At 71.1% G+C, this 57,401-nt stretch carries 53 protein-coding genes, 1 tRNA gene and 1 pseudogene (2 of these 55 only partly in view); 37 read left to right on the top strand and 18 right to left on the bottom strand.

What is annotated here, in order from left to right; translation table 11 throughout:
- On the bottom strand, nt 1-289 hold the 5' end (the start) of the coding sequence (locus F6W97_RS34280; RefSeq protein WP_155374697.1) for a TIGR03085 family metal-binding protein. Its footprint begins 344 nt before the window's first position; only the first 289 of its 633 coding nucleotides appear in the window; its start codon is at nt 287-289; its stop codon lies off the left edge, out of view.
- A 204-nt stretch (nt 290-493) separates the two neighbouring features.
- Here F6W97_RS34280 and F6W97_RS34275 point away from each other — a divergent pair, with 204 nt between their 5' ends.
- The 3 genes from F6W97_RS34275 to F6W97_RS34265 are packed head-to-tail and all read left to right on the top strand — an operon-like array spanning nt 494 to nt 4,247.
- Nucleotides 494-2,311, top strand: coding sequence for an ABC transporter ATP-binding protein (locus F6W97_RS34275; protein ID WP_407924638.1), 1,818 nt, complete (start codon nt 494-496; stop codon nt 2,309-2,311).
- Entirely contained in the window at nt 2,308-2,448 is a 141-nt protein-coding gene (locus F6W97_RS34270) for a hypothetical protein (RefSeq protein ID WP_155374696.1), read from the top strand. The genes F6W97_RS34275 and F6W97_RS34270 overlap by 4 nt, the downstream gene beginning before the upstream one ends.
- Complete coding sequence (locus F6W97_RS34265; protein ID WP_155374695.1) at nt 2,445-4,247, top strand: ABC transporter ATP-binding protein; 1,803 nt, start codon at nt 2,445-2,447, stop codon at nt 4,245-4,247. The genes F6W97_RS34270 and F6W97_RS34265 overlap by 4 nt, the downstream gene beginning before the upstream one ends.
- A 107-nt stretch (nt 4,248-4,354) precedes the next feature.
- Here the strand turns inward: F6W97_RS34265 and rpsD are convergent, their stop codons facing one another.
- Nucleotides 4,355-4,963, bottom strand: a complete 609-nt coding sequence (rpsD, locus tag F6W97_RS34260; RefSeq protein ID WP_155374694.1) for a 30S ribosomal protein S4 — start codon at nt 4,961-4,963, stop codon at nt 4,355-4,357.
- A gap of 79 nt (nt 4,964-5,042) precedes the next feature.
- Between rpsD and F6W97_RS34255 the strand changes: the two genes are divergently transcribed.
- On the top strand, nt 5,043-5,504 hold the full coding sequence (locus F6W97_RS34255; RefSeq protein ID WP_155374693.1) for a hypothetical protein: 462 nt from the start codon (nt 5,043-5,045) through the stop codon (nt 5,502-5,504).
- Here the strand turns inward: F6W97_RS34255 and F6W97_RS34250 are convergent.
- The 4 genes from F6W97_RS34250 to F6W97_RS34235 form a co-directional block, all read right to left on the bottom strand.
- Nucleotides 5,468-6,133 carry a TetR/AcrR family transcriptional regulator gene (locus tag F6W97_RS34250; RefSeq protein ID WP_155374692.1) on the bottom strand — a complete coding sequence of 222 codons (666 nt, stop codon included), beginning with the start codon at nt 6,131-6,133 and terminating at the stop codon, nt 5,468-5,470. The genes F6W97_RS34255 and F6W97_RS34250 overlap by 37 nt on opposite strands.
- Nucleotides 6,134-6,243: 110 nt before the next feature.
- Nucleotides 6,244-6,972 (bottom strand): ABC transporter permease, encoded by a 729-nt coding sequence (locus F6W97_RS34245; protein ID WP_155374691.1) that lies wholly within the window; start codon nt 6,970-6,972, stop codon nt 6,244-6,246.
- Nucleotides 6,969-7,730, bottom strand: coding sequence for an ABC transporter ATP-binding protein (locus tag F6W97_RS34240; RefSeq protein WP_155374690.1), 762 nt, complete (start codon nt 7,728-7,730; stop codon nt 6,969-6,971). The genes F6W97_RS34245 and F6W97_RS34240 overlap by 4 nt, the downstream gene beginning before the upstream one ends.
- A 133-nt stretch (nt 7,731-7,863) precedes the next feature.
- Nucleotides 7,864-9,537, bottom strand: a complete 1,674-nt coding sequence (locus F6W97_RS34235; RefSeq protein WP_155374689.1) for a putative sodium/potassium/calcium exchanger — start codon at nt 9,535-9,537, stop codon at nt 7,864-7,866.
- A 290-nt stretch (nt 9,538-9,827) separates the two neighbouring features.
- Here F6W97_RS34235 and hisI point away from each other — a divergent pair, with 290 nt between their 5' ends.
- The 10 genes from hisI (at nt 9,828) to F6W97_RS34185 (ending at nt 19,148) form a co-directional block, all read left to right on the top strand.
- Nucleotides 9,828-10,208: a phosphoribosyl-AMP cyclohydrolase gene (hisI, locus tag F6W97_RS34230; RefSeq protein WP_230687214.1), complete on the top strand. Its 381-nt coding sequence runs from the start codon at nt 9,828-9,830 to the stop codon at nt 10,206-10,208.
- A 61-nt stretch (nt 10,209-10,269) separates the two neighbouring features.
- Nucleotides 10,270-11,820, top strand: a complete 1,551-nt coding sequence (locus F6W97_RS34225) for an anthranilate synthase component I (RefSeq protein WP_155374687.1) — start codon at nt 10,270-10,272, stop codon at nt 11,818-11,820.
- A complete protein-coding gene (locus F6W97_RS34220) occupies nt 11,817-12,203 on the top strand; it encodes a Trp biosynthesis-associated membrane protein (RefSeq protein WP_155374686.1) in 387 nt (128 codons plus the stop codon). The genes F6W97_RS34225 and F6W97_RS34220 overlap by 4 nt, the downstream gene beginning before the upstream one ends.
- Nucleotides 12,187-12,984 carry a spermidine synthase gene (locus tag F6W97_RS34215; protein ID WP_155374685.1) on the top strand — a complete coding sequence of 266 codons (798 nt, stop codon included), beginning with the start codon at nt 12,187-12,189 and terminating at the stop codon, nt 12,982-12,984. Before F6W97_RS34220 ends, F6W97_RS34215 begins: the two co-directional genes overlap by 17 nt.
- Nucleotides 12,985-13,223: 239 nt before the next feature.
- Nucleotides 13,224-14,081, top strand: coding sequence for an indole-3-glycerol phosphate synthase TrpC (trpC, locus tag F6W97_RS34210; RefSeq protein ID WP_155374762.1), 858 nt, complete (start codon nt 13,224-13,226; stop codon nt 14,079-14,081).
- A 61-nt stretch (nt 14,082-14,142) separates the two neighbouring features.
- Nucleotides 14,143-15,360 carry a tryptophan synthase subunit beta gene (gene trpB / locus F6W97_RS34205; protein ID WP_155374684.1) on the top strand — a complete coding sequence of 406 codons (1,218 nt, stop codon included), beginning with the start codon at nt 14,143-14,145 and terminating at the stop codon, nt 15,358-15,360.
- Nucleotides 15,361-15,439: 79 nt separating this feature from the next.
- A complete protein-coding gene (gene trpA, locus F6W97_RS34200) occupies nt 15,440-16,219 on the top strand; it encodes a tryptophan synthase subunit alpha (protein ID WP_155374683.1) in 780 nt (259 codons plus the stop codon).
- A gap of 212 nt (nt 16,220-16,431) precedes the next feature.
- Complete coding sequence (locus tag F6W97_RS34195; protein WP_155374682.1) at nt 16,432-16,746, top strand: hypothetical protein; 315 nt, start codon at nt 16,432-16,434, stop codon at nt 16,744-16,746.
- Between the two features lie 133 nt (nt 16,747-16,879).
- A complete protein-coding gene (lgt, locus tag F6W97_RS34190; RefSeq protein WP_407924636.1) occupies nt 16,880-17,941 on the top strand; it encodes a prolipoprotein diacylglyceryl transferase in 1,062 nt (353 codons plus the stop codon).
- A 4-nt stretch (nt 17,942-17,945) separates the two neighbouring features.
- Entirely contained in the window at nt 17,946-19,148 is a 1,203-nt protein-coding gene (locus F6W97_RS34185; RefSeq protein ID WP_155374680.1) for an FAD-dependent oxidoreductase, read from the top strand.
- A 275-nt stretch (nt 19,149-19,423) separates the two neighbouring features.
- Here the strand turns inward: F6W97_RS34185 and F6W97_RS34180 are convergent, their stop codons facing one another.
- Entirely contained in the window at nt 19,424-20,278 is an 855-nt protein-coding gene (locus F6W97_RS34180; protein ID WP_196279442.1) for a mechanosensitive ion channel family protein, read from the bottom strand.
- A 721-nt stretch (nt 20,279-20,999) separates the two neighbouring features.
- Here F6W97_RS34180 and gltB point away from each other — a divergent pair.
- Nucleotides 21,000-25,577 (top strand): glutamate synthase large subunit, encoded by a 4,578-nt coding sequence (gene gltB / locus F6W97_RS34175; protein WP_155374678.1) that lies wholly within the window; start codon nt 21,000-21,002, stop codon nt 25,575-25,577.
- The gene (locus F6W97_RS34170; RefSeq protein WP_155374677.1) at nt 25,570-27,063 is read left to right on the top strand and encodes a glutamate synthase subunit beta; all 1,494 of its coding nucleotides are present in this window, start codon (nt 25,570-25,572) and stop codon (nt 27,061-27,063) included. The genes gltB and F6W97_RS34170 overlap by 8 nt, the downstream gene beginning before the upstream one ends.
- 77 nt (nt 27,064-27,140) lie before the next feature.
- Here the strand turns inward: F6W97_RS34170 and F6W97_RS34165 are convergent, their stop codons facing one another.
- The 6 genes from F6W97_RS34165 to F6W97_RS34140 form a co-directional block, all read right to left on the bottom strand.
- Complete coding sequence (locus F6W97_RS34165; RefSeq protein ID WP_155374676.1) at nt 27,141-27,683, bottom strand: DUF6239 family natural product biosynthesis protein; 543 nt, start codon at nt 27,681-27,683, stop codon at nt 27,141-27,143.
- A gap of 394 nt (nt 27,684-28,077) precedes the next feature.
- Complete coding sequence (locus F6W97_RS34160; protein ID WP_155374675.1) at nt 28,078-28,221, bottom strand: hypothetical protein; 144 nt, start codon at nt 28,219-28,221, stop codon at nt 28,078-28,080.
- Between the two features lie 11 nt (nt 28,222-28,232).
- Entirely contained in the window at nt 28,233-28,571 is a 339-nt protein-coding gene (locus F6W97_RS41455; RefSeq protein WP_330164998.1) for a helix-turn-helix domain-containing protein, read from the bottom strand.
- Nucleotides 28,564-28,881 carry a hypothetical protein gene (locus tag F6W97_RS34150; protein ID WP_155374674.1) on the bottom strand — a complete coding sequence of 106 codons (318 nt, stop codon included), beginning with the start codon at nt 28,879-28,881 and terminating at the stop codon, nt 28,564-28,566. The genes F6W97_RS41455 and F6W97_RS34150 overlap by 8 nt, the downstream gene beginning before the upstream one ends.
- The gene (locus F6W97_RS34145; RefSeq protein ID WP_155374673.1) at nt 28,878-29,339 is read right to left on the bottom strand and encodes a hypothetical protein; all 462 of its coding nucleotides are present in this window, start codon (nt 29,337-29,339) and stop codon (nt 28,878-28,880) included. Before F6W97_RS34145 ends, F6W97_RS34150 begins: the two co-directional genes overlap by 4 nt.
- Nucleotides 29,336-29,965: a sigma-70 family RNA polymerase sigma factor gene (locus F6W97_RS34140; RefSeq protein ID WP_407924635.1), complete on the bottom strand. Its 630-nt coding sequence runs from the start codon at nt 29,963-29,965 to the stop codon at nt 29,336-29,338. The genes F6W97_RS34145 and F6W97_RS34140 overlap by 4 nt, the downstream gene beginning before the upstream one ends.
- 466 nt (nt 29,966-30,431) lie before the next feature.
- Here F6W97_RS34140 and F6W97_RS34135 point away from each other — a divergent pair, with 466 nt between their 5' ends.
- The 6 genes from F6W97_RS34135 to F6W97_RS34110 all read left to right on the top strand — a co-directional run bounded on the left by F6W97_RS34135 (nt 30,432) and on the right by F6W97_RS34110 (nt 36,015).
- Nucleotides 30,432-30,854 carry a helix-turn-helix domain-containing protein gene (locus tag F6W97_RS34135; protein ID WP_155374671.1) on the top strand — a complete coding sequence of 141 codons (423 nt, stop codon included), beginning with the start codon at nt 30,432-30,434 and terminating at the stop codon, nt 30,852-30,854.
- A 27-nt stretch (nt 30,855-30,881) separates the two neighbouring features.
- Nucleotides 30,882-31,772 carry an LLM class flavin-dependent oxidoreductase gene (locus tag F6W97_RS34130; RefSeq protein ID WP_155374670.1) on the top strand — a complete coding sequence of 297 codons (891 nt, stop codon included), beginning with the start codon at nt 30,882-30,884 and terminating at the stop codon, nt 31,770-31,772.
- Between the two features lie 130 nt (nt 31,773-31,902).
- On the top strand, nt 31,903-33,360 hold the full coding sequence (gene pyk / locus F6W97_RS34125) for a pyruvate kinase (RefSeq protein WP_155374669.1): 1,458 nt from the start codon (nt 31,903-31,905) through the stop codon (nt 33,358-33,360).
- A gap of 48 nt (nt 33,361-33,408) precedes the next feature.
- Entirely contained in the window at nt 33,409-34,287 is an 879-nt protein-coding gene (locus F6W97_RS34120; RefSeq protein WP_155374668.1) for an acyl-CoA thioesterase, read from the top strand.
- Nucleotides 34,288-34,560: 273 nt separating this feature from the next.
- Nucleotides 34,561-34,998 (top strand): RrF2 family transcriptional regulator, encoded by a 438-nt coding sequence (locus F6W97_RS34115; RefSeq protein WP_155374667.1) that lies wholly within the window; start codon nt 34,561-34,563, stop codon nt 34,996-34,998.
- A 117-nt stretch (nt 34,999-35,115) separates the two neighbouring features.
- Nucleotides 35,116-36,015: a sulfite exporter TauE/SafE family protein gene (locus F6W97_RS34110; RefSeq protein ID WP_155374666.1), complete on the top strand. Its 900-nt coding sequence runs from the start codon at nt 35,116-35,118 to the stop codon at nt 36,013-36,015.
- Between the two features lie 128 nt (nt 36,016-36,143).
- On the opposite strand, the gene F6W97_RS34105 is transcribed toward F6W97_RS34110, so the two are convergent.
- On the bottom strand, nt 36,144-36,887 hold the full coding sequence (locus tag F6W97_RS34105) for a terminase gpP N-terminus-related DNA-binding protein (protein ID WP_155374665.1): 744 nt from the start codon (nt 36,885-36,887) through the stop codon (nt 36,144-36,146).
- A 49-nt stretch (nt 36,888-36,936) separates the two neighbouring features.
- Nucleotides 36,937-37,010 (bottom strand) — tRNA-Leu (locus F6W97_RS34100).
- A gap of 94 nt (nt 37,011-37,104) precedes the next feature.
- Between F6W97_RS34100 and F6W97_RS34095 the strand changes: the two genes are divergently transcribed.
- The 13 genes from F6W97_RS34095 to F6W97_RS34035 all read left to right on the top strand — a co-directional run bounded on the left by F6W97_RS34095 (nt 37,105) and on the right by F6W97_RS34035 (nt 50,926).
- Nucleotides 37,105-37,716, top strand: a complete 612-nt coding sequence (locus tag F6W97_RS34095) for an ANTAR domain-containing response regulator (RefSeq protein WP_155374664.1) — start codon at nt 37,105-37,107, stop codon at nt 37,714-37,716.
- A 64-nt stretch (nt 37,717-37,780) separates the two neighbouring features.
- Nucleotides 37,781-38,950: a hypothetical protein gene (locus F6W97_RS34090; RefSeq protein ID WP_155374663.1), complete on the top strand. Its 1,170-nt coding sequence runs from the start codon at nt 37,781-37,783 to the stop codon at nt 38,948-38,950.
- Nucleotides 38,951-39,151: 201 nt separating this feature from the next.
- Entirely contained in the window at nt 39,152-40,315 is a 1,164-nt protein-coding gene (locus F6W97_RS34085; RefSeq protein WP_155374662.1) for a branched-chain amino acid ABC transporter substrate-binding protein, read from the top strand.
- A gap of 103 nt (nt 40,316-40,418) precedes the next feature.
- Nucleotides 40,419-41,369: a branched-chain amino acid ABC transporter permease gene (locus F6W97_RS34080; protein WP_155374661.1), complete on the top strand. Its 951-nt coding sequence runs from the start codon at nt 40,419-40,421 to the stop codon at nt 41,367-41,369.
- Nucleotides 41,366-42,574 carry a branched-chain amino acid ABC transporter permease gene (locus F6W97_RS34075; RefSeq protein ID WP_155374660.1) on the top strand — a complete coding sequence of 403 codons (1,209 nt, stop codon included), beginning with the start codon at nt 41,366-41,368 and terminating at the stop codon, nt 42,572-42,574. Before F6W97_RS34080 ends, F6W97_RS34075 begins: the two co-directional genes overlap by 4 nt.
- Complete coding sequence (locus F6W97_RS34070; RefSeq protein ID WP_230687213.1) at nt 42,567-43,346, top strand: ABC transporter ATP-binding protein; 780 nt, start codon at nt 42,567-42,569, stop codon at nt 43,344-43,346. The genes F6W97_RS34075 and F6W97_RS34070 overlap by 8 nt, the downstream gene beginning before the upstream one ends.
- Nucleotides 43,336-44,046: an ABC transporter ATP-binding protein gene (locus F6W97_RS34065; protein ID WP_155374658.1), complete on the top strand. Its 711-nt coding sequence runs from the start codon at nt 43,336-43,338 to the stop codon at nt 44,044-44,046. The genes F6W97_RS34070 and F6W97_RS34065 overlap by 11 nt, the downstream gene beginning before the upstream one ends.
- Before the next feature lie 178 nt (nt 44,047-44,224).
- Nucleotides 44,225-45,109: an ABC transporter substrate-binding protein gene (locus tag F6W97_RS34060; protein ID WP_155374657.1), complete on the top strand. Its 885-nt coding sequence runs from the start codon at nt 44,225-44,227 to the stop codon at nt 45,107-45,109.
- Between the two features lie 3 nt (nt 45,110-45,112).
- The gene (locus F6W97_RS34055; RefSeq protein WP_155374656.1) at nt 45,113-46,090 is read left to right on the top strand and encodes an amino acid ABC transporter permease; all 978 of its coding nucleotides are present in this window, start codon (nt 45,113-45,115) and stop codon (nt 46,088-46,090) included.
- Between the two features lie 163 nt (nt 46,091-46,253).
- A complete protein-coding gene (locus F6W97_RS34050) occupies nt 46,254-47,006 on the top strand; it encodes an amino acid ABC transporter ATP-binding protein (RefSeq protein ID WP_155374761.1) in 753 nt (250 codons plus the stop codon).
- Between the two features lie 140 nt (nt 47,007-47,146).
- Nucleotides 47,147-47,530 carry a PPOX class F420-dependent oxidoreductase gene (locus F6W97_RS34045; RefSeq protein WP_155374655.1) on the top strand — a complete coding sequence of 128 codons (384 nt, stop codon included), beginning with the start codon at nt 47,147-47,149 and terminating at the stop codon, nt 47,528-47,530.
- A 129-nt stretch (nt 47,531-47,659) separates the two neighbouring features.
- On the top strand, nt 47,660-50,326 hold the full coding sequence (gene polA / locus F6W97_RS34040) for a DNA polymerase I (protein WP_155374654.1): 2,667 nt from the start codon (nt 47,660-47,662) through the stop codon (nt 50,324-50,326).
- Between the two features lie 93 nt (nt 50,327-50,419).
- Nucleotides 50,420-50,926 carry a gluconokinase gene (locus F6W97_RS34035; protein ID WP_230687211.1) on the top strand — a complete coding sequence of 169 codons (507 nt, stop codon included), beginning with the start codon at nt 50,420-50,422 and terminating at the stop codon, nt 50,924-50,926.
- Nucleotides 50,927-51,097: 171 nt separating this feature from the next.
- Here F6W97_RS34035 and F6W97_RS34030 read toward each other — a convergent pair whose 3' ends face one another.
- From F6W97_RS34030 to F6W97_RS34020, 3 genes are all read right to left on the bottom strand, one after another.
- Nucleotides 51,098-52,306, bottom strand: coding sequence for a S8 family peptidase (locus F6W97_RS34030; RefSeq protein WP_155374653.1), 1,209 nt, complete (start codon nt 52,304-52,306; stop codon nt 51,098-51,100).
- 150 nt (nt 52,307-52,456) lie between these two features.
- Nucleotides 52,457-53,917 carry an amino acid permease gene (locus F6W97_RS34025; protein WP_230687210.1) on the bottom strand — a complete coding sequence of 487 codons (1,461 nt, stop codon included), beginning with the start codon at nt 53,915-53,917 and terminating at the stop codon, nt 52,457-52,459.
- 328 nt (nt 53,918-54,245) lie between these two features.
- A complete protein-coding gene (locus tag F6W97_RS34020) occupies nt 54,246-55,034 on the bottom strand; it encodes a class I SAM-dependent methyltransferase (protein ID WP_230687222.1) in 789 nt (262 codons plus the stop codon).
- A 370-nt stretch (nt 55,035-55,404) separates the two neighbouring features.
- On the opposite strand from F6W97_RS34020, the gene rpsA reads away from it, so the two are divergent.
- The gene (gene rpsA, locus F6W97_RS34015; RefSeq protein WP_144121383.1) at nt 55,405-56,886 is read left to right on the top strand and encodes a 30S ribosomal protein S1; all 1,482 of its coding nucleotides are present in this window, start codon (nt 55,405-55,407) and stop codon (nt 56,884-56,886) included.
- A gap of 298 nt (nt 56,887-57,184) precedes the next feature.
- Nucleotides 57,185-57,401: pseudogene (coaE, locus tag F6W97_RS34010) on the top strand (dephospho-CoA kinase); its annotated part runs 371 nt beyond the window's last position; the annotation flags it as partial.

Below are 57,401 nucleotides of genomic sequence, written 5' to 3'. Positions count from 1 at the left end.
GCTCGTCCAGCGGCCTGAGCCCGGCGGGGCTCCACCGCGGCGGGCGCCGCAGCTCGGCCAGCAGGGCGTCGAAGTCGCGGGCCGCGATCCGCTGCTGCACCGTCGCGGTGTGCCCGGCGAAACGCTTGATCAGGATGCCCGCGGCGGCGTCGGGACGCCGTTCCCGCAGCAGCAGGTGCGCCAGGAGATCGCGCACGGTCCAGTCCCCGCAGAGGGTGGGGGCGTCTGGTCCGACCTCGGCCATCAGGTCGGCCAGGGCTAGCCTTTCAGCGAAGGCGTACCGGGTCATGTCGGCGATCCTACGTACCCCGGAGGCGGTGTGATGCCCGGCACAGGCCATACCTGCTCGCCTGGAGCAGCGGCGTCGGTAAGGATAGGAAGCCAGGCTAATTACTTACCGACCTGACGAACCGACCTGACGACGGGGATGACACGAGTGGCAGGGCAGACCGCCGGCGAAGAGCCGGCCAAACCGGAGATCACAGGGCGCGACGTGCTCGCGCGCGGCGCCCGGGTGATGTGGCGCGGGATCCGGGATGAGCCGCGCCTGTTCGTCGTCGCCGTCGTGGGCAGCTGCCTGTTCGGCGCGCTGGTCATCGGGCAGGCGAAGGTCATCGGCTGGCTGGTCGAGGACATCGTGGTGCCCTCCACCTCCGGCGGCAGGGTCGACGCCGGGGTGCTGGCGTTCGGCGCGTCGGTGCTGATCGCGATGGGCCTGGGCCGGGTCGTGGCCATCTTCGGCCGCCGGCTCGGCGCGGGCTTCATGCAGTTCGCCCTGCAGTCCAAGTACCGCCACGAGGTGACGCGCCGCTACCTGCAGTTGCCGGTCTCCTGGCACCAGCGCCACGCCACCGGCACACTGCTGTCCAACGCCAACTCCGACGTCGAGGCCGCGTGGTTCCCGGTCGCGCCGCTGCCGTTCGCCGTCGGCACCGTGTTCATGCTGTTCGTCGCGGTGGCCGTGCTGTTCGCCGTGGACTGGGCGCTGGCCCTGGTCGGGCTGGTCGTCTTCCCGGTGCTGTTCGTGATGAACGTGGTCTTCTCCCGCCGGATGGCCCCGCGCCAGGCCCACGCCCAGCACATGCGGGCCGAGGTCGCCGCGATCGCGCACGAGAGCTTCGACGGCGCACTCGTGGTCAAGACCATGGGCCGCGAGGACCTGGAGACCCGCCGGTTCGCGCAGCGGGCCGAGGAGCTGCGCGACGCGCTGATCAGCGTCGGCCGGCTGCGCGGCCTGTTCGACCCGCTGATGGAGTCGCTGCCGTTCCTCGGCACGCTGCTGGCGCTGCTGGTCGGCGCCTGGCGGATGGACCAGGGCGCGATCTCGCTCGAGCAGCTGGTCCAGGTGACCTTCCTGTTCACCGTGCTGGCGTTCCCGGTGCGGGCCATCGGCTGGGTGCTCGGCGACCTGCCGCGCGCGGTCGCGGGCTGGGACCGGGTCGAGCACGTGCTGCAGGCGACCGGCCAGATGCCGTACGGCACGCAGACGCTGCCCGGCTCCGCCGCGGCCGAGCTGAGCTTCCGCAACGTGGACTTCGCGTACGACCCGGCCCAGCCGGTGCTGCACGACGTCACCTTCACCCTGCCCGCAGGGCGCACCGTGGCGCTGGTCGGCCCGACCGGCTCCGGCAAGTCGACCATCGCGACCCTGGCCGCCCGCCTGCTCGACCCCGACCAGGGGCAGATCGCCCTCGACGGGGCCGACGTACGCGGGCTGACCTCGGCCTCGCTGGCCGCGACCGTCGCACTGGTGCCGCAGATCGCGTTCGTCTTCGACGACACGGTGCGCGGCAACGTCGCGCTGGAGCGCCCCGGCGTCGACGACGAGCGGGTGCACGAGGCGCTGGCCACGGCGCAGGCCGACACGTTCGTCGCGCGACTGCCCGAGCACCTGGACACCCAGCTCGGCGAGCGAGGCACCTCGCTGTCCGGCGGACAGCGCCAGCGGGTCACCCTGGCGCGGGCACTGGCCGGGCGGCCGCGGCTGCTCGTGCTCGACGACGCGACCAGCGCCGTCGACCCGCGCGTGGAGGCGCGCATCCTCGCCTCGCTGCGCGGGTCGGCGCACACGGCCACGATCCTGGTCGTCGCGTACCGCCGGGCCACCATCGCGCTGGCCGACGAGGTCGTCTACATCGAGTCCGGCCGCGTGGTCGCGCAGGGCACGCACGAGCAGCTGCTGGCGACGGTGAGCGGATACGCCGACCTGGTCACCGCGTACGAGAAGGCCGAGGAGGAGCGCGAGCGCGAGCGCGTCTACGACGACGCCGACGTGTCCCTCGCCGCACAGGAAGAGGAGGTCGCCGCGTGAGCGAGCGGAGCGAGCGAACCATGTCGCAGCTTTCTCACGCTGCCGACGAGCGCAGCGAGGAGAAGGCGTGGCGGGGCGAGCGAACCATGTCGCAGGTTTCTCACGCTGCCGACGAGCGTAGCGAGGAGAAGGCGTGAGCGCGTCGGCTGTCAGCGATACCGCCCGGTCCGAGTCGGCCTGGGCGACCTTCCGGCGCGGCGTGTCGCTGTCGCCCGAGCTGAAGGCCGGGCTGGCCGGCACGCTGGGGCTGGCCCTCATCGCCATGATCGGCCGGGCGGCGGTGCCGGTCGCGGTGCAGCAGGGCATCGACCGCGGGCTGGGCGTCGAGACCGGTCACCTGGACATGGGTGTGATCGTGACCGTCGTCGCCGTCACCGCGCTGATCCTGGTGGTCACCACGGCCTGCGGCTACTTCATGATGCGGCGGCTGTTCACGGTCAGCGAGACCGCGCTGGCCAACATCCGGGTGCGCACGTTCCGGCACATCCACGACCTGTCGATGCTGCACCAGCAGTCCGAGCGCCGCGGCACCATGGTGTCCCGGGTGACCAGCGACGTCGACTCGATCACGCAGTTCATCCAGTGGGGCGGCGTGATCCTCATGGTCAACGGCGGCCAGCTGGTGGTCACCACGATCGTGATGGCGTTCTACTCGTGGCAGCTCACGCTCGTGGTGCTGGCCGCGTTCGTGCCCGCGGTGATCGTCATCCGGGCGTTCCAGAAGCGTCTGTCGGGTGCGTACGCCGAGAACCGCCGCCGGATCGGCGTGATGCTCGGCGCGATCTCGGAGTCCGTGGTCGGCGCGTCGGTGATCCGGGCGTACGGCGTCTCGCAGCGCAGCGGCGCGAAGCTGTCCGAGACCATCGACGACTACCAGCAGGCGCAGCGCCGGGCCATGCGGATCAGCGTCACCAGCTTCTCCACCGGTGAGATCGCGGCCGCGATCGCGCTGGCGTCGGTGGTGCTGGTCGGGGCGCGGCTGGGTATCGCGGGGCAGATCACCCTGGGCGAGATGACCGCGTTCCTGTTCCTGGTCACGCTGTTCATCCAGCCCGTCCAGATCGCCACCGAGGTGCTCAACGAGGCGCAGAACGCGGTGGCGGGCTGGCGGCGGCTGCTCGACGTCGTCGACCTCGAACCCGATGTGGCCGACCCCGCCGAGAACGGCGTGCACCTGCCCGACGGCCCGCTGGACATCAGCTTCGAGCGGGTCAGCTTCAGCTACCCGGTCGACGGCGAGCCCGGCCCCCGCGTGCTGCACGAGGTGCACCTGGACATCGCCGCCAAGACCCGGGTCGCCGTGGTCGGTGAGACCGGCAGCGGCAAGACCACGTTCGCGAAGCTGCTCACCCGCCTGATGGACCCGAGCGAGGGCCGGGTGCTGCTGTCCGGCACCCCGCTGACCGACGTGCGCTTCGCCTCCCTGCGCAGCCGCGTCGTGATGGTCCCCCAGGACGGCTTCCTGTTCGACGCCACGGTCGCCGAGAACGTGCGCTTCGCCCGCCCCGACCTCACCGACACCGAACTCGAACAGGCCTTCACCGACCTGGGCCTGCTCGACTGGGCACAGGGCCTCGCCCACGGCCTGGACACTCCCGTCGGCGAGCGAGGCGAGGCCCTCAGCGTCGGCGAGCGCCAGCTCGTGGCCCTGGCCCGCGCCTACGTCGCCGACCCCGACCTGCTCGTCCTCGACGAGGCCACCAGCGCCGTCGACCCCGCCACCGAGGTCCGCCTCCAGCGCACCCTCGACGCGGTGACCCGCGGCCGCACCACGGTCGCCATCGCCCACCGCCTCTCCACCGCCCAGTCCGCCGACGAAGTCATCGTCGTCGACAAGGGCGTGGTGATCCAACGTGGCCCCCACGACACCCTCATCACGGCCGAGCACTCCGTCTACGCCAAGCTCTACGCCAGCTGGCTCGAACAAACCCGCTGACCCAAGATCGCGACGATCTTGCTTGAACCGCGGGTACGACACGCCCATACCGGGTGAGTCCCCAACGGTTCACGCAAGATCGTCGCGATCTTGGTGTTCGGGGTGGGTCAGCGGGAGTAGAACTCGACTACCAGCTGCTCGTCGCAGATGACGGGGATCTCGGTGCGCAGGGGTTCGCGGGTCAGGGTGGCGCGGAGGTCGGTGAGGGAGACCTCGAGGTATGGGGCGGTGGGGCCGTCCAGGTGGGCGCCGGCGGCGGCGATCTGGAACGGGGGCTTGGTGCGGCTGCGCTCGCGGACCGTGATGGTCTGCCAGGGCTTCACCCGGTAGGAGGGGCGGTCCACCTTCTGGCCGTCCACGGCGATGTGGCCGTGGCCGACGGCTTGGCGGGCCTGGTAGATGGTGCGGGCGAAGCCGGCGCGCAGGACCAGCGCGTCAAGGCGGCACTCCAGGGCGATGAGGAGCGTCTCGCCGGTCTTGCCGGAGCTGCGGGCGGCCTTGTCGAACTGGTTGCGCAGCTGGGTCTCGCTGATGAAGTACTGGTGGCGCAGGCGCTGCTTCTCCAGCAGGCGGACCTGGTAGTCGGAGGGCTTCTTGCGGGCCCGCCCGTGCACGCCCGGCGGGAACGGCCGCCGCTCGAAGTACTTCACGCACTTGCGGGTCAGCGGGATGCCGAGAGCCCGGGACAGCTTCGCCTTGGGCCGCGCTTGGTTCACGAGGGTGCCTCCAACTTCCAGACGTCATAGGTTAGGCTCGCCTAACAAAGGTAAGCCTAACCGATGTTGGAGGACCGCCGTGCCGCACCCCGCCGAGATCGCCCGCTCCCTGACCGCCGGCCGCCTGCCGGGCTTGGCGCAGGTCCCGTTCCACGCCAGCCCGTACCGGGTGCGCCACGCCACCGACCACGAAGGACGCCCGCTGCTGCTGTGCCGCGAAGGCGGGCAGCTCGACAAGGCGCTGCGCCCGCGGGACGGGGAGGGCGACGACACCGCCGTCGTGCTCGCCGTGGGGGAGTCCCGCGGGGCGCGGGTGTGGGTGTCGGGCTGGGCCGCGGCGCTGGAGGACATCGAGGCCCGCGCCGCCGCGCTGGAGTTCGCCGCCGTGAACCCGGTCAGCGACCTGCTCGACGTGGGCCGCGGCTTCCGGCTGTACCGGATGGACGTCGCCGAGGTCCGGCTGGAGTGCCCGACCGGGCACCTGACCGAGATCGACGTCGAGGACTACGCGGCGGCCGAGCCGGCCGCGTCGGTGGCCTGACCGGCCTGCCCACCGGAACCGGTGACCTCCGACGGGCCGAGGTCGCCGGTGATGTAGTGCTGCAGGTTCGGGGCGACCGCGGCGACCACCTGGTCGGCGGGCAGCGAGGCCAGCGGTTCGAGCTTCATGATGTACCGCATCAGGGCCAGCCCGCTGATCTGGCTGGCCACCAGCGACGCGCGCAGCGGGGCGTCGGCCGCGTCGAGCCGCAGCTCGGTCTGCACCCGGCGCAGGATCTGCGTGATCAGGAACTCGCGCAGTAAGCGCATGGTCCACTCGTTGCTCATCGCGGACCGGACCAGCGACGCCCCGATCGCCCCGATCGGCGAGTCCCAGATCGTCACGAAGACCCGCGCCAGGCGTACCCCCGCCTCGTCCTTGCCCCCCGCCACGACCTGCTCGATCAGCTCCCGGGGGTCCATCGGGAACTGCATGGTGGCGACGAACAGCTGCTCCTTGGTGCCGAAGTAGTGGTGCACCAGGGCCGGGTCGACCTCGGCCGCGGCGGCGATGGCGCGCATCGTGGCGGCGTCGAAGCCCTTCTCGGCGAACAGCTCGCGCGCCGCGGCCAGGATCGCCTCGCGGGTGTCGGGGTTGCCCGGCCGGCGCCCGGAGCGGCTGCGCTTCATCTGGTCCTTCCTCGGTACGCGGCGCGTCCCCGGCCCGCCGCGAAGGCGGCACACCGGGGACGTCCGTGCTCGTCGGTGACGATTCTCCCGGACGTGGCCGGGCGGGTCGGTCAGGGGGTGCGGCGGCGCAGCGTGCCCGCCGCGGCGACCAGCGCCACCACCACCGCGCCGGCGACGATGGCGAAGTCGCGCCACATCGTGCCGGTCGGCTCGGCGTACGCGCCGACCTCCTGCAGGGCCTCGACCGCGTAGGTCAGCGGCAGCACGTCGCTGATCGCCTGCAGCCAGCCCGCCATCAGCTCCCGCGGCACGAACAGCCCGCACAGCAGCAGCTGCGGCACCGCGAGCACCGGCATGAACTGCACCGCCTGGAACTCGGTCTTGGCGAACGCGCTGGCCAGCAGCCCCAGCGCCATGCCCAGCACGGCGTTCGCCACCGCGATCATGACGACGTACCCGGCGGCGCCCTGGGTGTCCAGGTCGAGCAGCAGGTAGGCCAGCGCGCTGGCGAAGCCGGCCTGCACCGCCGCGGCCACGCCGAACGCGAGGCCGTAGCCGAAGAGCAGATCGGTCTTGCGCAGCGGGGTGGTGAGCAGGCGCTCCAGCGTGCCAGTGGTGCGCTCGCGGAGCATGGCGATGCTGGTGATCAGGAACATGATGATGAACGGGAAGACGCCCAGCATGATCAGTGCGATGTGGTCGAAGACGCCGGGCTGGCTGTCGTACATGAAGTAGAGCAGCGTCAGCAGCAGCGTCGGCACGGCCACCAGCATCGCCACGGTACGGCGGTCGTGGCGCAGCTGGCGCAGGATGCGCCCGGTGGTGTGCAGCAGGATCATGACGGGACCTCGCTCGCTTCGCCGGTGGCGCGGGGGGCGGGGACGCCGGTCCCCTGGCGCCGGATCAGGGTGAGGAAGGCCTGGTCGAGGTCTTCGGTGCCGGCGGACGCCTTGACCGCGGCGGGGGTGTCGTCGGCGATCAGCAGACCCTCGCGGATAAGCAGCAGCCGGTCGCAGCGGTTGGCCTCGTCCATCACGTGGCTGGACACGACCAGCGTCGAGCCGCTCTCGGCGAGCCCGCGGAACTGCGCCCACAGCTCGTCGCGCAGCACCGGGTCCTGCCCGACGGTGGGCTCGTCCAGGATCAGCACCTTCGGCTTGCTGACGATCGCGCAGGCCAGCGAGGCCCGGCTGCGCTGCCCGCCGGACAGGTTCCCGACCAGCTGCGACGCGGCCTCGGCCAGACCCACGTCACGGACCGCGGCATCCGCCTCGGCCTGGCCGAGTCCGTAGAGCGCGGCGAAGTAGCGGGCGTTCTCGCGCACCGTCAGGTCGGCGTACACGCTGGGGGCCTGCGTGAGGTAACCGATCTCGCTGCGCAGCTTCGCGTCGCCGGCCGGGCGGCCCAGCACGGTGACCGTGCCGGAACGCACCACCTGGACGCCCACGATCGCGCGCATCAGCGTGGTCTTGCCACTGCCCGACGGGCCGAGCAGGCCGGTCACGCTGCCTTCCGGGATGGTGCAGCTCAGGCCGTGCAGCACAGGCCTGGCTCCCCGGTGTACGACGAGGTCGGCGACCTCGATCGCGGATGTCATGGGTGTCCTCCGTAGAATTCAACGCGTGTTGAACTCAACGGTAGGTGAATTATGCGCGCGTGGCAATGCGCCTACATTTCGGATCCGGGTCCCGGGCGGCCGCCTGGACGGCGCCCGGGACCCGTGGGTCAGCTCAGAGAGCCAGCACCCGGTCGAGGAAGTTCTTGTAGCCGCGCATCGCGATGCGCATCGCCTCCGTGTCCGGTGCGGCGCCCTGGCGCGGGTCCAGGTCGCCCTGCTCGGACAGCAGCTGCGCGGCCAGAGCCGACACCGCCTCGCTGACCAGCGCCTGCGCGTCGTTCAGCGCCGACTCCGGCTCGTCCACGAAGCGGGTCTGCACCTCACGCCAGGCGTCGCGGAAGCGCTGCGCCTGCTCCGCCTCCCATACCGCTATCGGCGTCTCGGCCACGTCACCCGGCCGCAACGCGGTCGCGGTCGGCGCCACCTGCGCCACGTCCAACTCCTCGTCGTCCACGTCGTCCACGTCGTCGGCTGCCCCGGCGTCGGCCGCGGCGTCGATCCCCCCGACCGGCGCCACCTCCTCCGCCGCGTCCTCGGCCGCGGCGTCGATGATCGCCGCCACCGGCGCGGTGTCGTCGGCGGACGCCCCCTCGACGTCTGCCTCCGTCACCTCCTCGGCCGGCTCGCCGACGGGCTCCATCTCGGCGTCGACCACGTCGGCCTCGGGGTCCTCCGGCTCGTCTGCGGCCGTCGCCTCGACCTCGACCTCGTCGTCCGCAGCAGCGGCCTCGTCCGCCACGGCGTACGGCCCGTCCTCCTCGGCCGCGGCCTCGGCGTCCACCACGGCCTCCGCCGCGGCGACGGTCTCCGCGTCCGGGGTCTCGTCCTCGTCGGTGTCGGCCGGCGCCTCCACCTCCGCATCGGCCTCCGCGTCCACCTCCACCTCCGCATCGGCCTCCGCGTCCACCTGCGCGTCGGCCTCCGCTTCCGGCTCCTCGACGTCCTCGGCTGCTGCCTCGGCCGTATGGTCGGCCTCGAGCTGGACGGCATCGACCGGGTCCGCCGCGTCGACCGCGTCCTCCGCATCGGTCTCGGCGCTCGCGTCGAGGTCCGCCTCCGCGGACTCCTCGTCGTCGGCCTGAGCGTCGATCGCCTCGTCGTCTCCGGCCTCCGGCGAGTCGTCGTCGGCGTGCGCCGCCGGGGACTCGTCGGCGGTTTCCGCCGCGGTGTCGTCGTCGGCCGCGTCGTGGTCGGCCGCCGCGTCGACATCGATCGTCACCTCGGCGTCGTCCCCGTCGGCCCGGGCCTCAGGCTCGGCCTCGTCGGCCAGGGCCTCGGGCTCGTCCTCGGTCTCCGCCTCGGCGACGTCGGCCTCGGCCTCTGCCTCGGGCGACTCGTCCGCGTCGGCCTGCCCTTCGGGCATCCCGGGCGTCTCGTCGTCATCGGCGTCGGGTGACGCGTCGGCCTGGGCCTCGGACGTCTCTGCGGCCTCCCCCTCGGGCGAGGCGTCGGTGTCGGCCTCCGCGTCAGGCGACTCGTCGTCGGCTTCCGCTTCCGACTCGTCGTCGGCTTCGGCTTCGGCGGTCTCGTCCGCGTCGGCCTGCGCCGCGGGCGACTCCTGGTCGGCCTCGAGGTCCGCTGCGCCGTCCGCGGCCTCGGCGGCCTCCGGGGCGGCGACGGTGGGCAGCTCGCTGGTGTGTTCCAGCAGCGCGGCCTGCTCCTGCGGGCTCAACTGCAGGGTGGGCTCGAGCTCGTCGGCGGCCTCGGCCTCGGGGGCCGGCTGCCGCGCCGGTGGAATGAAGGTGGGGATGTGCGCCGGGAGCGGCGCGAAGTGGGGGTTGGTCATGCGAATTCCTCGGCTCTCGCGGTGGGGGAGAGCGCCCGCGGGCGCTGCGCGCAGATGCCCGTCAAGTTACCGCCGGGCTGCCCGTTCTCGCGTCATACCAGCGTCCATAACTGTGACCGGGACCACCTTGATCATCGGACTTGCCTGGCAGTAGCGGGTATGCCGTCTCGAGATACGCACGAGTGCCAGGCAACTCGGACGATCTTGGGTGGGCGGCGGAGCGGGGCCCCAGGTGAGACTTCGGCCGCACCGGCGCGGCGGGGTGCTCGGCGGTGAGGGAGAATTCGGCTGTGTCAGGGACCGAGCAGCTGGATCCGCGGATCGCCACCCGCCTCAAGCACGACCGCGACGGGCTCGTCGCGGCCGTGGTGCGCCAGTACGACACCGGTGAGGTGCTGATGCTGGCCTGGATGGACGACGAGGCGCTGCGCCGCACGCTGTCCACCGGCCGGGCCACCTACTGGTCGCGCAGCCGCGGGGAGTACTGGGTGAAGGGCGCGACGTCCGGCCACCACCAGTTCGTCAAGTCCGTGGCGCTGGACTGCGACGGCGACGCGCTGCTGGTGAGCGTGGACCAGGTCGGCCCGGCCTGCCACACCGGCACCCGCACCTGCTTCACCGACGAGCTGCCGGTCGCCACCGGTGAGGTCCTCGAGGAGTCGCACCGATGAAGAGGTGGACCATGGACGGCAGGGCGGTCCGCGCCGTCGGCGAGCGCAGCGAGGTGGGGGCATGAGCACAGCGAGCAGCGGGGCGGTCAGCCCCGACCTGGCCGGGTTCCGGGCCCGCGCGGCCGGACGCCGGGTGGTGCCGGTGGTCCGCCGGTTGCTGGCCGACGCCGAGACGCCGGTGGGCGTGTACCGCAAGGTGGCCGGCGGGCCGGGGACGTTCCTGCTGGAGTCCGCCGAGCAGGGCGCCGGGGCGGCGGGCACGGCCTGGTCGCGGTACTCCTTCATCGGGGTGCGCAGCCTGGCGACGCTGACCGAGCGCGGCGGGCAGGCCCGCTGGCTGGGCAGCCCGCCCGAGGGGGTGCCGCGCAGCGGTGATCCGGTCGCCGTGCTGCGGGCCACCGTCGAGGCGCTGACCGGCCCGGACACCGACGACGACGGCCTGCCGCCGCTGACCGGCGGCCTGGTCGGCTTCCTGTCGTACGACCTGGTGCGCCGGTTCGAGCGGCTGCCGCAGCTGGCCGACGACGACCTGCACGTGCCGGAGCTGGGCCTGTTCCTGGCCACCGACCTGGTGGTGCTGGACCACTACCTGGGCCAGGCGATCGTGGTCGCCAACGCGGTGCTGCCCGAGCACGCCGACGCCGAGCAGGTGGCGGCGGCGTACCACCACGCGATCGGCCGGCTCGATGCGATGACCACGGCGCTGGCCCGCCCCACCCCGCCGATGATCTCGACGGTGACCGCGGTGCGGCCGACGGAACTCGTGTCGCGCACGCCGTCCGGGGAGTTCGGCAAGGCGGTGGAGGTCGCCAAGGAGGCGATCCGGGCCGGCGACTGCTTCCAGATCGTGGTCTCGCAGCGCTTCGAGACCCGCACCGAGGCCGACCCGCTCGACATCTACCGGGTGCTGCGGGCCACCAACCCCAGCCCGTACATGTACCTGCTGCGCTTCGACGACTTCGACATCGTCGGCTCGTCCCCCGAGGCCCACGTGAAGATCACCAAGGGCGACGACGGCGTACGCCGCGCCCTGCTCCACCCGATCGCCGGCACCCGGCCGCGGGGCGAGTCCCCGGAGGCCGACGCCGCGCTGGCCGCGGAGCTGATCGCGGACCCGAAGGAGCGCTCCGAGCACGTCATGCTCGTCGACCTGGGCCGCAACGACCTGGGCCGGGTGTCGCGCGCGGGCACCGTCGAGGTGCCGGAGTTCGCCATGGTCGAGCGCTACAGCCACGTCATGCACATCGTCTCGACGGTCGTCGGCGAGCTGCGCGAGGGCACCTCGCCGCTGGACGCGCTGGCCGCCACGTTCCCGGCGGGCACGCTGTCCGGGGCGCCGAAGGTGCGCGCCATGGAGATCATCGAGGAGCTGGAGCCGACCCGGCGCGGCCTGTACGGCGGCACGGTCGGCTACTTCGGCTTCGGCGGCGACCTGGACATGGCGATCGCGATCCGCACCGCGCTGCTGCGCGACGGCGTCGCGTACGTGCAAGCCGGGGCCGGGGTGGTGGCCGACTCGGACCCGGCGTTGGAGGAACTGGAGACCCAGCACAAGGCGATGGCCGTGCTGGCCGCGATCGCCACCGCGCAGACCCTGCAGGCCGCCCGATGAGCGCGCCCGACCCGGCGGCCCACGTGGCGGCCGAGGACGGCGCCTCGGCCAGGGACCTGTCGACGAGGCACGCCGCGGTCGACGGCGGCGCGGTGGCCGGGGCTTCCGCGACTCGGGGTGCCCGTTCCGGCCGTACCCGCATGATCGTGATCGGGGTGTTCGCGGCGCTGGTCGTGCTGTGGATCATGCCCGGCGGTTCGGTGTCGTGGGTGCGTCCCGCGCTGCTCGCGCTCGCCGCCGGGGTGGCCGCGGTCTGGTACTGGCGGCGCTCGGGCAGCCACGCCCGGCGCACCGCCCCGGCCGCACCGCGCGCCGAGGACACCCGCGACCTGTGGGACGCGCTCGACCGGGGCGAGGACCTCACCGATGAAACGCGTGTCTGACCGGGCGCTGATCGTCCGGGTGGACACCGGCACCGCCGAACTGATCCCCGACCCGGACCTGCCCGACGCCTGGCTGCTGCGCCTCAACGGCACCGCCCAGTCGCACGTCAACCTCAACGACCCGACGCTGATCGCGTTCGACTACATCCGGCGCTTCGCCGACGTCATCGACGCGGTGGCCCCGCCCGGCGCGCTGGACGTGCTGCACCTCGGCGGGGGAGCGATGACCCTGCCGCGCTGCCTGTCGGTGCTGCGCCCCGGCAGCGGCCAGCGCGTCGTCGAACTGGACCGGGCGCTGGCCGACCTGGTCACCACCCGGCTGCCGCTGGACGACGACGACATCGAACTCGTCGTCGCCGACGCCCGCGCCGCGCTGGAGGCCGCCGATCCGGAATCGGCCGACGTGATCGTCGCCGACATCTTCACCGGCTCGAAGGTCCCGCCGCACGTCAGCACCGTCGAGTTCGCCCAGGCCGCGCACCGCGTCCTGCGCCCCGGCGGCTGGTACCTGGCCAACATCATGGACGTCGCCCCGCTGGCCGTGGCCCGCCGCCAGGCCGCCACCCTGCGTGAGGTCTTCCCCCAGGTCGCCGTGGTCGCCGACGCCGCCCTGCTCCGCGGCCGAGGCACCGGCAACCTCCTCATGGTCGCCGGCAACGCCCCCGAGGGCATCCGCCACCTGACCCGCCGCATAGCCGCCGACCCCACCCGCGCCCGCGTCGAACACGGCCCCAAACTCGCCGACTTCATCCGCACCGCCCAACCGCGCCGCGACGAATGACGCCCCTGCAATTTCCGGGAAACTGCACGAATCAGGCCCGGCTTACCCGCAGTCTCCCCGAAACAGCGGGGCCGGCGGCGGCGGGCCCGTGCCATGTGGGCGGTGGAGCGAGGGGGTTGCCTGGTCGGGGGGCGGGCATTATGCACTAGCCCACTGGGTGAGGCACGCCATACCCCGTTCACCTTGCGGGGCGGGGCAGTGCCTAGAGTCTGCCCATGGCATCCGACGAGCTGAGCAGCATGGAGCCTGGCGAACCGGCCCCGAGCGCATCGATGCGAGACAGCGGCGGCAGCGTGCTCGACGAGATCATCGCGGGGGTCCGTGAGGACGTCGAGGCGCGCCAGAACCGGGTCTCCATGGACGAGATCAAGAAGCGCGCGGCGGCGGCTGCGCCTGCCCTGGACGCCTATGCGGCGCTGCGCCGCTCCGGCGTCGGTGTGATCGCCGAGGTGAAGCGCTCGTCGCCCAGCAAGGGTGCGCTGGCGGAGATCCCGGACCCGGCCGAGCTGGCCGCGGAGTACGAGGCGGGCGGCGCCCGCGCGGTGAGCGTGCTGACCGAGGGCCGCTGGTTCGGCGGCTCCCTGGACGACCTGGCCGCGGTGCGGGCGCGCTTGAAGATCCCGGTGCTGCGCAAGGACTTCGTGTGCTCGGCGTACCAGGTGCACGAGGCGCGCGCGTACGGCGCGGACCTGGTGCTGCTGATCGTCGCGGCGCTGGAGCAGAAGGTGCTGACCGGCCTGCTCGACCGCATCGAGTCGCTGGGCATGACCCCGCTGGTCGAGGTGCACACCGAGGAGGAGGCCGACCGTGCCCTGGAGGCCGGCGCCCGCGTCATCGGCGTGAACGCCCGCAACCTGCGCACACTTGAGGTGGACCGGTCGGTGTTCGAACGGATCGCACCCGGCCTGCCCAACAGCGTGCTCAAGATCGCCGAGTCGGGTGTGCGGGGGCCGCTCGACCTGATCAAGTACGCCTCGGCGGGCGCCGACGCGGTGCTCGTCGGGGAGGGCCTGGTGACCCAGAAGAGCCCGCGCGACGCGGTCGCCGAACTCGTCAACGCCGGAAACCACCCCGCAACGCCGCGGCCGACCCGCTGACGCTTCCCCCGTGCTGGACCGCCCCGAGCCATCGGGGCGGCTTACGCCGAAGGAGGGGCACATGTTGCCCGACGACAGGGGCCACTTCGGCCCGTACGGCGGCCGGTTCGTCCCGGAGGCGCTGATCGCGGCGCTGGACGAGCTGGACGCGCACTACCGCAAGGCGATGGCGGACCCCGAGTTCACCGGTGAGTTCGAGCGGATGCTGCGCGATTACGCGGGCACCCCGTCCCTGCTGTACGACGCCACCCACCTGTCGGCCCACGTCGGCGGCGCGCGGATCCTGCTCAAGCGCGAGGACCTCAACCACACCGGCGCGCACAAGGTGCGCAACGTGCTCGGCCAGGCCCTGCTGACCAAGCGCATGGGCAAGGGCCGGGTCATCGCCGAGACCGGGGCCGGGCAGCACGGCGTGGCCAGCGCGACCGCCGCCGCCTACCTGGACCTCGAGTGCGTGGTCTACATGGGCGAGGTCGACACCAAGCGGCAGGCACTCAACGTGGCCCGGATGAAGATGCTCGGGGCCACGGTCATCCCGGTGACCACCGGCTCGCGCACCCTCAAGGACGCCATCAACGAGGCGCTGCGCGACTGGGTCACCAACGTCGACGACACCCACTACCTGCTCGGCACCGCGGCGGGCCCGCACCCGTTCCCGGCGATGGTGCGCGACTTCGTGCGGGGCATCGGCGTCGAGGCGCGGGCGCAGTGCCTGGCGCTGACCGGCACGCTGCCCGACGCGGTCGCGGCCTGCGTGGGCGGCGGATCCAACGCGATCGGCATCTTCCACGCCTTCGTGCCCGACGCCGATGTGCGGCTCTACGGCTTCGAGGCGGGCGGCGACGGGATCGAGACCGGCAAGCACGCGGCCAGCATCACCGGCGGCAGCCACGGCGTGCTGCACGGCTCCCGGTCGTACCTGCTGCAGGACGACGACGGCCAGACCATCGAGTCGCACTCGATCTCGGCCGGGCTGGACTACCCGTCCGTCGGCCCCGAGCACGCCTGGCTGCACGACCAGGGCCGGGCCCGCTACCAGCCGGTCACCGACGCCGAGGCGATGGACGCGTTCGCGCTGCTGTGCCGCACCGAGGGCATCATCCCGGCGATCGAGAGCGCGCACGCGCTGGCCGGCGCGCTGCGGGTGATCCCGGCGCTGCGCGAGGAGCTGGGGCACGAGCCGACGGTCATCGTGAACCTGTCCGGCCGCGGCGACAAGGACATGCACACCGCGGGCGAGTACTTCGGCCTGTTCGACAGCGGGGAAGTGATCGGGTGAGCGCGAACAGCGTGTCCGGCTCGACCTCCGGCCGAGGTGAGCGCAGCGAGCCCCGCAGTCGCGAAGGAAAGGTGGCTCAGTGAGCGTCAGCGTCGCTTTCGAGAAGGCGCGGGCCGAGGGGCGGGCCGCGCTGGTCGGCTACCTGCCCGCCGGGTTCCCGTCGGTGGCCGAGGGCATCGCCGCGGTCAAGGCCATGATCGAATCCGGGGTCGACCTGGTGGAGATCGGCCTGCCGTACTCCGACCCGGTCATGGACGGTCCGGTCATCCAGCGCGCCACCGAGCAGGCGCTCGCGGGCGGTGTGCGCACCCGCGACGTGCTGCACACGGTCGAGGCCGTCTCCGGCGCGGGCGTCCCAGTGCTGATCATGAGCTACTGGAACCCGATCGAGAAGTACGGCGTCGACGCGTTCGCCCGGGACCTCGCCGCGGCCGGCGGGGCCGGTCTGATCACCCCGGACCTGATCCCGGACGAGGCGCAGGAGTGGCTGGCCGCCTCCGACGCGCACAAGCTGGACCGGATCTTCCTGGTCTCGCCGTCGTCGACGGACGAGCGCATCGCGATGACCGTGGCGCACTGCCGCGGCTTCGTGTACGCCACCGCGGTCATGGGCGTCACCGGCGCCCGCGACAGCACCTCCAGCGCCGCCCCGACCCTGGTCTCCCGGGTGAAGGCCGCCGCGGGCAGCCTGCCCGTCGGCGTCGGCCTCGGCGTCCGCAGCGGCGCCCAGGCAGCCGAGGTGGGCGCCTACGCCGACGGCGTCATCGTCGGCAGCGCCCTGGTCTCCGCCCTGGCCGACGGCGGCCTCCCCGCCCTGCGCACCCTCACCCAGGACCTCCGCTCCGGCCTCACCCCCTAAACCGCGTTGATCATGAACTTATGGCACGGCTCGGCGGCGAGTCGCGGCCACAAGTTCATGATCGATGTTGCGGGCGTGTGCTTTGCTCACCCGGTGATCCCACGCGCGGACGGACCCAGCGGCTTTCAGTAGCTGCCAGGAACACCTGGCGGCTGCCTGAAGGAGCCGCTTTGTCTCGTTCTGTTCGACATCTCTCCGCGAATCACCAGTCCATGCTGCCGCCCACCTCGCGGCCGCTGCGCGTGGCGGAGCTGTACGACCTGCGGTACAGCCATGCCTGCCTGCGCGACGCCCGCCGGGAGGGCCGCCGCCCGCGCCCGCAGCGGCTGCGCCACCGTGTGGAGGTCCACCGCTGGGCCCGCTGGCGGCCCGGTGACGACGACGCCGCCCGCTTCGCCGCCCGAGCCGAGCGCGAGGCCCGCCAGCGCCTGCGCAAGGCCCTCCGTGCCGCCGTACGCGACCCGCACGACCCCGATCTCGACGTGCTCCCGTACCACCACCGTCACGGGGCTCAGTGGCTGGTCTGACCCGCAATTCGGTTGATCATGAAGTTGTGGACGCGACACACCGTCGAACCCGCCCATAAGTTCATGATCAGCCAAAATGAGAGGACGGGCGGGGGTGTGGAGTTGGGGGGTGGGGGCGGTAGTGTTCTGGCCCGTGAACCTCGCCTCCATCCCGTCCCCGTCCACGGCGGTCTGGCAACTCGGACCAGTGCCGCTGCGGGCGTACGCGCTGTGCATCATCGCGGGCATCGTGCTCGCCTGCTTCGTCACCGACCGGCGGATGCGCAGCCGGGGAGCCCCGCCGTGGGCCGTGCTCGACATCGCCGTCTGGGCGGTGCCGTTCGGCATCGTCGGCGCCCGGATCTACCACGTGCTCACCTCGCCCGACGCGTACTTCGGGCAGGGCGGCGACCTGGTCAAGGCGCTCTACATCTGGGAGGGCGGCCTCGGCATCTGGGGCGGCGTCGCGGGTGGGGCCGTCGGCGCCTGGCTGGCCTGCCGCCAGCTCGGCATGTCGTTCAGCTTCGTGGCCGACACCATCGCGGTCGGGCTGCCGCTGGCGCAGGCCGTGGGCCGGCTCGGCAACTGGTTCAACAACGAGCTGTACGGCGGCAAGACCGACCTGCCGTGGGGCCTGCAGGTGCACGTCATGTCCGACACCCAGCCCGGCCAGGCCATGCTCGGCCCGGACGGCGAGCCGGAGCTGCGCGAGGGCCTCTACCACCCGACGTTCCTCTACGAACTGGTCTGGAACCTCGGCGTCGCGGGTGTCGTGTACGCGCTGGACAAGCGCTTCAAGTTCGGCCGCGGCCGCGCCTTCGCGCTCTACGTGATGCTGTACACGCTGGGCCGCGGCTGGATCGAGGCGATGCGCACCGACACCGCCACCATGATCGGCGGCATGCGCCTCAACGTGTGGACCTCGATCATCGTCTTCCTGGGTGCGGCGGCGTTCTTCTTCCTCCGCAAGGGCCCGCAGGAGTTCCTGATCCCCAACATCGACGCCGACGGCGAGCCCGTCAAGGGCTTCACCAGCGTCACCGAGGCGCAGTACCAGGCCTTCCTGGCCGACGGCACCCGCCCGGCCGCGACCGGCGACGGTGACGCAGCCGGAGACGCGGACGACACGCCACGCGCAGTGTCGGACGAGTTCGACGACCCCTCCGACGAGGGATCGGACCTGTCCGCGCAGAAGACCTCCTCGACGAAGGACTGAGGCGATGCGCAGCGCGGTGGTGGTCGGTGCGGGCGTCGGCGGCCTCGCCACGGCGGGGGCGCTCGCGCGCACCGGCTGGCAGGTCACCCTGCTGGAGCGGGCGGACCGGCTGCGTGCCGACCCCGCCGCGCTGCTGCTGTGGCCCAACGCCGTCGCCGCGCTGCGCTCGCTGGGACTCGGGGCCGGCCTGGCCGCCATCGGGACCAAGGTGCCGATGGGCGGCCTGCGCCGCGCCGACGGCCAGTGGCTGGCCCAGCCCTCACCGACCGCGGCGCTGGCCGCGCCGGTCGTGGTGCACGCCGAGGACCTGCACGACACGTTCATCGCCGGGCTCGGCGACCACATCGAGATCCGTACCGGGATCACGGTGCGCAGCATGCACGCGCGGGCCGGTGACCGGCCCGCGGTCGGCGACGGCCGGCACACCTGGGAAGCCGACGTCATCATCGCCGCCGACGGGGCCGACAGCACGCTGCGGGCCCGGCTCGCGCCGCAGTCGATCGCGGTCAGCTCCGGCTACGCCGCCTGGCGCGCGGTCATCCCCTGGTATCGCGCCCCGAAGCTGCCCGAGGACCTGGTCTTGGCCGGGGAGACGCTGAGCGGCGGCTACCGCTTCCTGGCCGCCTCGCTCGGCGACCGGGGCAGCTCCGGCGCGTCCAGCCGGGGCGGCATCTACTGGACTGCCACCGTCGCGGGGGCGGCCCGGCCGGAGTCGAAGGCGACCCAGCTGACGCTGCTCAAGCGCTGGTTCGCGGGCTGGCACGCGCCGATCGCGGACCTGCTGGCCGCCACCGAGCCCGACGACCTGGTGCAGCAGGACGGCCGTCAGTTGCGCCCGCTGCCCAACGAGCTGGCCTTCCCGGTCGGCACCGGCGGGTTCGCGCTGGTCGGCGACGCCGCCCACGCCATGCCGCACCACCTCGCCCAGGGCGCCGGGCTGGCCCTGGAGGACGCGGCCACGCTGCGCTCCCTGCTGCTGCCCGCGATCCCCGGACCGGCCTGCAACGCCGCGCTCGCCGCGTACTCGGCCGCCCGCCGCGCCCGTGCCGCCCAGGTGGTCCGCCAGACCCAGCGCGTCGGCGCGGTGCTCGCCCCGCGCGGCAACCTCGTCACCCGCGCCCGCGACCGCGCCTTCGGCGCGCTGGCCCCCCGTGTACTCGACCGCGCCGCCACCGTCGCCGCCGACTGGCAACCCCCCGCCGCCTGACCACCTGGCCCGCCGCGCCCCGCCGCGGCCCCCGCGTCCGTTGATCATGAACTTATGGCACGGCTCAGCGGCGTGTCCCGTCCACAACTTCATGATCACTTGCCGCTTGCCGCTTGCCGCTTGCCGCTTGCCGCTTGCCGCCTGCCCTGCCGCCCGGCCGGTAGTCGGTAGTCGGTAGTCGGTAGTCGGTAGTCGGTAACGATCATGAGGTTATGTCAGCGACACGCCGCTGAACCGTGCCATAAGTTCATGATCAGCGCGGCAGGGAGGGCGGGTCAGAGTTCGGGGCCGGACTTCATGTCGTTGCGGAGGGCGGAGGCCTTCTCGGTGAGTTTGTCGGCGGATTCCTTGGCCGACGGCTTGCGGTCGGCGGGCTTCTCGCCGGGGTACTTGGCCTGGACCATGGTGTCGCCGCGGTCCTTGGTGAGGCCGGCGTCCACAGCGGCGCGCTGTTCGGCGGCGCGGGTCTTGAGGTGGTCGGTGACCCGGGTGCCCTCCTCCTCGAACTTGTTCAGCGCGCGCTCCCACCGCTGCCGCATGGGGCCGATCAGGCCGCCGCCGACGCCGACGATGAGGATGCCCGCGATGGTGCCGAGGACGGCGATCAGCACCGGCATGGTGATGGTGGTGGCGACGCCGATCTGGTTGAGGGCGGCGATCACGCCGAACGCGATGATCGCGACCTGGGCGATGCGGCCGACGGCGCGGCCGTACGAGAAGTGCGACAGCGCATTGGTGATCACGTCGAACACGGCGTTGGCGATGGCCACCGCGACCACCAGGATCACGCAGGCCACGATGAGCCGCGGCAGCCAGCTGATCACGGTGTCGATCAGGTTGCTGATCGGGTTGGGGCCGAACACGCTGAACGCGAGCTGGAACGTGAACAGCAGCAGCGCGTAGTAGACGAGCTTGCCCACCAGCCCGCTGGGTGTGTAGCGGCCGGTCCACCGGTCCATGCCGGTGCGCTGGGCCAGGTGGTTGAACCTGGCTTTGGCCAGGCCCTTGTCGACGAGGTTGCCGATCACCTTGGCGATGATCCAGCCGATGATCAGGATGGCGGCGCAGGCGAGCACCTTTAGGCCGATGTACGCCAGCGCGCTGAACAGGACCTGCAGGGTCGGATTCACGGTCGTCCACCTTCCGCCGGTGCGGTGCCGGCCGATGCTCGCCCCGTCGGTCGGCGGAGGAGGGCCGAACCCCGCGTGAGCGGCCCGCTGAAGCGGACCTTCCAGCCGCAGACTAAGCCCGATAAGGGCGCTCATCAGCCGAAATGTCGAATCGCTCGGGCCGGGCCGCCCGGTCGAACGGCGGGCGTCGATGGCGGCCGTGATCGGCGTCGATGTCCTGGTGTGGCGGGCGGGGGAGCCGGGTCGATCCGGCGGCGCGGCGTTAACGTAGGCGACGCGCCCGACACGCGCGGGAAACGTGCTCGCCACGGGCGTGAAGGCGGGCCGGGCAGGACTCCTGTGACATTCGCGCGTACTTAGTAACTGGGAAGTAGCTTCTCATCATGTGGACGTGTGATCAATCTGTGTCTGGTGGACACCCAGGGCGTTTAACGTAGACTCAACACTCACAGACTCGTCCCCATACTCGTGCGACCGCGCGAGGGAGTCCGTGTACCGATGAACCTGCGGGTTCACTCAGGGCCGACGTCGTCCCGCTCGGATAGGCACCGCTAACGAACCCGGCATAGCCCCCGCGCCATCGCAGTCGCAGGCATCCCAGCCCGTTCGTGGCCGATACCGATGTTCATTCCCCGTGACGACAGGAGGCCCGGTGGCATCGCCGTACCCGCACCCCCTGCAGCCTGGTGATTCGGCCGCTCCGGCCGCGATGCAGCCTGGTATGGCGGCCCTCGCGGCCGCGACCCGCACCGGCACCTCAGCCGCACCCGCCGCGGTCGGCCTCTACGACCCGGCCTTCGAGCACGACTCGTGCGGCGTGGCCTTCGTGGCCGACGTGCACGGCCGGCGCAGCCATTCCGTGGTGGCCCGCGGCCTGTCCGCGCTGTGCCGCCTGGACCACCGCGGCGCGCGTGGCGCCGAGACCACGACCGGTGACGGCGCGGGCATCCTGCTGCAGGTGCCGGACGCGTTCCTGCGCGAGGTGGTCGACTTTCCGCTGCCGCCCGCGGGCCAGTACGCGACGGGTCTGGTCTTCCTGCCGGTCAACGGCGCCGACGAGGCCCGCGCGCTGACCGTGCTGGAGAAGTACGCCCTGGTGGAGGGCGCGCAGATCCTCGGCTGGCGCGACGTGCCGGTGGAGGCCGAAGGCCTCGGTGCGACCGCCGACAATGCCCGCCCGCGCATCCGGCAGGTGTTCCTGTCCGCGCACAGCATCGCCGCCCACCGCTACGGCGAGCCGCTTTCCGGCCTGGAGCTGGAGCGGGTGGCGTACTGCGTGCGCAAGCAGACCGAGCGGGAGACCCGCGAGCGCGGCGTGCCGCTGTACTTCCCGTCGCTGTCCGGCCGGACGATCACCTACAAGGGCATGCTCACGCCCGACCAGCTGGCGTCGTTCTTCCCGGACCTGTCCGACGAGCGCGTGGTCAGCGCGATCGCCCTGGTGCACTCGCGGTTCTCCACGAACACCTTCCCGAGCTGGCCGCTGGCCCACCCGTACCGCTTCATCGCGCACAACGGCGAGATCAACACGATCCGCGGCAACAAGAACTGGATGCAGGCCCGCGAGGCGCTGCTGTCCAGCCCGCTGCTGCCGGGCAACCTGCGCCGGCTGTTCCCGATCTGCACGCCGGAGGCGTCGGACTCGGCGAACTTCGACGAGGTGCTGGAGCTGCTGCACCTCACCGGGCGCAGCCTGCCGCACGCGGTGCTGATGATGATCCCCGAGGCGTGGGAGAACGACCCGGTGATGGACCCCGCGAAGCGGGCGTTCTACCAGTTCCACGCCAGCCTCATGGAGCCGTGGGACGGCCCGGCCAGCGTCGCCTTCACCGACGGCACGGTCGTCGGCGCGGTGCTGGACCGCAACGGCCTGCGCCCCGGGCGCTGGTGGCGTACCGAGGACGGACTGGTCGTGCTGGGCAGCGAGGCGGGCATGATCGACCTCGACCCGGCGACCGTGGTGGCCAAGGGCCGGCTGGAGCCGGGCCGGATGTTCCTGGTCGACACCGAGCAGGGCCGGGTCATCTCCGACGAGGAGCTCAAGAGCGACCTCGCCGCGGCGGAGCCGTACACCGACTGGCTGCACGGCGGGCTGATGCACCTGGAGGGCCTGCCCGAGCGCGAGCACATCGTCTACACCCACGACTCGGTGCAGCGCCGCCAGCAGACCTTCGGCTACTCCGAGGAGGAGCTGAAGATCCTGCTCGCGCCGATGGCGCGGGCCGGGGCGGAGCCGCTGGGCTCGATGGGCACCGACACCCCGATCTCGCCGCTGTCGACCCGGCCGCGGCTGCTCTACGACTACTTCCACCAGATCTTCGCGCAGGTCACCAACCCGCCGCTGGACGCGATCCGGGAGGAGATGGTCACCAGCCTGGCGTCGACCATCGGCCCGGAGGGCAACCTGCTGGACCCGGGCCCGACGAGCTGCCGGCAGATCGTGCTGCCGCACCCGATCATCGACAACGACGAGCTGGCCAAGATCCTCTCCATCGACGAGGACGGCAACCTGCCCGGGTTCAAGGCGGTGCGGGTCTCCGGCCTGTACCCGCTGCGCGACGGCGCGACCGGCCTGCGGGCCCGGCTGACCGAGATCTGCCGGCACGTGTCCGAGGCGATCGAGGACGGCGTCCGCATCCTGGTGCTGTCGGACCGCGACTCCACCGCCGACCTGGCCCCGATCCCGTCGCTGCTGCTCACCGCGGCGGTGCACCAGCACCTGGTGCGGGAGCAGACGCGCACCCAGGTCGCGCTGATCGTCGAGTCCGGCGACTGCCGCGAGGTGCACCACGCCGCCGTGCTGGTCGGCTACGGCGCCGCGGCGATCAACCCGTACCTGGCCTTCGAGAGCGTCGAGGACCTGATCACCACGGGCATCCTGCCGAACATCGCGCCCGAGAAGGCCGTGCGCAACGTCGTCAAGGCGCTGGGCAAGGGCATCCAGAAGATCATGTCGAAGATGGGCATCTCGACGGTGTCGTCGTACTGCGGCGCGCAGGTGTTCGAGGCGGTCGGCCTGTCGTCGGAGCTGGTGGAGCGCTACTTCACCGGCACGCCCAGCCGCATCCAGGGCATCGGCCTGGCCGAGATCCACGCCGAGGTCGCGGCCCGGCACGCGGTGGCGTACCCGACCAACCCGGCCGAGCAGTCGCACCGGCGCCTCGAAGTCGGCGGCGAGTACCAGTGGCGCCGCGAGGGCGAGGTGCACCTGTTCAACCCGGAGACGGTGTTCCTGCTCCAGCACGCCACCCGGTCCGGCCAGTACGACGTGTTCAAGCGTTACACCGAGAAGGTCGACGGGCTGGCCGCGCAGGCCGGTTCGCTGCGAGGGCTGTTCCGGTTCGCCGACACGACGCCGATCCCGATCGAGGAGGTCGAATCGGCGGCGGAGATCGTCAAGCGGTTCGCCACCGGCGCGATGTCGTACGGCTCCATCTCGGCCGAGGCGCACGAGACCCTCGCCATCGCGATGAACCGGATCGGCGGCAAGTCGAACACCGGTGAGGGCGGCGAGGACGTCGACCGGCTCTACGACCCGGCCCGGCGCTCGGCGGTCAAGCAGGTGGCCTCCGGCCGCTTCGGCGTGACCACCGAATACCTCGTGCACGCCGACGACATCCAGATCAAGATGGCGCAGGGCGCGAAGCCCGGCGAGGGCGGCCAGCTGCCCGGCAACAAGGTGTGGCCGTGGATCGCCAAGACCCGGCACGCCACGCCGGGCGTCGGCCTGATCTCGCCGCCGCCGCACCACGACATCTACTCGATCGAGGACCTGGCGCAGCTGGTGTTCGACGTCAAGTGCGTCAACCCGGGGGCTCGGGTGCACGTCAAGCTGGTCAGCGAAGTCGGCGTCGGCACGGTCGCGGCCGGTGTGGCCAAGCTGAAGGCCGACGTCATCCTGATCTCCGGCCACGACGGCGGCACCGGGGCGTCCCCGCTGAACTCGCTCAAGCACGCGGGCACGCCGTGGGAGCTGGGCCTGGCCGAGACGCAGCAGACGCTGCTGCTCAACGGGCTGCGCGACCGGGTCACCGTGCAGGTCGACGGCCAGCTCAAGACCGGCCGCGACGTGATCGTGGCGGCGCTGCTGGGCGCGGAGGAGTTCGGCTTCGCCACCGCCCCGCTCATCGTCGAGGGCTGCGTCATGATGCGGGTGTGCCACCTGGACACCTGCCCGGTCGGCATCGCCACCCAGAACCCGGTGCTGCGCGAGCGCTTCACCGGCAAGCCGGAGTTCGTGGAGAACTTCTTCTGGTTCCTCGCCGAGCAGGTGCGCGAGCAGCTGGCGGCGCTGGGCCTGCGCAGCATCGACGAGGCCGTGGGCCGCGCCGACCTGCTCGACCTGGCGCCGGCGACCGAGCACTGGAAGGCGCACGGGCTGGACCTGTCGCCGGTGCTCACCGTGCCGAGCTCGCCGTACGGCGACGCGCCGCGCAAGGTGCGCGACCAGGACCACGGTCTGGAGAAGTCGCTGGACAACACGCTGCTGCGGCACGCGGAGCCGGCGCTGCTGACCGGCACGCCGGTGCGCTTCGACGTCGCGGTGCGCAACGAGCACCGCAGCGTGGGCGCGATGCTGGGCGGTGAGGTCGTGCGGCGCGCGGGCGGGGCGGGCCTGCCCGACGGCACCATCGACGTGACCCTGCACGGCACGGCCGGGCAGTCGTTCGGCGCGTTCGTGCCGCGCGGCGTGACGCTGCGGCTGCTGGGCGACGCGAACGACTACGCGGGCAAGGGCCTGTCCGGCGGGCGGCTGATCGTGCGCCCCGACGCGCGCAGCCAGTTCGCCGCCGAGGACCAGATCATCGCCGGCAACACCCTGCTGTACGGGGCGACCTCCGGTGAGATCTACCTGCGCGGCCGGGTCGGCCAGCGCTTCGCGGTGCGCAACTCGGGTGCGACCGCGGTGGTCGAGGGCGTGGGCGACCACGGCTGCGAGTACATGACCGGCGGCACCGTGGTGGTGCTCGGCCCGACCGGGCGCAACTTCGCCGCGGGCATGTCCGGCGGCGCGGCGTTCGTGCTCGACCTGGACCCGCTGCTGGTCAACCGGGAGCTGGTCGACCTCGGCCCGGTCGGCGAGGTCGAGGCGGAGGGCCTGCTCGAGATCGTCGAGCGGCACTTCCAGGAGACGGGGTCGGCGGTGGCGGAGAAGCTGCTGGCCGACTGGGCGGGCAGCGTGGAACGCTTCACCGCCGTGATCCCGCGCGACTACAAGCGCGTGATCGAAGCCATGCGGGCCGCCGAGGCTGCCGGCCGCGACATCGACGCCGCGGTCATGGAGGTGGCACGTGCCTGACCCCAATGGTTTCCTGCGTTTCGGCCGGCGGATGCCGGCCCGCCGGCCGGTGCCGGTGCGCATCATGGACTGGCGCGAGGTGTACCCCTCCGCCGACGACGAGCTGATCCGCGAGCAGGCGGGCCGCTGCATGGACTGCGGCATCCCGTTCTGCCACGAGGGCTGCCCGCTGGGCAACCGGATCCCGGACTGGAACGACCTGGTCCGCACCGGCAACTGGAACGCCGCGATCCAGTCGCTGCACAGCACGAACAACTTCCCGGAGTTCACCGGGCGGCTGTGCCCGGCGCCGTGCGAGGCGTCGTGCGTGCTCGCCATCGGCGACACCGCGGCATCGGGCGCGTCCGGCGGCGCGGTCACGATCAAGCAGGTCGAGGTCGAGATCATCAACCGGGCGTACGAGAACGGCCGGGTCCGCCCGCAGCCGGCCGTCGCCCCGTCGGGCCGGACGGTGGCCGTGGTCGGGTCCGGCCCGGCCGGTCTGGCCGCGGCACAGCAGCTGGCGCGGGCCGGTCACGCGGTCACCGTGTACGAGCGCGACGACGCCATCGGCGGCCTGCTGCGCTACGGCATCCCGGACTTCAAGCTGGAGAAGCAGCACATCGACGCCCGCGTCGAGCAGTTGCTGGCCGAGGGCGTCGCCTTCCGCACCGGCGTGAACGTCGGCGTGGACGTCTCGGCGGCGCAGCTGCGTGCCGAGCACGACGCGGTGCTGCTGGCCACCGGCGCGCTGGCCGGACGGCAGACCGACACCCCGGGGGCCGAGCTGGCCGGCATCCACCTGGCGATGCCGCACCTGACCCAGGCCAACGTGGCCGTGGCGGGCGGCCCGCAGCCGACGATCACGGCGGCGGGCAAGCACGTCGTCATCATCGGCGGCGGCGACACCGGCGCGGACTGCCTGGGCGTGGCCCACCGGCAGGGCGCGGCGTCGGTGACGCAGCTCGACCGCTACCCGCAGCCCCCGGACGCCCGTGACGAGCAGCGCGACCCGTGGCCGACCTGGCCGTGGGTGCTGCGCAACTACGCGGCGCACGAGGAGGGCGGCGACCGGGTCTTCTCCGTCGCCGTGCAGCGCTTCGCGGGCGACGAGCAGGGCAACGTCCGGGGGATCGTGCTGGTCGACGTGATCGTCGAGCGGGTGAACGGCCGTGGTGTGGTGACCGAGGTCGCCGGCACCGAGCGGGAGATCCCGGCCGACCTGGTGCTGCTGGCCATCGGTTTCGAGGGCACCGACGCGACGGAGGCTCTCGAACAGCTCGGCCTGGCCCGCAGCGCGCGGGGCACCGTCGAGTGCGGACCGGACTGGCAGACCACGGCTGACGGCGTGTTCGTGGCCGGTGACGCGCACAAGGGCGCTTCGCTGATCGTGTGGGCGATCGCGGAGGGGCGTAGCGCGGCGGCGGCGATCCACCGGTACCTCGGTGGGGAGGGGAGCCTGCCGGCTCCCGTCGAGCCCTCCTCGCGCCCCCTCATCCCCGCCTGACAGACAAAGGAAGGGCGCCTTCCACATCGGATTCCGATGTGGAAGGCGCCCTTCCTTTCGCTTGCGGCCGGGTGGCCTCAGCGGCTGGCGGGTCCGCGACTCTTCGGGTCGCCCCGGCGCACCGGCAGGACCGTGACATTGTCGGCCTGCATCCGGGTCACGACCTCGAACAGCTCCTCCTGGTCCTCGCGCAGCAGCTCCACCATCGCGCTGAGCTTGCCGAGGTCCTCGCGCACGTGCAGCTGCGGAGTCTCACCGCTGACGGCCCGTCCGGCCGCCTCCTCCAGGGTCTTGCCGTACTGGGCGAGCTGCTGGACGATGTCGCTCAGCGCCGTGATCACGATGCGCATGTGCTCGCCGCGCTGGTGGTCACGGGCCAGCTGCCGGGTCTCCGCCTCGTGCAACTTGTTCACGAGATGCTGGTTGGACAGCGCCACCGCGCCGGCGAGCATGAGCACCACACCGATCGCCGTCGCGGCTATCACCCTGGCCAGCACGCTGGTCTCGCGACTCACTCCCTGGCCGGCCGGCCAGACGACGAGATACGCCGCCAGGACCAGGACCAGGGAGAGGCCGACAATCGACAGCCAGAAAGCCCCGCTCTTGACTTTGACAATCACCTGTCTTCCCTTCCGGGACCGCCGGGCGTCCGGGCGCACGCGCCGAATGAACGAACACTCAGCGTGCCTCCAGTGACGCCGATGCGCTAGTAACACAGAGCGAATTCACTTACGACGCCGAATTGTGGACTGCAGGTCAGCCCGCCATCATCCGGACGTATCGGTTCCGGGCGCTGAGGACATCACCGATTCAAAGAAGACGCATGTTGCAATTCGCACGTGCACGGTACGTCTAAAAATGCGGATATCACAACGTATGAACGGATGATCCGTGCGTCACCGTGAGTGACTGCGTGAGCGGACATCGATGCACATTAACGAGGTGTTACATCGAATCGGGCAGTTGCCTTCAAAAATAGACTACGCAGGGTAGTTCTCGATCACTGTGTGTTGATCAATGAACCAGGGCGAGCATGGTCGTGAACACTCCGAACGAGACGAACACGCCCAATCCGAAGATCACGCCCTCGGCGAACAGCAGCAGCATTCCCAGCAACCGCGTGTGGCCGTGCCTGCGGCGATAGAGCAACGTTGCCATGACCCACTCCTTCAGCGTGGCACCCAGCCGTGCTTGACCAGCAGAGCGGCGACGTCCTCGCGCAGATACCGGCGGTGCCCGCCGGCGGTGCGGGTGACACGCAGCAGGCCGCGGTCGGCCCAGCGCTTGACGGTCTTGCGGTCCACCGGCAGCAGTGCCAGCACCTCGGCCGGGGTCATCATGTCGCGGCGGCCGACGCGCACGCCGGCCCCGTCGCGCAGCCCCGCGGCGTAGACGGCGGCCAGCGTCGTCACCAGCCGCGGGGTCAGCTCGTCGCCGTCGTACGCGCGCACCGCCACCTCGCGCACGTGTGCGGGCAGGCGGGGGACGGGCGTGGGGGCTTCAGACACCGGCGTGCTCCCTCGTGTCGGGCCTGTCGCCGGTGGACGGTCCCCGGTGTTCGGCCGTCCAGACCGGCCACCGGGCGTCCCCGCTGGGAAGGAGGTCGCGCACCGCGGCCAGCTCGGCGTGCAGCGCCACCGCCTCACCGCGGTAGCGGTCACGCTCCCGGCAGGCCCGCCGCGCGAGTTCCTCGGCCCGCCGGGCGAGCACGGCCTCGGCGACCAGCGCCGAGCGCAGCGCGCTGACCTCCACCCCGGCCCGCATGGCCTCCCGGTCGCACAGCCGGGCCAGCCACCGCCACCACGCACGTTGTTTCACAGGTACGCCTGCCGGGTCGACGGGACCTGCGGGTACGCCCCGGTCGCGGTGTGCCTGCCGTGGTAGTCCACGGCCGGATAGGGCGGCACCACCTCGATGTACGCGGTGGTCTCGGGGTCGGCCTCCGGCCGGCGTACCGGTGAGGCCTGCCCGACCGCGGTCGGCTGGGGTGCAGGGACCGGGTCGCCGGCCGGGCCGGTGGGTCGCCACCGGGATCCCCCCGGTCGGCTCCGGTTCAGGGCGCGGCGCCAGAAGCCCACCACCGCGCGCCGACGCGCGGTCTGCGGGCTCTCGTCGGCGCCCCACCACTGCTCGTCGGCGTCGTCGACCCGGTCCAGGATCAACTTCGCCTCCTCGACCAGGGTCAGCCGGTCGCGCATCAGGAACAGCGTGGCGGAGAAGCTCACCGCGGCCACCGCCGCCGTGTAGAGGGAGAGGAACGAGGTCGAAACCGTCATGACCTGCCCTCCGCGAATCCGTCGGGCAGCAGGCGGCCGAGCATCCGCACCGCGCGGCACTGCAGGGCCTTGACCGCGCCCTCGCTCTTGCCCATCGACTGGGCGGTCTCCGCGGTGGACAGTCCCACGAGGAACCGCAGCGCGATGCAGCGCTGCTGGGACGGGTTGAGCTTCTTGACCGCCGCGAGCAGCGCGAGGTTGTTCACGTGGTCCATGGCGACCCGGTCCGGAGCGCCGTCGAGGCTGAACTCCTCCTGGTCGAAGTCGAGGACCTCGCCGCTGATCTCGAAGCGGTAGCGGCCGGACTTGTAGTAGTCGGCCACGATGTGGCGTGCGATGGTGATCAGCCAGGCCGCGAAGTCGCGGCCCTGCCAGCGCACACTGCCGATGCGCTTGAGGGCGCGCAGGAAGGTGTCGGACGTCAGGTCCTCGGCGGTGGGGCTGTGCCGGACCCGGAAGTAGATGAATCGGAAGACCGCGGGGGCGTACTGCGCGTAGATCTTCCCGAACGCCTCGGTGTCGCCCTGCTGCGCTCGTTCGACCAGGTTCCATACGTACGACTGCTCCTCGGGCACCGACCCGGTGTAGGCGGTGCGGGCTTCCGGCGTGACGACGGTCGGGCTCATCCGTGCGACACCCGGCCCTTGCATGTCATGAGCACGTAGGTGGCTCCTCTTCTGCGGGGGGATTCCTCGATCGAGGGCCCGCCGGACCGGGGTTCACGATCCGGCGGGCCCGGGTGTGGCCGCCCAGTGCCTTGGACGGCCACACCGCGAGGGGGGAGCAGCGGCGTGCCGCTGCGGCGCCTGCCGGCCGACCCCGAGACGGTGACGTGGTCCGGGCGCGGACCACGTTGTTTGCGGGCGACGCACCGTCATCTGGATCTGTCGTTCTGGCGCTGGAGGTCACGGTAACCGTCGTCCATGCACGACGCAAGTAACGACGTTTGGAAACGACCATTTCCCTCTAACGGGTGACCGTCGACCGGCTCATCACGCTTCCCACGTCGAGGCCATTACCCATAGATGCGTCGCTTGTTAACGACGTGTGGTTGATGGCAGCGTTTCGAACGTCCCCGGTAGCCTGTTAGGTATGGGCGACGTATCAGCGGCAGCGGGGGACAGAGCGCAGCCGGACACCGAGTGGGGTCGGTATCTGCGCCGCATGACCCGCCGTCCGGGCTGGTCCGTCGCGAAACTCGCCCGCGACTCGGGCATCGCCCGGCAGACGATCTTCGACTGGATCCGGGACGGCGGCGAGTCGGTGACCGTCGGCTCGGTGCGCCGCGTCGCCGAGGCGCTCGGCGACGACGTGGTCAACGCCCTGACCGCGGCCGCCAACGTGAAAACCCACGAATCCGACGAGGAGATGACGCCGATCCTGCAGTCCGACCTCGACCCGCAGGCCAAGGCCGAACTCATGGAGTACGTCACCGGGCTGCGCGAGGCCCAGCGCCACGCGCGCCGCACCGAGATCAGCGCCATGCTCAACCGGCCCCGCCGAGCGGCCGCGTGAGCTGCCCGCGCTGCTAGCGTGGGTGCAATGCGAGTCTCCGCGTTGATCCTGCCCGTGTACCCCTGGCGCGAAGGCCGGCACATCTGGCGGGAGGCCGAGGACCTCGGCTTCCACGCCGCCTACACCTACGACCACCTCTCCTGGCGCACGTTCCGCGACGGCCCCTGGTTCGGCGCGGTGCCCACGCTGACCGCCGCCGCCGGCGTCACCGAGCGGCTGCGCCTGGGCACCATGGTCACTTCGCCCAACTTCCGGCACCCGGTCACCCTGGCCAAGGACGTGATGACCCTCGACGACGTCTCGGACGGGCGGATCACCGTCGGCATCGGCGCGGGCGGGATCGGCTTCGACGCCTCGGTGCTCGGCCAGGCGCCCTGGTCCACCGCGGAGCGCACCGAGCGGTTCGAGGAGTTCGTGCCGCTGCTCGACCGGCTGCTCACCGACGGCGACACCACCCACCACGGCAAGCACTACTCGGCGTACGAGGCCCGCATGCTCCCCGGCTGCGTACAGCGGCCCCGGGTGCCGCTCGCGATCGCGGCCACCGGCCCGCGCGGGCTCGCCCTGGCGGCCCGGCACGGCCAGGCCTGGATCACCACCGGCCCGGCCCGCAAGGGCGACGAGACCGACCCCGAGCTGCTGCCCGGCATCATCGCCGGCCAGCTCGACGGGCTGGCGAAGGCGTGCGCGGCGGAGGACCGCGACCCGGCGGAACTGTCGCATATCCTGCTCACCGGCTTCACCCGGGAGCACCCGCTGGACTCGGTGCAGGCATTCGTCGACTTCGCGGCCCGCTACGCCGCGCTGGGCATCGACGAGATCGTCGTCCACCGCCCCGTGCCGGGCACCTGTTTCGACCCTGGCCAGGGCGTTTACGAGAAGCTCCCGGCCGCGGTGGCGGCGGCGTTCGGCGGCTGACCGGGCGCGTCGAACGTCCCGTTTCCGCCCACTGAACGATCGGTCAGTGTCCCCCGTGTATCCGGGATTTGTCGAGACGGTGACGCCCCGTTGCAACCTAGGTCACATCAGAGGACTAGGCTTGCCCGTCGTGACACGCCGCGCAAAGATCGTCTGTACTCTCGGACCTGCCACCTGGTCCCCCGAGCGCCTCCGCGGGCTCGTCGAGGCCGGGATGGACGTCGCCCGCATGAACTTCAGCCACGGCTCCCACGCCGACCACGAGCAGGCCTACCTGCGGGTCCGTGAGGTGTCGGCCGCCACCGGCAAGGCTGTGGCGACGCTGGCCGACCTGCAGGGTCCGAAGATCAGACTTGGTAAGTTCGCGGACGGCCCCCACGAGTGGCGTACCGGTGACAGTGTTGTCATCACCAGCGACGACATCCTTGGCACGGCCGACCGGGTCTCCTGCACCTATCGGAAGCTGCCGGCCGAGGTCAAGGCCGGCGACCGCCTGCTCATCGATGACGGCAAGGTCGCCGTCGAGGTGACCGGCGTCAACGGACCGGACATCCGCTGCCTCGTCATCGAGGGCGGGCCGGTCTCCAACAACAAGGGCGTCTCGCTGCCGAACGTGGCCGTGTCGGTGCCCGCCATGTCCGAGAAGGACGCCGAAGACCTGCGCTTCGCGCTGGCGCTCGGCGTCGACCTCATCGCACTGTCGTTCGTGCGCTCTCCCGAGGACATCAAGCTGGTCCACGCGATCATGCACGAGGTGGGCGTCGTCCGCCCGGTCATCGCGAAGATCGAGAAGCCCGAGGCGGTCGACAACCTCGAGGCCATCACCGACGCGTTCGACGGCCTCATGGTCGCCCGCGGCGACCTCGGCGTCGAGCTGCCCCTCGACCAGGTTCCCCTGGTGCAGAAGCGCGCCGTCCAGCTCGGCCGGGAGTACGCCAAGCCGGTCATCGTGGCCACGCAGATGCTCGACTCCATGATCGAGAACTCGCGGCCCACCCGCGCCGAGGCCTCCGACGTCGCCAACGCCGTCCTCGACGGCGCGGACGCGGTCATGCTCTCGGGCGAGACCAGCGTCGGCAAGTACCCGGTGCTCACCGTCAGCACCATGGCGAAGATCATCACGACCACCGAGGCCGGGCAGATCTCCGTGCCGCGCCTGCAGCACGACCCGCGGACCCGCGGCGGCGCGCTCACCGTGGCCGCCTCCCAGATCGCCCGCGCCGTCGGCGCCAAGGCCCTGGTCGCGTTCACCGTCACCGGTGACACCGTGCACCGGCTCGCCCGGCTGCACTGCGACCTGCCCCTGCTCGCCTTCACCCCCGAGCCCGCGGTCCGCGACCAGCTCGCGCTCGCCTGGGGTGTGGAGACCTTCCTGATGCCGTTCGTGCACCACACCGACGACATGTTCCGCCAGGTGGACGAGCGCCTGCTCAGCCTCGGCCGGGCCAACGTCGGCGACTACGTGGTCGTCGTCGCGGGCAGCCCGCCGGGCACCCCCGGCTCCACCAACACCCTGCGCGTGCACCAGCTCGGCTCGCTGGCCATGCCGCAGACCCTGGCCCAGGCCGCCCCGCCCGCCCAGAGCTAGGGTGAGCGCGACGCCGGGCGACGCTCGGCCCGCGCGAACGGAAGTGGCATGAGCGAGCCCATCACCGGCCAGGCGGCCGTGGACAGCCTGGTCGAGCTGCTGGACCTGGCCCCGGTCGACGATCTCGTCTTCCGGGGCCAGAACCCGCCGCTCGGGCCCCCACGCGTCTACGGCGGCCAGGTCGCCGCGCAGGCCCTCGTCGCCGGCGGCCGCACCGTCGACCCGTCGCGACACGTGCACTCGCTGCACGGATACTTCGTGCGCGCCGGCAACATGGCCGAGCCGATCGACTACCACGTGGAGAAGATCCGCGACGGGCGCTCCTTCTCGGTACGCCGCTCCGTGGCGATGCAGCGGGGCAAGCCGATCTTCCTGATGTCGGCGTCGTTCCAGGTGCGCGAGGAAGGCCTCGACCACCACGACCCGGCCCCTGCGGACGTGCCTGGCCCGGATGAGCTGCCCACCATGGCCGACCGACTGTCGCCGTACCCGGAGCGGCTGGGCATCTGGAAGATCCTTCCCCGCCCCATGGACGTGCGCTACGTCGACGAGCCCGGCTGGGTGCGCCCCGGCAAGCGCGGCGCCAACGCCCTGCAGCGGGTATGGATGCGCCTGGACGGCAAGCTGCCCGACGACCCGCTGCTGCACGCCTGCGCGCTGACCTACCTGTCCGACCTGACGCTGCTCGACGCGGTGCTGTCGGTCCACGGCGAGGTCTGGGGCCCCGGCGGCGTCATCGGCGCCAGCCTCGACCACGCCCTCTGGTTCCACCGCCCGTTCCGCGCCGACGAGTGGTTCCTCTACGACTGCGCCAGCCCGTCCGCCTCCGGCAGCCGCGGCCTCGCCACCGGCCGCATGTTCACCCGCGACGGCCGCCACATAGCCAGCGCCGCCCAGGAAGGCCTCCTCCGCCCGGTCGGCGCCTGACCACTCCGTGCCCCGCCGCCACCACCCGCCACGCCGGCGTGGCCGGTCCGCCGTGGCGATCCTGTGCGGAACCGCGAAGATCGCTGTTTGCGGTCAGAACATGCGGTGACGCCCCACGTTTGACCGCAAACAGCGATCCTCGCCGCAAGTGACGCGCCAAAACAGGGCAAACTGCCCGCGGTTCACATGATCGGTGTGATCAAGGGATGGGATGGGTCACGGGGTGGGGATCGTTCAGGTGGGCGGGTGATCCGTTCGGGCGATAATCGGGTCATGCGACTGTCCGCTCGTGTCGACTACGCGTTGCGTGCCGTGATCGAACTCGCCTCGGCGGGCGAGGGGCCGGTCACCTCCGAGCGCATCGCCCGTGCGCAGGAGATCCCGCCCAAGTTCTGCGAGAGCATCCTGCTGCAGCTGCGGCGGGGCGGCATCGTGTTCGCCCAGCGCGGCCCGGACGGCGGGTACTGGCTGGCCCGGCCGGCGGAGCAGATCTCCCTGGTGGAGGTCGTCGAGGTGATCGACGGCCCGCTCGGCTCGCCCAGGGCTGTGCAGGCCGACGCCCCCCTCGGCGCGGCGCAGGCGCTGCAGCAGGTGTGGACCGCGGTGGAGGAGTCGGAACGCGCCATCCTGACCCAGGTCACGATCGCGCACGTCATCGCCGGGGTGCTGCCCGAGCCGGTCGCCGCCCACCTGCCGCTCGCCGCCTCCTGACGGATTCCGGACAGCCTCGTTTCACCATTAGTTAACAACCGGGACTTGCCTTCCCTGTCATTCCTATTAAACTGATCGGAAATACCAAGAAGCTGGGATCAGTGGGGGGCAACAGCCGTGCGGAAACTGCTGGTCATGGCGTTGGTGGGGCTCGCCGCCCAGCTCGTCGACGGGGCGCTGGGCATGGCCTACGGAGTAACCTCCAGCACCCTGCTCCTCATCGCCGGGATCTCCCCGGCCACCGCGTCCGCCTCCGTGCACCTCGCCGAGGTCGGCACCACCCTGGCCTCGGGCATCTCCCACTGGCGCTTCGGCAACGTCGACTGGCGCGTCGTACGCAACATCGCCCTGCCCGGCGCCGCCGGCGCGTTCGCCGGAGCCACCGTGCTGAGCAGCATCTCCACCGCATCCGCCATCCCGTGGACGGCCGGCATCCTGTTCGCGCTCGGCGTCTACCTGCTGATCCGCTTCGCCCGCCCGCTGCGGCCCACCCGGCCGCGCGCGCTCCCGCGCCGCTTCCTCGCCCCGCTCGGCCTGTTCGCCGGCTTCATCGACGCCACCGGCGGGGGAGGCTGGGGCCCCGTCGCCACGCCGACCCTGCTCGCCTCCGGCAGCATGGAGCCCCGCCGGGTCATCGGCTCCGTCGGCACCTCCGAGTTCCTCGTCGCCAGCGCCGCCAGCGTCGGCTTCCTGCTCGGGCTCGGTTCCGAAGGCTTCGTGCTGCCGACCGTCGCCGCGCTGCTCGTCGGCGGCGTCATCGCCGCGCCGATCGCCGCCTGGCTGGTCCGGCACGTGCCCGCGCAGCTGCTCGGCGCGTTCGTCGGCGGGCTCATCATCCTCGTCAACACGCGCAGCCTGCTGCGGGTGTTCAAGGTCGAACCCGCGTTCGGGCCGTACGCCTACCCGCTCGTGGTGGTGCTGTGGGCGGTCGCCATCAGCCTGTCGGTGAGCGCCTGGCGGCGTACCCGTGCCGTCCAGCCCGCCACCGCCGAGCCGGAGCTTGTGCCCGCCGCCTGACCAGCGCATTCCAGCCCGCAGCCGGCCGCCTCAGCGGTTCCGCTGTGGGCTGGAATCCTAGGATGGTTTACAGCCTGTGCGTGCCGCCACACGGGACAGCACAGCCTGTGCCGATAGAGCGGGTGCGATCAGGACTTCGGGCCGACATGCTCGTCGAGCCGGGCGACGGCGTCGCGGCGGGCCACGGACAGCGAGTTGCGGCGGTTCAGCCGCCAGGCCACGCCGAGCAGGTCCAGCGCCCAGCCGCACAGCGCGAGGATGTCCGTGGACTCGTTGGCGAACAGGTAGCGGGGGTACTCGTAGGTCTTCCCGGCCTTGACGATGCGGTTGACGGCCCGGCACCCGTCGGAGTGGAACAGCCCGCGGGCGAACAATCCGGGCACGGCGGTGACGACCTCCTGCTGCCATCCCGTCAGCTCGATGCGCCGCTCGTGCTTCCTGCCTGGGCCGGCCTGCGGCAACAGGCACGGCCAATGCTTGGCGACGCTCTGCACGGTGGTGCACCCGATCGCACGGACGCGGGAGACCCGCCGCGCCAGCACCGCCAGCATCGCCTGCTCGCAGTCGTCCATGATGCCCGGATAGGCGTCGGCGCACGCGATCCGGAGCACCGGAACGCGGGCGGTGAGCGACACGTGGCCGTCGCCGAGGTACTGCCCCAGCAGGTACGCATACGCGGCGGGATCGTCGGGTGGTCGCGGCGGGTCCTGGCAGCGCGGACACCGCTGCGCCACGTCGTCGGTGGGCATAGGTCTGTTGCACCATTCCCAGACCGTCCGGTAGCGCAGATCCAGCTGGCGGGAGACCTCGGCGACGGTGAGGCCGGCGTGGTGGAGTTCCCGGGCCGCGTCGCGAACAGATCGGGGGTGCACGCCGACAGGCTGCCGGAGAGGTATGACACTGCCCCTGAACAGCGGTGAGTGCCCCCGGTGGGATTCGAACCCACACTGTCGGAGGTTTGAGCTCCGTCTCTCTGCCGGTTGGAGTACGGGGACTACGGCAGGCATTAGCGTACCTACTAGGCTGACGTGTGCGGCACCCGGTTACGGGTAGCCCAGTTCCGTTCGTGGTGTGGGGGTTGTGGTTCCGGTGACCGAGAAGCAGGCTGGTGTCGCGCGCAAGCGGGTGCTGATCGCGGAGGATGAGGCGCTGATCAGGCTGGACCTGGCCGAGATGCTCGGCGAGGAGGGCTACGACGTGGTCGGCGAGGCCGGTGACGGCGAGACCGCGGTGAAGCTGGCCGAGGAGCTGCACCCCGACCTGTGCATCCTGGACATCAAGATGCCGATCATGGACGGCCTGGCGGCCGCGGAGCGGATCGCCGGCGCGCGTATCGCCCCGGTGATCATCCTGACCGCGTTCAGCCAGCGTGACCTGGTCGAGCGGGCCCGCGCCGCGGGTGCGATGGCTTACCTGGTCAAGCCGTTCCAGCAGAGTGACCTGGTGCCCGCGATCGAGATCGCGCTGTCCCGGTTCGCCGAGGTGGCGGCCCTGGAGGCCGAGGTCGCCGGGCTGAACGACCGGCTGGAGACCCGCAAGGCGGTCGAGCGGGCCAAGGGCGCGCTGATGACGCAGTACGGCATGAACGAGCCGCAGGCGTTCAAGTGGATCCAGCGCACGGCGATGGACCACCGCCTGACGATGCGCGAGGTGGCCGAGCGGATCATCGTCGAGGCGGCGGCCGCGGAGTCCGCCGAGTAGCAGCTCAGACATACGCCGCGAGCGGGGGCCTGCGGGGTCGCGGCGGCGCGCCTACGATCGGGCGATGCTGTCCGGTCGTGGCATGGTCGCGCTGACGCTCCTGGTCGCTCTGGCCGGCGGGTGCACTCCCGCCGTGCCGACCCCGGTGCCCGAGACAGTGCTGCGCCCGCAGTGGCGCGAGCTGACGCTGCCCGCACCGCCCGGCCCGTCCGGTCGGCTGGTGCTGCGTGACGCGACGGTCTGCGGCGGCCGGTGGTATCTGTCTGGGGCGCTCGCCGACCCGGCGGGTGTCACCCGGCCCGTGGTGTGGACCAGCGCCGACGCCGAGAACTGGCGGTCGCTGGAGTTCCAGGGGACCAGTTACTACGGCGAGCGGGCCGTGATCTACGCGCTCGGCTGCCGCGGCGACCGGATCGCGATGCTCGGCGCGCGCAGCGGGGGAGCGCACGGCAACCCGCGGATCACCCAGTGGTACGGCGGCCCGGACGGCCCGCTGCACGAGGTGATCGCGGGGTTCCAGCTCTACGGCGGCCCGGACGCCGTGAACACGGTCCGGCTCGCGGGCGGCCCCCTGGGCTGGGCGATCGCCGGGAACCGGCTGGCGGGGTCGGCGGTGTGGCTGTCGCCGGACGCGACCGGGTTCACCATCCGGGAGGGCCTGCCGGAGCTGGCGGGCGATGCCCGGGGGCGGACCACGGCGTACGACGTGCTGCCGGTGGGCGGCGGCTGGCTGATGGTGGGGGCGCTGACCCGCGCGGACCGGATCGACCGCGACGCGCTGGCCTGGAGGTCGCCGGACGGCGAGCACTGGACCCGTCTGCCCGCGCCGGAGTCGCCGGACTACGAGGAGTTCGACCGGGTGGCGCTGCTGGCGGGCACGCCGTACGCGGTGGGGCTGCGTGGGGCGCGGTTCGGGGCGTGGCGGCTGGTGGACGGCGCCTGGTCGGAGGCCGGGGTGTTCGGTTCGACGCGGCCGGGGCCGGTGGCGTGGGTGGCCGGGCTGGCGGTCGTGGACGCCGGACTGGTGACCGTCGTCTCGGATGGCGAGATGTACAGGTTGTGGCTTATGTCACCTGAGCAGGGCTGGGTCTCGGTGACTTCGCCGGCGCCGCTGCGCGCGGCCGGGGTCTCCGCCGCGGGTGTCGCGGGGGCGGGCGGCCGCGTTCTGGCGATGAGCGACGACGGTTCTGGGGCACATGTGTGGATCACGGATCTGCCGACAGCCGGTCGATGATACTCCCAGGTCACCGCCGTGTACGCCCGATTGGTGCTGCTCAAGTAACGGTTGGGTCAACCCTTAGGCGAGGTCTTACCGATCAGGGTGTGAGTCGTATAACGTCCCTGGCCAGATCGTGGTACACGATCTGTTCCGGTCCTGCTGCCCGCACGGTCGTGGCGAGCGGGTCCGGATCTCGGATGGAGGAGGGTTTCAGCCTTGAGGCAACGACTCGCGCGTGTGCTCGGAGGCGTCGCCATTCTGGCGCTCGTCGCCGGTGGTGCCGCTGCATGCAAGAAGGAAGAAGCCACGACGCCGGGCGGCAGCACGGTTTCGGGGCTGAAGATCGGTTTCTTCGGCGCCCTCACCGGTGACAACGCCGGTCTGGTGACGCCGGGCAAGAACGGCGCCGAGCTGGCGATCGCGGAGTACAACGCGGCGAACCCCGGCGCAGACGTCCAGCTGGTGCCGTTCGACTCGCAGGGCTCGCCGGACAAGGCTGCCGCCCTGGCGACCAGCGCGGTTGCCGACGCCAAGATCATCGGTATCGTCGGCCCGGCGTTCTCGGGCGAGTCCGAGGTCGCCAACCCGATCTTCGACCAGGCCGGCCTGCCGATCATCACCCAGTCGGCCACCCGCCCGAGCCTGAACAGCAAGGGCTGGAAGATCTTCCACCGTGGCGTCGGCAACGACCTGTCCCAGGGCCCGGCCATCGGCCGCTACCTGAAGGACGTCGCGAAGGCCACCAAGGTCTTCATCGTCGACGACCAGTCCGCGTACGGCACCGGCCTGCGTGACGAGGTCAAGAAGATCCTCGGCGCCGCCGTCGTCGGCCAGGACAAGGTCACCGAGAAGCAGCAGGAGTTCGGCCCGGTCGTGACCGCGGTCAAGAGCAGCGGCGCGGACGCGGTCTTCTACGGCGGTTACACCCCGGAGGCGGCCCCGTTCCTGAAGCAGCTGCGTGCCGGCGGTTTCAAGGGCACCTTCATCGGTGGCGACGGCCTCTACGACGCCAACATGCTGAGCGTGACCGGCAAGGCTGACGTCGAGGGCGCGGTCGTGACGTGCCCCTGTGGCCCGGCCACCGCGGCCAAGGGCAACTTCGTGGCCGACTTCAAGGCCAAGTTCGGCACCGACCCGGGCGTGTACGCCGACGTGGCGTACGACCTGACCAAGGTCTTCCTGGAGGGCTTCAAGGCCGGCAAGACCACGCGTGCCGACCTGCAGGCGTTCCTGGGCACCTACAACGGTGTGGGCTCCGCCACCGGCGTGACCTACAAGTGGGAGGCCAACGGCGAGCTGGACCCGGCTCAGGTCGCGGTCTGGGCGTTCACTGCCAAGGACGGCGCGTGGGCCAACGCCACGCAGATCCCGAAGGGCTGATCATCCCCCTGATCGGTTTGTGATCCGCAGTTGATCCGGGTGCGGCCGGAAGTCCTCTTCCGGCCGCACCCGGCATTTAAGAGAAACCCCTTCGGGAGCCCCCGTGAATTTCGATGACCTGATCCAGGGTTTCCCGGATCTGACCACCACCGGATTGGCCCAAGGGTCGGTCTACGCGCTGGTGGCTCTGGGATACACCCTGGTCTACGGCGTGCTGCGCCTGATCAACTTTGCCCACTCCGAGGTCTTCATGTACGGCACCTTCGCCGCGCTGTGGACCTGGGGGCTGATGGGCTACGACAGCAACTCCACCCGCCCCAGCCTGGGCATGGCACTGCTGCTGATTCTGGTCGCCCTCGTGGTCGCCGCGCTGTTCTCCGGCGGCGTCGCGGTGCTGCTGGAAACCGTGGCTTACCGGCCACTACGCAAACGCAACGCCCCACCCTTGGCGTTCCTCATCAGCGCCATCGGCGCGTCGTTCGTGCTGGCTGAGGCGATGGGCGCGCTCACCGAGCGTCGTCAGCAGGGCATTCCGAGCATTCTGCCGAGCACTCCGCTCTTCACCGCAGGCGGCTGGACGGTGACGCCGGTGCAGCTGATGACCCTCGTGGTCGCGCTGGGCGTGATGTTCGCGCTGGACTGGTTCGTCTCCAAGACCCGCTTCGGCCGGGGCATCCGGGCGGTGGCCCAGGACGCCGACACCGCCGCACTGATGGGTGTGAACAAGGGCCGCGTGATCGCGCTGGTGTTCCTCCTGGGCGGCCTGCTGGCCGGCGTCGCCGCGGTCTTCTACAACCTCAAGCAGGGAAACACCCGCTTCAACGGTGGCTTCCTGATCGGTCTGAAGGCGTTCTCCGCCGCCGTGCTGGGCGGTATCGGCAACCTGCGCGGCGCGCTCATCGGTGGTCTGCTGCTCGGGCTGGTCGAGGCCTACGGCGCCGCGCTGTTCGGCTCGAACTGGACCAACGTCATCGCGTTCGTGGTGCTGCTGGTGCTGCTGATGTTCCGCCCCACCGGTCTGCTGGGAGAATCGCTGGGGAGGGCCCGCGCATGACGACCGAACCGATCAAGCAGCCGCGTCGCGGTCTGCACCTCGGGGACCGCTTCCGGGCGCTGCCGAAGCCGGCCCGCATCGCCGCGATCGTCGTCGGCATCGCGCTGCTCTACGTGCTGCCGCTCAAGGGCTTCTACGAGAACCTGGGCTTCCCGATCCCGGTGGGCAGCGGGTATCTGCCCTTCTACACCACCGGCTCGGACATGGCCAACGTGCTGTTCCAGTGCGGTTACTACATTCTGCTGGCCCTGGGCCTGAACGTGGTGCTGGGCTACGCGGGTCTGCTGGACCTCGGCTTCTTCGGCTTCTTCGCCGTAGGCGCGTACACGGTGGCGCTGCTGACCTCGCCGGACAGCAAGCTGATCACGGAGTACAACTGGCTGGAGAGCCCGTGGCCGTGGCTGGTGACGGTGCCGATCGGCGTGTCGCTGGCGCTGCTGTCGGGTGTGCTGCTCGGCTGGCCGACGCTGCGACTGCGCGGTGACTACCTGGCGATCGTGACGCTGGGCTTTGCCGAGATCATCCGGATCGTGGCGAAGAACCAGGACTGGATCCTGAACGGCGACCGGGGCATCCCGAGCGTCGCGCACCCGCCCGGCACCTGGTCCGACGGCTCGCCGGTCTTCGGCATCCTGGACTGGTCGCCGTACTACTGGCTCGTGCTGACCGTGATCATCGCGGTGATCTTCCTGATCCGGAACCTGGCCAACAGCCGGGTCGGCCGGGCGTGGATCGCGATCCGCGAGGACGAGGACGCGGCCGAGCTGATGGGCGTGCCCACGTTCAAGTTCAAGCTGTGGGCGTTCGCGATCGGCGCGGCGGTCGGCGGTCTGTCCGGCACGCTCTGGGCGGGCCAGGCCAACTTCGTCAACTCGGCCACGTTCAGCCTGGAGAACTCGATCCTGGTGCTGGCGGCGGTCGTGCTGGGCGGCGCGGGCAGCATCGGCGGCGCGATCCTGGGCGGCTTCCTGGTGATCTACCTGCCGGAGTGGCTGCGTTCGGTCGGCGACGTGTTCGGCTGGCCGCACTCGGTGGACGTGTTCGGCATCTTCCGCCTGGACACCAGCCCGACGTCGCTGCGCTTCATCATCTTCGGCGCGCTGCTGATCGTCGTGATGATCTACCGTCCGCAGGGCCTGTGGCCGAACCGCCGCCGTGCGGCCGAGCTCAAGGACCGTCAGAAGGAGGTGGCCCCCGTTGAGTGAGCGCAAGCCACTGCTGGAGGTCGACAACGTCACGCTGCGTTTCGGCGGCGTGGTCGCGCTGAACCAGGTGGACTTCACCCTGTACGAGGGCGAGATCCTCGGTCTGATCGGCCCGAACGGCGCCGGCAAGACCACCTGCTTCAACGCGATGACCGGTGTCTACCTGCCGACCGAGGGCCAGATCCGGTTCAAGGGCGAGCAGGTCAGCGGCAAGAAGCGAAACAAGATCACCAAGATGGGCATGGCCCGCACGTTCCAGAACATCCGTCTCTTCCCGGAGATGACGGCGCTGGAGAACGTGCTGGTCGGGGCCGACGCGCACAACACGACCAGTGTGCCGACGGCGCTGCTGCGGCTGCCCAAGCACTGGCGTGAGGAGCGCCGGAGCAAGGCGCGGGCGCTGGAGTTGCTGGACTTCGTGGGCATCACGGGGCGCAGCGACGACCTGGCGCGCAACCTGTCCTACGGCGACCAGCGCCGGCTGGAGATCGCCCGCGCGCTGGCCACCAACCCGGCCCTGCTCTGCCTGGACGAGCCGGCTGCCGGCTTCAACCCGGCCGAGAAGGTCGCGCTGCTCGAGCTGATCAAGAAGATCCGTGACTCGGGCGTGACCGTGCTGCTCATCGAGCACGACATGCGTCTGGTCATGGGTGTGACGGACCGGATCATCGTGCTCGAGTTCGGCAAGAAGATCGCCGAGGGCACCCCGGCCGAGGTGCGGGACAACCCGAAGGTGGTCGCTGCGTACCTGGGAGTTCCCGATGCTGCTTGAGATCGACGACATCACGCTGCACTACGGGCGGATCCAGGCCCTGCACGGCATCAGCCTGCACGTCAACGAGGGCGAGGTCGTCGCGCTGATCGGCGCGAACGGCGCCGGCAAGTCGACCATCATGCGGGCCATCTCGGGTCTGCGGGCGGTCTCCCGGGGCGCGATCCGCTTCCAGGGCGAGGACATCAGCAAGGTACGGGCGGATCTGCGGGTGGCCCGCGGCATCTGCCAGGCGCCGGAGGGCCGGGGTGTGTTCCCGGGCATGACGGTGCAGGAGAACCTGGAGATGGGCGCGTACATCCGGCGCGACCACGCGGCGGTCGCGAAGGACATGGAGCGGGTCTTCGGCCTGTTCCCGCGCCTGCTCGAGCGGCGCAAGCAGGCCGGCGGCACGCTGTCGGGCGGTGAGCAGCAGATGCTCGCGGTCGGCCGCGCGCTGATGGCGCGCCCGAAGCTGCTGCTGCTCGACGAGCCCTCGATGGGCCTCGCTCCGATGATCATCCAGCAGATCTTCACGATCATCACGGAGATCAACCAGCAGGGCACCACGGTGCTGCTGGTGGAGCAGAACGCCCAGCAGGCCCTGTCCCGGGCCCACCGGGCGTACGTCCTGGAGACCGGCAACATCGTCAAGGAGGGCACGGGCTCCGACCTGCTGCACGACCCTGCGGTGAAGGCGGCCTACCTCGGCGTGGCCTGATCGCTGATCGGCTGACGGGCGGCCCGTCGCACGCGTCCTGCGGGGCGTGGGCGGCGGGCCGCCCGCATTCGTGCCGGCACGCCGCGGCGGCTCGCCGGGTGGGGTGGTGTGCCCCGGTTCAGACCAGGATGCGACTCACTTTGCGTTACCGTGAATCATCACACGGTACGCAAAGGGGATGGATGTGCTCAAGAGACTGATTCCGGTCGGGGCGTTCGCGCTCGCGCTGGCCGCGGGCGGTTGCGGCGGTGGCGAGCCCTCCGCATCCCCGAGCGCGGCGCCCAGCGTGTCGGTGAACCCGACGCTGGCCGCGATGGTGCCAGAGGCGATCAGGTCCGACGGCAAGATCCTGGTGGGCGTCGACGCGACGTACGCCCCGAACGAGTTCCTCGCCCCCGACGGTTCCACCGTCGTCGGCTTCGACGTCGACCTGTTCAAAGCCGTCGCCCAGACTCTCGGGCTGACCGCCGAGTTCCAGCCGGCGACCTTCGGCGACATCATCCCGGGCGTCGGCTCCGGCAAGTACGAGGTCGGCGTCTCCTCGTTCACCGTCAACGACGAGCGCAAGAAGCAGGCGCAGATGGTGACCTACTTCAGCGCCGGCACCCAGTGGGCGGCCAAGACCGGCAACCCGGCCGGGATCAACCCCGACGACCCGTGCGGCAAGCGCATCGCGGTGCAGAAGGACACGGTGCAGTTCGAGGACATCACCAAGCGCTCCGAGGCGTGCGTCGCCGCGGGCAAGCCGGCCGTGACCATCCAGCCCTACGCCGGCCAGGATCAGGTCGCCAGCTCCGTGGTGTCCGGCAAGGACGACGCCATGCTGGCCGACTCGCCGGTCGCGGCGTACGCGGTCAAGCAGTCCAACGGCCAGCTGGAGCTGCTCGGCAGCATCTACGACTCGGCCCCGTACGGCTACGTGGTCGGCAACAACCAGGCCGAGATGGCCAAGGCGCTGCAGGGCGCCGTCGACGAGCTGATCAAGAACGGGTCGTACGAGAAGATCCTCTCCAACTGGGGCGTGCAGGCGGGCGCCGTGCCCAGCGCGCAGATCAACCCGTAGGCCATGACCATCCCGGACACGTCGGCCACCCCGGTGCCGCGGGACGCCGAACCGATCAAGGCCATCCCGGTCCGGCACCCGGGGCGGTGGGTCGCGATCGCGGTGATCGCGGTGCTGGTGGCGATGTTCGTGCACCTGCTGGTCACCAACAGCGCCTTCCAGTGGAAGTTCATGTTCCAGAACATGTTCACGCCACCGGTGATGCGCGGGCTGGTCGGCACCGTCACGATCACGGTCCTGGCGATGATCATCGGCGTGGTGCTGGGCGTCATCGTCGCGGTCGCGCGGCTGTCCAACAACCCGATCCTGCGCGGCACCTCGTGGGCGTACACCTGGTTCTTCCGGGCCGTGCCCCGGTACGTGCTCCTGATCGTCATGGGCAACCTGGGCATCCTCTGGCCGCGCCTGGAGATCGGCGTCCCGTTCGACACCTACCTCGGCAAGCTGTTCGGGCTGGAGAACGCGCACTGGCGGCTGTTCGGCATCTCCACCCGCGAGCTGCTCGTAGGCTTCTGGGTCGGCGTGCTGGGCCTGGCGCTGTCGGAGGCGGCGTACATGGCCGAGATCGTGCGGGCCGGCATGATGTCGGTCGACCCGGGCCAGGACGAGGCCGCCACCGCGCTGGGCATGAGCCGCGGCCAGGCGCTGCGGCGGGTGGTGCTGCCGCAGGCCATGCGGGTGATCATCCCGCCGACCGGCAACGAGACCATCGCCATGCTGAAGGACACCTCGCTGCTCATCGCGGTGCCGGTCACCGCCGAGCTGTTCTTCCAGCTCTCGGCCATCGGCAACCGCACCTTCCAGGTGTTCCCGATGCTGGTCGCGGCGATCCTGTGGTACCTGTTCCTGGTCAGCATCCTGCTGGTCGGCCAGTACTTCCTGGAGAAGCGCTTCTCCCGCGGCTACGGCCGCGCCGACAAGGCGAAGATGAAGCTCGAAGGCCTCGCCGCCGAGCACGGAGCGAACCCGGAGCTGCCATGACCGAGCGAAGCGACCCCGGCGCCGCGACCGAGCCGGGCGAGGTGGGGGCATGAGCGACCAGGCGCGCCACCGCGCGCCGGACGACGACGCGGAGCCCGTGGTCCGCCTCGGGGGCGAGGTCGCGGAGCCCGTGGTCCGCGCCGGGGGCGACGCCGCGGAGCCCATGGTCCGGGCGGAGAACGTGCACAAGGCGTTCGGGCACGTGAAGGTGCTGCGCGGGATCGACGTCACCGTGCCGCGCGGCAACGTGTGCGTGGTGCTGGGCCCGTCCGGGTCGGGCAAGTCGACGTTCCTGCGCTGCATCAACCACCTGGAGAAGATCGACGCCGGGCGGATCTGGGTCGACGGCAAGCTCGTCGGCTACCAGCAGAAGGGCGACAAGCTGTACGAGCTGCACGACAAGGCGGTCGCCGCGCAGCGCCGCGAGATCGGCATGGTGTTCCAGCGGTTCAACCTGTTCCCGCACATGTGCGCGCTGGAGAACGTGATGGAGGCCCCGACGATGGTCAAGGGGCAGAGCAAGGCGGAGTCCCGGCGGCGCGGCATCGAACTGCTCGACCGGGTCGGCCTGGCCGACAAGGCGGGCAACTACCCGTCGCAGCTGTCCGGCGGCCAGCAGCAGCGCGTGGCGATCGCCCGCGCCCTGGCCATGGACCCCAAACTGATGCTGTTCGACGAGCCCACCAGCGCCCTGGACCCCGAACTGGTCGGCGACGTCCTCGACGCGATGAAGGACCTGGCCCGCTCCGGTATGACCATGGTCGTGGTCACCCACGAGATCGGCTTCGCCCGCGAGGTCGGCGACCAGCTCATCTTCATGGACGACGGCGTCGTCATCGAATCCGGCGCACCCCGCGAAGTCCTCGCCAACCCGCAACACCCCCGCACCCGCGACTTCCTCAGCAAAGTCCTCTGACCCGCCGGCTTTCGTGCGTTGATCATGAACTTATGGCACGGCTCGGCGGTGTGTCGTGGCCACAGGTTCATGATCGACGCGGAGGAGTGGGCCGGCGGGCGGGCTCCTGGCCGGGCGGGCAGGGCAACTAGGGTGGGCGCATGCCTACCGTCGCGGATCTCGAGTTCGGGAACTACCTGCTGGTCACCACGTTCCGCAAGGACGGCCGGGCGGTGCCGACGCCGGTCTGGGCGGTGCGGGACGGCGCCGAGATCTATGTGTGGACCGTCGCCGACAGCGGCAAGGTCAAGCGGCTGCGGCGCAGCAGCAAGGTCACCATCAGCGACTGCGACGTTCGCGGCAAGGTCACCGGCCCGACCATCCCGGCCCGTGCCAGGCTGCTGGGCGCCGAGGAGACCGAGGCGGTACGCCATCTGCTGGCCAAGAAGTACGGCATCCTCGGCCGCATCACCATGTGGGGCAGCCGCATCCGCCGTGGCGCGAACGGCACGGTCGGCGTGCGCATCACCGAGCCGACCGCCTGACCCCACGCACAAATGATCATGATGTTATGGCCGCGCCACACCGTCGACCCGTGCCATAAGTTCATGATCAACCCGGCACGTCGCGGCGGCCTCGGGGAGGGCGTCGGGGGTAGGGCATAAGCTCTTCGGGTGACTGAGACGCTGCTGCTGCTTGATGGGCATTCGCTGGCTTACCGGGCGTTCTTCGCGCTGCCGGTGGAGAACTTCGCGACGTCGACGGGGCAGCCCACCAACGCCGTGTACGGCTTCACCTCGATGCTGATCAACGTGCTGCGGGACGAGAAGCCGACCCACATCGCCGTCGCCTTCGACGTGTCGCGGCAGTCGTTCCGCACGGAGCAGTATGCCGAGTACAAGGCCGGGCGGTCGGAGACGCCGACGGACTTCAAGGGTCAGGTCAGCCTGGTCCAGGAGGTCCTGGACGCGCTGCAGGTCAAGCACGTGCAGCTGGCCGGCTACGAGGCCGACGACATCATCGCCACGCTCGCCCGGCAGGGCCGCGAGGCCGGCATGCGGGTGCTGATCTGCACCGGCGACCGGGATGCGTACCAGTTGGTCAACAAGAACGTCACGGTGCTGTACCCGCGCAAGGGCGTGTCCGACCTGGCCCGCATGGACCCGGCCGCGGTGCTGGAGAAGTACGGCGTGGGCCCGGAGCGCTACCGCGACCTGGCCGCGCTGGTCGGCGAGTCCAGCGACAACCTGCCCGGCGTGCCGGGTGTGGGCCCGAAGACCGCCGCCAAGTGGATCAACCAGTACGACGGCCTGGAGGGCGTCATCGCCCGGGTCGACGAGATCAAGGGCAAGGCGGGGGAGAGCCTGCGCGAGCACCTGGCCGGGGTGATGCGCAACCAGCAGATCAACCTGCTGCGCGACGACCTGGACCTGCCGCTGGACATCCCCTCCACGCACTGGACCACCTGGGACCGCGAGGCCGTGCACCAGGTCTTCGACACGCTGCAGTTCCGGGTGCTGCGCGACCGGCTGTACCAGTACCTCGACACCGCCGAGCCGGAGGCCGAGGCCGGCTTCGACATCGACGGCACCGTGCTCACCGAGCCCGGCGCGCTGGCGGCCTGGCTGAGCGAGCAGGCGACCGGCCCGGTCGGCGTCGCCGTGGCCGGCACGTTCGGCCGCGGCACGGGCACGCTGACGGGGCTGGCGCTGGCCGCCGACCACGCCGCGGTGTGGGTCGACCCGGCCGGGCTGGAACCGGCCGACGACGCGGCGCTGGCGGCCTGGCTGGCCGACCCGGCCAAGCCCAAGGTGCTGCACGACGCCAAGCCCGCGCTGCTGGCCCTGCAGGCCCGCGGCTGGGAGCTGAACGGCCTGACCCACGACACCGCGCTCGCGGCCTACCTGGCCCGCCCCGACCAGCGCTCCTACGACCTGGCCGACCTGGCGGTGCGCTACCTGCACCGGGAGCTGCGGGCGGAGGCGAACGACAGCGGCCAGCTGGCGCTGGACTTCGGCGACGGCACCGCCGACCACGCCGCCGAGGAGGCGCTGATGCTGCGCGCCCGCGCGACGCTCGACCTGGTCGACGCGCTGGGCGGGGACCTGGACCGCGGCGACGGCGGCCGGCTGCTGGCCGACGTGGAGCTGCCGCTGGTGCCGGTGCTGGCCGCGATGGAGCGGATCGGCATCGCCGCCGACACCGACTACCTGACCGAGCTGGAGGCCCAGTTCGCCGGTGAGGTGAAGGCGGCGGCGCAGGCCGCGTACGGCGACGTGGGCCGCGAGTTCAACCTCGGCTCGCCCAAGCAGCTGCAGGAGATCCTGTTCGGCGAGCTGAACCTGCCCAAGACCAAGAAGATCAAGACGGGGTACACCACCGACGCCGACGCGCTGCAGTGGCTGTTCGCGCAGACCGGGCACCCGGTGCTGGAGCACCTGCTGCGCCACCGCGACGTGGCGAAGCTGAAGTCGACGGTCGACGGGCTGCTCAAGTCGGTCAGCGACGACGGCCGCATCCACACCACGTTCTTCCAGACCGTGGCGGCCACCGGCCGGCTGTCCAGCACCGACCCGAACCTGCAGAACGTGCCGATCCGCACCGAGGAGGGCCGGCGCATCCGCCGCGCCTTCGTGGTCGGGCCGGGCCACGAGTCGCTGCTGACGGCCGACTACAGCCAGATCGAGATGCGCATCATGGCGCACCTGTCGCAGGACGCGGGCCTGATCGAGGCGTTCGCGACGGGTGAGGACCTGCACACCACGGTCGCCTCGAAGGTCTTCGCGACGGACACGGTCACCGCCGAGCAGCGGCGCAGGATCAAGGCCATGTCGTACGGGCTGGCGTACGGGCTCTCGGCGTACGGGCTCTCCCAGCAGCTGGGCATCTCCACCGCGGAGGCGACCGGGCTGATGGAGGACTACTTCGCCCGCTTCGGCGGCGTGCGCGACTACCTGCACGCGGTCGTCGACCAGGCCCGCAAGGACGGCTACACGGCCACCATTCTGGGCCGCCGCCGCTACCTGCCCGACCTGGTCAGCGACAACCGGCAGCGGCGCGAGATGGCCGAGCGCATGGCGCTCAACGCCCCGATCCAGGGCTCGGCCGCCGACGTCATCAAGCTGGCCATGCTGCGGGTCGACAAGGCGCTGCGCGCCGAGGGGCTGACCTCGCGGATGCTGCTGCAGGTCCACGACGAGCTGGTGTTCGAGGTCGCCGCGGGCGAGCGGGAGACCCTGGAGGCGCTGGTGCGCCGGGAGATGGGCGGCGCCGTCGACCTTTCCGTGCCACTGGAGGTCTCCGTCGGCGCCGGCCACGACTGGAACGAAGCCGACCACTGACCGCCGGTGCGGGGCCGGCCCGACCGGCTCCGCACCCGTGCGGGACGGCGATGCGGGGATCGTGCCGCGGGCCGCTGAGCTAGTGTCACGATCGTGAGCGCCTCGACCGTACTCGTCATGGGAGTCTCCGGCAGCGGCAAGAGCACCATCGGCACGCAGCTGGCCAAGCGCCTCGGCGCGATCTTCGCCGACGGCGACGACCTGCACCCGCAGGCCAACGTCATGAAGATGTCGGCAGGCATCCCGCTGACCGACGAAGACCGCGAACCCTGGCTGCGGCTGTGCGCCCAGTGGCTGGCCGAGCAGCAGGACGAGGGCGTGCCCGCCGTGCTGGCCTGCTCGGCGCTCAAACGCTCCTATCGCGACCTGCTGCGCGCGGCCGCGCCCGGCCTGGCGGTGGTGTACCTGGACGGCTCGCGCGAACTGCTGGCCTCGCGGTTGTCGAATCGCCCCGGGCACTTCTTCAACCCGCGCCTGCTCGACTCCCAGCTCGCCGACCTCGAAGCGCCCGGCCCGGACGAGGGCGCGATCGTCGTCCCGATCACCCTGACCCCCGCCGAGATCATCGACCAGGCCGCGGCGGCACTGGCCCGCACCTGACCTCGTCGATCATGAAGTTGTGGCACCGACACGCCGTCGACCCGTGCCATAAGTTCATGATCACGCTGGGGGATCTACCCGCTGGAGCGCCGCTCCGGCCGTACGGGGGGACCTGCGGCCGGAGCGGCGCGCACCGGGCGCGGTGGAGGCGGCCCGGTGCGCGCGGACCCGTTACAGGGTCCGCTTGTTCAGGAGGCGGTTCGGGGTGCCGGAGAGGCTGCCGGTGACCACGCCGGTGGTGGCGTTGTTGATCACCCAGGCGTGGATGGTCGCCTGGCTGGCGTCGCCGTACGTCGCCTTGTAGAGCACGGCGATGCCGGCCGCGTGCGGGGTCGACATCGAGGTGCCGTTGTAGCTGCCGGTGGTGTTGCCGGGCAGGGTGGACACGATGGCCGAACCGGGGCCGTAGACGTCCACGCAGGTGCCGATCGAGGAGTAGCTGGCGCGGGCGTCGGTGGAGGTGGTCGCCGCGACCACGAGCGCCGCGGTCAGGTTGCGCGGCAGCCGGTCGCACGAGTTGCCGCCGGTGTTGCCCGCCGAGGTGGCCAGGAAGACGCCCGCGTTCATCAGGTTGGTCAGCGCGGTGGCCAGCGTCGAGCTGTACGTCATGTTCCACGAGGTGTTGGCCACGGCCGGCTTGACGTGGTTGGTGCGCACCCAGTTGACCGCGGCGACGGCGCTGGACGTGGTGCCGCTGCCCGCGCAGTTGAGCCACTTCACGCCGTGCAGCGTCGCCGACTTGGCCACGCCGTACGAGGTGGAGCCGATGGTGCCCGCCACGTGCGTGCCGTGCCCGTTGCAGTCGGTGTTGTTGCTGTCGATCGAGTTGTAGTTGAACTGGGCCCGGCCGCCGAAGTTCGGGTGGGACGCGTCGACACCCGAATCGATGATGTACGCGTGCACGCCGGCCCCGGTAGCGGTGTACGTGTAGCTCGCCGACAGCGGCAGCGCGTTCTGGTCGATGCGGTCGATGCCCCACGCGGGCGGGCTCGGCTGGGTGGTGTCGAGCACGTTGCGGTGCCAGGCGTCGCGTTCGATGGCCAGCACGTCGGCGCTGTGCGACAGCTCGCGCACCTGGGCGGCGGTCAGGTCGGCGGCGAAGCCGTTGACGGTGGACCCGAAGTCGACGCGGGCCGCGGCCTTCAGTGCCCGCAGGGCGACCCCGCGGTCCGCGCCCGCCCGGAAGGTGACCAGGTAGGCGCCGGGGATGACGGTGGTGTCCGCGGACGCCGCGGGGGCGGTGACCGGGACCGGGACCGCCCGGTACGGCGCGCCGGCGGCGAGCGCGGGTGACGGCAGGGCCACGACGGTGGCCAGGGTGGTGGCGGTGAGCGCGGCGAACGCCAGCAGGCGGGCACGCCAGGTCCGGTTGGTTGGCACGTCTTCCTCCCCAAAACCAGGTGCCGTCCTGTTTGGACGGCAACTGGCTCGGAGAGTACATAGATGTTGTTACAGGAATCAATGTGTGGTGGGGATGCGCAAAAAGCAGGTGCCGCCCCGAACGGGGCGGCACCTGTGGCGCGGGCGATGTCATTCGACCTTGGGCGGTTCCGTGATGGTCGCGTGCTCCCGGTCGTAGCGGATGCCGGGACGTTCGCGGCTGTGGTGGTAGCTGTAGACGAAGTAGATGACGAAGCCGAGCAGCATCCAGATCGCGAACCGGACCCAGGTGTCGACGGGCAGGTTGAGCATCAGCCACAGGCTCGCCAGCGCGGCGAGGATCGGCAGCAGCGGCACCCACGGCACCCGGAACGGGCGCGGCAGGTCGGGCCGGGTCTTGCGCAGCACGATCACGCCGAGCGCCACCACGAAGAAGGCGAACAGCGTGCCGATGCTGACCAGCTCGGACAGCTTCTCCAGCGGGATGAACGCGGCCATCAGGGCGACGATGACGCCGACCCCGATGGTGATCAGGTACGGCGTGCCGTAGGACCGGTGCACCCGGGCCATGCCGACCGGCAGCAGTCCGTCGCGGGACATCGCGAACAGCACCCGGACCTGGCCGAGCAGCAGCACCAGCACCACGGTGGTGATACCGCAGATCGCGCCGAGCGAGATGAGCTTGGCGACCCACGGCTGGCCGACCACGTCGAAGGCGTGCGCCAGCGGCGCGTCGACGGCGAGTTCGGTGTAGTGCACCATGCCGGTGATGACCAGGGAGACCAGCACGTAGAGCAGGGTGCAGATGACCAGCGAGCCGATGATGCCGCGGGGCATGTCCCGCTGCGGGTTGCGCACCTCCTCTGCGGTTGTCGCCACGATGTCGAACCCGATGTAGGCGAAGAACACGATCGCGGCGGCGGCCAGGATGCCGGGGATGCCGAAGTGCACCGGGTCGATGCCCAGCAGCAGCTGCGACAGCGGGGTGTGCCACACCCCGGCCCCGGTGTCCGCGGCCGGCTGGGTCGGCGGGATGAACGGCTTGTAGTTGGCGAACTTGATGAAGAAGGCGCCCACGACGATCACCAGCAGCACCACGGCCAGCTTGATCGCGACCAGCACGCCGGAGACCCGGCTGGACAGCTTGGTGCCGAGTACGCCCACGATGGTGCAGAGCGCCACGATGAAGATCGCCCCGAAGTCGGGGATCGCCTTCTCGCCGGCCACCCACGCGGGCAGGCTGAGCAGGTTCGCCAGGTACGCCGACCAGCCGCGGGCCACGACCGCGGCGCCCAGGCCGAGTTCGAGCACCAGGTCCCAGCCGATGATCCAGGCGACGATCTCGCCCAGGGTCGCGTAGGAGTAGGTGTAGGCCGAACCGGCCACCGGCACGGTCGAGGCGAACTCGGCGTAGCAGAGCGCCGCCAGCGCGCAGACGACGCCTGCCACCACGAACGAGATCACGATCGCCGGACCGGCGTTGACGGCGGCCTGGCGGCCGGTCAGCACGAAGATGCCGGTACCGATGATCACGGCGACGCCGAAGATGATCAGGTCGAGGGTGGACAGGTTCTTCTTGAGCCTGTGTTCAGGCTCCACCGTCTCGGCCATCTCGGCTTCGATGCGCTTTGTCCTGAATATCCCCATTGCCACGCCCTGATCATCCGCCCGGCGAAACCCCTCCCGCGCCGTTTCCCGAAAAGTGCAATTTGCACCCGGCGGCAACGTGCGGGCAGGTGGCGCGCCGGGTGGCGCTGCGAGGTGGCGCTGCGGAGTGAAGATCGCTGTTTCGGGTCGGAAAGCGGGGTCAGACCGCAGTTTCCGACCCGAAACGGCGATCTTCGCCAGCCCGCCAGCCCGCCAGCCCGCCAGCCCGCCAGCCAGCCCGCCAGCTAGGCGGCGGGCCGGTGGCGGCGGCAGCGGTGCGGCGAAGGCGGGTTCAGGTGGCGGGTTTTGTGGAGACGAAGATGGCGGTGCCGGGGAAGAGGCGGCCGCGCAGCGGGGACCACTGGCCCCAGATCTGCTCGTGGCCCGCGGGCCACTCCGGCTCGATCAGGTCGATCAGGGTGAAGCCCGCGCCGAGCAGCTCGCGCAGCCGGTCGCCCATGGTGCGGTGGTGCTCGACGTAGGTCGCCGCGCCGTGCTCGTCGTACTCGACGTAGGGGCGGCGGTCGAAGTAGGAGTGCACCGCCCGCAGGCCGCCCTCGGTCGGGTCGTCGAGGAAGATCCAGCGCATCGGGTGGGTGACCGAGAAGACCCAGCGCCCGCCCGGCTTGAGCACCCGGAACACCTCGCGCATCACCAACGCCGAGTCGTCGACGAAGGGCACCGCGCCGAACGCGGTGCAGACGACGTCGAAGGCCCCGTCGGCGAAGGGCAGCGCGCTCGCGTCGGCCTGCACCAGCGGCACCGGGATGCCGGTGCGCGCGGCGGCCTGCTCGGCGTGGCGCAGCATGCCCGCGGACAGGTCCATCGCCACCACGTCCGCGCCCTGGGCGGCCAGCCAGCGGGCCGCGGCGGCCGCGCCACAGCCCAGTTCCAGCACCCGGCGCCCGGCGACGTCGCCGAGCAGCTTGGCGTCGGCCTCGCGCAGCCCTTCGGGGCACCACACGAAGTCGGCCTCGCCGAGGAACTCGCCGTGCTCGGACTGGTAGTTGTCGGCGTCGGCGTCCCACCAGCCGCGGGAGGCGCGCAGGTTCTCCGCGGCCGTGACCGGCCGGCGGGTCACCCCCGGCCCGGACTCGACAGCCCCGAGGTCGCCGTGGTCGAGGTCGTCTTCGCCAGGATGGATCTCCACCCGGACAGCGTACGAGCCCGCCTTTTGGGTGCGACGCACCGGGTGTGACGCACGGAACAATTCCCCCGCAATCCCCGTGCAGTCCCCCGAATCAGGAAGAGGGGAGCGTCACGGGAGGGGTGGGGTTGCGTCGTGTGGTAATGGGCACGGTAAGCTGTTCGATGCACTCGCACGTCCGCGGTTCTCGGCATGGAGCAGACCCGTAGCGCGCCGGAACTCACCGGAGCGTAGGCGAGCGGGAGCGGCAGTGGAACACCCACTGGGTCACACTGAACATCCATCCGACGGAGCAACAGTCCACATGACGAGCAGCATCGAGGCCACCTCGAGCGCCAACAGGGTCACCATCGACGATCTCGGCTCTGAGGAGGCATTCCTCGCCGCGATTGACGAGACCATCAAGTACTTCAACGACGGCGACATTGTCGAAGGCACCGTCGTCAAGGTCGACCGGGACGAGGTCCTGCTCGACATCGGCTACAAGACCGAGGGCGTCATCCCCTCGCGCGAGTTGTCGATCAAGCACGATGTGGACCCTGCTGACGTCGTCACCGTCGGTGATCACATCGAGGCCCTGGTTCTCCAGAAGGAGGACAAGGAGGGGCGTCTGATCCTCTCCAAGAAGCGCGCGCAGTACGAGCGTGCGTGGGGCACCATCGAGAAGATCAAGGAAGACGACGGCGTCGTGCGTGGCTCCGTCATCGAGGTGGTCAAGGGTGGCCTCATCCTCGACATCGGCCTGCGGGGCTTCCTGCCGGCCTCGCTCGTCGAGATGCGCCGCGTCCGCGACCTGCAGCCGTACGTCGGCCGCGAGCTCGAGGCGAAGATCATCGAGCTGGACAAGAACCGCAACAACGTGGTCCTGTCCCGCCGGGCCTACCTCGAGCAGACCCAGTCCGAGGTGCGCACCGAGTTCCTGAACAAGCTCCAGAAGGGCCAGGTCCGCAAGGGCGTCGTGTCCTCGATCGTCAACTTCGGCGCCTTCGTGGACCTGGGCGGCGTGGACGGCCTGGTGCACGTTTCCGAGCTGTCCTGGAAGCACATCGACCACCCGTCCGAGGTCGTCGAGGTCGGCACCGAGGTCGAGGTCGAGGTTCTCGACGTGGACCTGGACCGCGAGCGCGTCTCCCTGTCGCTCAAGGCGACCCAGGAGGACCCGTGGCGTCAGTTCGCCCGTACCCACGCGATCACGCAGATCGTGCCGGGTAAGGTCACCAAGCTGGTGCCGTTCGGTGCGTTCGTCCGGGTCGAGGACGGCATCGAGGGCCTGGTGCACATCTCCGAGCTGGCCGAGCGCCACGTGGAGATCCCGGAGCAGGTCGTTCAGGTCGGCTCCGACGTGATGGTCAAGGTCATCGACATCGACCTCGAGCGTCGCCGCATCTCGCTGTCGCTCAAGCAGGCCAACGAGGGCTTCGTCGAGGGCGAGGAGCACTTCGACCCGACCCTCTACGGCATGGCCGCGACGTACGACAACGAGGGCAACTACATCTACCCCGAGGGCTTCGACCCGGAGACGGGTGAGTGGCTCGAGGGCTACGAGAAGCAGCGCGAGGTGTGGGAGGCGCAGTACGCCGACGCCCGCGCGCGCTGGGAGGCGCACACCAAGCAGGTCGTCACCTCGCGGGCGGCCGACGCCGCCGCCGCGTCCGAGGTGCCGTCCGGCAACGTGTCGACGTCGACCCCGGCCCCGGCCAAGGCGGCGGAGGAGCCCAGCGGCACCCTCGCCACCGACGAGGCCCTGGCCGCGCTTCGCGAGAAGCTGGCGGGCGGCAAGGCCTGAGGTTCGCCTCGCGCCTGAGTGAAGCGAAGGGCGGCCCCCGACTCCACGGAGTCGGGGGCCGCCCTCATTCGTGTACCCCCGATGCCGGACGCCGCCGACGCGCGGCCGGCACCCGCCAAGATCGCCCGACGTGCCTGGCATCTGTGCGTATCTTGAGCGTCCACTCGTCCACCTGCCTGGCAAGTCGAGCGATCATGGGCCGCCCGCGCGTCCGGACCGCCCGCGTGGCGCGGTGGGTGCGGGCGAGGGACGGGTGGGCGGCCGCGCGGGCGGCGCGGGTGGGTGCGAGCATGGGGCGGTGCGATGGGTGGGGCTGACCGGCGGGATCGGATCCGGTAAGAGTGCGGTGGCGGCGCGGCTGGCCGAGCTGGGCGCGGTGGTGATCGACTCCGACCGGCTGGCCCGCGAGGTCGTCGCGCCCGGCACGGACGGCCTGGCCGAGGTGGTCGCCCGCTTCGGTCCGCAGGTGCTCGGGGCCGACGGCGCGCTCGACCGCCCCGCGCTCGGCAAGGTCG

This window comes from Catellatospora vulcania (genome assembly GCF_009720385.1).
Classification (GTDB): Bacteria; Actinomycetota; Actinomycetes; order Mycobacteriales; family Micromonosporaceae; genus Catellatospora; species Catellatospora vulcania.
This window is presented reverse-complemented; position numbering and strand designations above follow the sequence as displayed.

Coding starts and splice junctions, on each gene's coding strand:
- F6W97_RS34250 (WP_155374692.1), bottom strand. CDS start 6,133: ATGAAGCGCAGCCGCTCCGGGCGCCGGCCGGGCAACCCCGACACCCGC.
- F6W97_RS34245 (WP_155374691.1), bottom strand. CDS start 6,972: ATGATCCTGCTGCACACCACCGGGCGCATCCTGCGCCAGCTGCGCCAC.
- F6W97_RS34240 (WP_155374690.1), bottom strand. CDS start 7,730: ATGACATCCGCGATCGAGGTCGCCGACCTCGTCGTACACCGGGGAGCC.
- F6W97_RS34235 (WP_155374689.1), bottom strand. CDS start 9,537: ATGACCAACCCCCACTTCGCGCCGCTCCCGGCGCACATCCCCACCTTC.
- F6W97_RS34225 (WP_155374687.1), top strand. CDS start 10,270: ATGAGCACAGCGAGCAGCGGGGCGGTCAGCCCCGACCTGGCCGGGTTC.
- F6W97_RS34220 (WP_155374686.1), top strand. CDS start 11,817: ATGAGCGCGCCCGACCCGGCGGCCCACGTGGCGGCCGAGGACGGCGCC.
- F6W97_RS34215 (WP_155374685.1), top strand. CDS start 12,187: ATGAAACGCGTGTCTGACCGGGCGCTGATCGTCCGGGTGGACACCGGC.
- trpC (WP_155374762.1), top strand. CDS start 13,224: ATGGAGCCTGGCGAACCGGCCCCGAGCGCATCGATGCGAGACAGCGGC.
- trpB (WP_155374684.1), top strand. CDS start 14,143: ATGTTGCCCGACGACAGGGGCCACTTCGGCCCGTACGGCGGCCGGTTC.
- F6W97_RS34195 (WP_155374682.1), top strand. CDS start 16,432: ATGCTGCCGCCCACCTCGCGGCCGCTGCGCGTGGCGGAGCTGTACGAC.
- F6W97_RS34185 (WP_155374680.1), top strand. CDS start 17,946: ATGCGCAGCGCGGTGGTGGTCGGTGCGGGCGTCGGCGGCCTCGCCACG.
- gltB (WP_155374678.1), top strand. CDS start 21,000: ATGGCGGCCCTCGCGGCCGCGACCCGCACCGGCACCTCAGCCGCACCC.
- F6W97_RS34160 (WP_155374675.1), bottom strand. CDS start 28,221: ATGGCAACGTTGCTCTATCGCCGCAGGCACGGCCACACGCGGTTGCTG.
- F6W97_RS34145 (WP_155374673.1), bottom strand. CDS start 29,339: ATGACGGTTTCGACCTCGTTCCTCTCCCTCTACACGGCGGCGGTGGCC.
- F6W97_RS34140 (WP_407924635.1), bottom strand. CDS start 29,965: ATGAGCCCGACCGTCGTCACGCCGGAAGCCCGCACCGCCTACACCGGG.
- F6W97_RS34135 (WP_155374671.1), top strand. CDS start 30,432: ATGGGCGACGTATCAGCGGCAGCGGGGGACAGAGCGCAGCCGGACACC.
- F6W97_RS34130 (WP_155374670.1), top strand. CDS start 30,882: ATGCGAGTCTCCGCGTTGATCCTGCCCGTGTACCCCTGGCGCGAAGGC.
- F6W97_RS34120 (WP_155374668.1), top strand. CDS start 33,409: ATGAGCGAGCCCATCACCGGCCAGGCGGCCGTGGACAGCCTGGTCGAG.
- F6W97_RS34115 (WP_155374667.1), top strand. CDS start 34,561: ATGCGACTGTCCGCTCGTGTCGACTACGCGTTGCGTGCCGTGATCGAA.
- F6W97_RS34090 (WP_155374663.1), top strand. CDS start 37,781: ATGCTGTCCGGTCGTGGCATGGTCGCGCTGACGCTCCTGGTCGCTCTG.
- F6W97_RS34075 (WP_155374660.1), top strand. CDS start 41,366: ATGACGACCGAACCGATCAAGCAGCCGCGTCGCGGTCTGCACCTCGGG.
- F6W97_RS34065 (WP_155374658.1), top strand. CDS start 43,336: ATGCTGCTTGAGATCGACGACATCACGCTGCACTACGGGCGGATCCAG.
- F6W97_RS34060 (WP_155374657.1), top strand. CDS start 44,225: ATGGATGTGCTCAAGAGACTGATTCCGGTCGGGGCGTTCGCGCTCGCG.
- F6W97_RS34055 (WP_155374656.1), top strand. CDS start 45,113: ATGACCATCCCGGACACGTCGGCCACCCCGGTGCCGCGGGACGCCGAA.
- F6W97_RS34050 (WP_155374761.1), top strand. CDS start 46,254: ATGGTCCGGGCGGAGAACGTGCACAAGGCGTTCGGGCACGTGAAGGTG.
- F6W97_RS34045 (WP_155374655.1), top strand. CDS start 47,147: ATGCCTACCGTCGCGGATCTCGAGTTCGGGAACTACCTGCTGGTCACC.
- F6W97_RS34025 (WP_230687210.1), bottom strand. CDS start 53,917: ATGGCCGAGACGGTGGAGCCTGAACACAGGCTCAAGAAGAACCTGTCC.
- rpsA (WP_144121383.1), top strand. CDS start 55,405: ATGACGAGCAGCATCGAGGCCACCTCGAGCGCCAACAGGGTCACCATC.